The 55878-nt window shown below is 69.8% G+C and carries 56 protein-coding genes (1 of these 56 only partly in view); 32 read left to right on the plus strand and 24 right to left on the minus strand.

The window, feature by feature from the left end; translation table 11 throughout:
- A partial coding sequence (locus VGJ24_RS10545; RefSeq protein WP_331500532.1) for an amidohydrolase family protein occupies positions 1–1200 on the minus strand: 1200 nt, incomplete at its 3' end.
- Between the two features lie 179 nt (positions 1201–1379).
- Here VGJ24_RS10545 and VGJ24_RS10550 point away from each other — a divergent pair.
- The 10 genes from VGJ24_RS10550 to VGJ24_RS10595 all read left to right on the plus strand — a co-directional run bounded on the left by VGJ24_RS10550 (position 1380) and on the right by VGJ24_RS10595 (position 9697).
- The gene (locus VGJ24_RS10550; RefSeq protein ID WP_331500533.1) at positions 1380–2549 is read left to right on the plus strand and encodes a CoA transferase; all 1170 of its coding nucleotides are present in this window, start codon (positions 1380–1382) and stop codon (positions 2547–2549) included.
- Complete coding sequence (locus VGJ24_RS10555; RefSeq protein WP_331500534.1) at positions 2542–3339, plus strand: citryl-CoA lyase; 798 nt, start codon at positions 2542–2544, stop codon at positions 3337–3339. Before VGJ24_RS10550 ends, VGJ24_RS10555 begins: the two co-directional genes overlap by 8 nt.
- Positions 3340–3342: 3 nt before the next feature.
- Complete coding sequence (locus tag VGJ24_RS10560; RefSeq protein WP_331500535.1) at positions 3343–4206, plus strand: hypothetical protein; 864 nt, start codon at positions 3343–3345, stop codon at positions 4204–4206.
- Positions 4203–4562 carry a hypothetical protein gene (locus tag VGJ24_RS10565; RefSeq protein WP_331500536.1) on the plus strand — a complete coding sequence of 120 codons (360 nt, stop codon included), beginning with the start codon at positions 4203–4205 and terminating at the stop codon, positions 4560–4562. The genes VGJ24_RS10560 and VGJ24_RS10565 overlap by 4 nt, the downstream gene beginning before the upstream one ends.
- Positions 4559–5521: a zinc-binding alcohol dehydrogenase family protein gene (locus VGJ24_RS10570; RefSeq protein WP_331500537.1), complete on the plus strand. Its 963-nt coding sequence runs from the start codon at positions 4559–4561 to the stop codon at positions 5519–5521. Before VGJ24_RS10565 ends, VGJ24_RS10570 begins: the two co-directional genes overlap by 4 nt.
- A gap of 147 nt (positions 5522–5668) precedes the next feature.
- Positions 5669–6598, plus strand: a complete 930-nt coding sequence (locus VGJ24_RS10575; protein WP_331500538.1) for a 2-oxo acid dehydrogenase subunit E2 — start codon at positions 5669–5671, stop codon at positions 6596–6598.
- A 31-nt stretch (positions 6599–6629) separates the two neighbouring features.
- The gene (locus VGJ24_RS10580) at positions 6630–7034 is read left to right on the plus strand and encodes a nuclear transport factor 2 family protein (protein WP_331500540.1); all 405 of its coding nucleotides are present in this window, start codon (positions 6630–6632) and stop codon (positions 7032–7034) included.
- A 335-nt stretch (positions 7035–7369) separates the two neighbouring features.
- Positions 7370–7831 carry a VOC family protein gene (locus tag VGJ24_RS10585; RefSeq protein ID WP_331500541.1) on the plus strand — a complete coding sequence of 154 codons (462 nt, stop codon included), beginning with the start codon at positions 7370–7372 and terminating at the stop codon, positions 7829–7831.
- A 110-nt stretch (positions 7832–7941) separates the two neighbouring features.
- Positions 7942–8781 (plus strand): SCO6745 family protein, encoded by an 840-nt coding sequence (locus VGJ24_RS10590; RefSeq protein ID WP_331500542.1) that lies wholly within the window; start codon positions 7942–7944, stop codon positions 8779–8781.
- Between the two features lie 166 nt (positions 8782–8947).
- On the plus strand, positions 8948–9697 hold the full coding sequence (locus tag VGJ24_RS10595) for a hypothetical protein (protein ID WP_331500543.1): 750 nt from the start codon (positions 8948–8950) through the stop codon (positions 9695–9697).
- A 103-nt stretch (positions 9698–9800) separates the two neighbouring features.
- Here VGJ24_RS10595 and VGJ24_RS10600 read toward each other — a convergent pair whose 3' ends face one another.
- From VGJ24_RS10600 to VGJ24_RS10615, 4 genes are all read right to left on the minus strand, one after another.
- Positions 9801–12317, minus strand: a complete 2517-nt coding sequence (locus VGJ24_RS10600) for an FAD-dependent oxidoreductase (protein ID WP_331500544.1) — start codon at positions 12315–12317, stop codon at positions 9801–9803.
- A 109-nt stretch (positions 12318–12426) separates the two neighbouring features.
- Positions 12427–13446 (minus strand): LacI family DNA-binding transcriptional regulator, encoded by a 1020-nt coding sequence (locus VGJ24_RS10605; protein ID WP_331500545.1) that lies wholly within the window; start codon positions 13444–13446, stop codon positions 12427–12429.
- 9 nt (positions 13447–13455) lie between these two features.
- Entirely contained in the window at positions 13456–14631 is a 1176-nt protein-coding gene (locus VGJ24_RS10610) for an MFS transporter (protein WP_331500546.1), read from the minus strand.
- A 4-nt stretch (positions 14632–14635) separates the two neighbouring features.
- A complete protein-coding gene (locus VGJ24_RS10615; RefSeq protein WP_331500547.1) occupies positions 14636–15538 on the minus strand; it encodes a hypothetical protein in 903 nt (300 codons plus the stop codon).
- A gap of 161 nt (positions 15539–15699) precedes the next feature.
- Between VGJ24_RS10615 and VGJ24_RS10620 the strand changes: the two genes are divergently transcribed.
- Genes VGJ24_RS10620 through VGJ24_RS10635 form a run of 4 tightly spaced genes read left to right on the plus strand, consistent with a single transcriptional unit; the run spans position 15700 to position 20458 of the window.
- Positions 15700–16809, plus strand: a complete 1110-nt coding sequence (locus VGJ24_RS10620) for an alpha/beta hydrolase family protein (protein WP_331500548.1) — start codon at positions 15700–15702, stop codon at positions 16807–16809.
- Positions 16809–17753: an NAD(P)-dependent oxidoreductase gene (locus tag VGJ24_RS10625; protein WP_331500549.1), complete on the plus strand. Its 945-nt coding sequence runs from the start codon at positions 16809–16811 to the stop codon at positions 17751–17753. Before VGJ24_RS10620 ends, VGJ24_RS10625 begins: the two co-directional genes overlap by 1 nt.
- The gene (locus VGJ24_RS10630; RefSeq protein WP_331500550.1) at positions 17750–18988 is read left to right on the plus strand and encodes a M24 family metallopeptidase; all 1239 of its coding nucleotides are present in this window, start codon (positions 17750–17752) and stop codon (positions 18986–18988) included. The genes VGJ24_RS10625 and VGJ24_RS10630 overlap by 4 nt, the downstream gene beginning before the upstream one ends.
- A gap of 9 nt (positions 18989–18997) precedes the next feature.
- Positions 18998–20458, plus strand: a complete 1461-nt coding sequence (locus VGJ24_RS10635; RefSeq protein WP_331500551.1) for an NAD-dependent succinate-semialdehyde dehydrogenase — start codon at positions 18998–19000, stop codon at positions 20456–20458.
- Positions 20459–20511: 53 nt separating this feature from the next.
- Here the strand turns inward: VGJ24_RS10635 and VGJ24_RS10640 are convergent, their stop codons facing one another.
- Complete coding sequence (locus VGJ24_RS10640) at positions 20512–20640, minus strand: hypothetical protein (RefSeq protein WP_331500552.1); 129 nt, start codon at positions 20638–20640, stop codon at positions 20512–20514.
- Positions 20641–21096: 456 nt separating this feature from the next.
- Here VGJ24_RS10640 and VGJ24_RS10645 point away from each other — a divergent pair, with 456 nt between their 5' ends.
- Both VGJ24_RS10645 and VGJ24_RS10650 read left to right on the plus strand, forming a co-directional pair.
- The gene (locus VGJ24_RS10645) at positions 21097–21429 is read left to right on the plus strand and encodes a 2'-5' RNA ligase family protein (protein WP_331500553.1); all 333 of its coding nucleotides are present in this window, start codon (positions 21097–21099) and stop codon (positions 21427–21429) included.
- Positions 21430–21551: 122 nt separating this feature from the next.
- Entirely contained in the window at positions 21552–22613 is a 1062-nt protein-coding gene (locus VGJ24_RS10650; RefSeq protein ID WP_331500554.1) for a hypothetical protein, read from the plus strand.
- Between the two features lie 630 nt (positions 22614–23243).
- Here VGJ24_RS10650 and VGJ24_RS10655 read toward each other — a convergent pair.
- The 3 genes from VGJ24_RS10655 to VGJ24_RS10665 form a co-directional block, all read right to left on the minus strand.
- The gene (locus tag VGJ24_RS10655; protein ID WP_331500556.1) at positions 23244–24203 is read right to left on the minus strand and encodes a DUF389 domain-containing protein; all 960 of its coding nucleotides are present in this window, start codon (positions 24201–24203) and stop codon (positions 23244–23246) included.
- 364 nt (positions 24204–24567) lie between these two features.
- Complete coding sequence (locus VGJ24_RS10660; protein ID WP_331500557.1) at positions 24568–25089, minus strand: hypothetical protein; 522 nt, start codon at positions 25087–25089, stop codon at positions 24568–24570.
- A 412-nt stretch (positions 25090–25501) separates the two neighbouring features.
- The gene (locus VGJ24_RS10665) at positions 25502–25840 is read right to left on the minus strand and encodes a hypothetical protein (RefSeq protein WP_331500558.1); all 339 of its coding nucleotides are present in this window, start codon (positions 25838–25840) and stop codon (positions 25502–25504) included.
- A 163-nt stretch (positions 25841–26003) separates the two neighbouring features.
- Here VGJ24_RS10665 and VGJ24_RS10670 point away from each other — a divergent pair, with 163 nt between their 5' ends.
- Positions 26004–26564 (plus strand): GNAT family N-acetyltransferase, encoded by a 561-nt coding sequence (locus VGJ24_RS10670; RefSeq protein WP_331500559.1) that lies wholly within the window; start codon positions 26004–26006, stop codon positions 26562–26564.
- A 237-nt stretch (positions 26565–26801) separates the two neighbouring features.
- Positions 26802–27242, plus strand: a complete 441-nt coding sequence (locus VGJ24_RS10675; protein WP_331500560.1) for a VOC family protein — start codon at positions 26802–26804, stop codon at positions 27240–27242.
- Between the two features lie 83 nt (positions 27243–27325).
- Here VGJ24_RS10675 and VGJ24_RS10680 read toward each other — a convergent pair whose 3' ends face one another.
- From VGJ24_RS10680 to VGJ24_RS10710, 7 genes are read right to left on the minus strand one after another with little or no spacing between them, the layout of a single operon-like run.
- A complete protein-coding gene (locus VGJ24_RS10680) occupies positions 27326–28183 on the minus strand; it encodes a hypothetical protein (RefSeq protein ID WP_331500561.1) in 858 nt (285 codons plus the stop codon).
- 36 nt (positions 28184–28219) lie between these two features.
- Positions 28220–29152, minus strand: a complete 933-nt coding sequence (locus VGJ24_RS10685; RefSeq protein ID WP_331500562.1) for a hypothetical protein — start codon at positions 29150–29152, stop codon at positions 28220–28222.
- A 2-nt stretch (positions 29153–29154) separates the two neighbouring features.
- The gene (locus VGJ24_RS10690; protein ID WP_331500563.1) at positions 29155–29781 is read right to left on the minus strand and encodes a carboxymuconolactone decarboxylase; all 627 of its coding nucleotides are present in this window, start codon (positions 29779–29781) and stop codon (positions 29155–29157) included.
- Between the two features lie 5 nt (positions 29782–29786).
- Positions 29787–31817: a molybdopterin cofactor-binding domain-containing protein gene (locus tag VGJ24_RS10695; RefSeq protein ID WP_331500564.1), complete on the minus strand. Its 2031-nt coding sequence runs from the start codon at positions 31815–31817 to the stop codon at positions 29787–29789.
- Complete coding sequence (locus VGJ24_RS10700) at positions 31814–32269, minus strand: (2Fe-2S)-binding protein (RefSeq protein WP_331500565.1); 456 nt, start codon at positions 32267–32269, stop codon at positions 31814–31816. Before VGJ24_RS10700 ends, VGJ24_RS10695 begins: the two co-directional genes overlap by 4 nt.
- Positions 32266–32964 carry a GntR family transcriptional regulator gene (locus tag VGJ24_RS10705; RefSeq protein ID WP_331500566.1) on the minus strand — a complete coding sequence of 233 codons (699 nt, stop codon included), beginning with the start codon at positions 32962–32964 and terminating at the stop codon, positions 32266–32268. Before VGJ24_RS10705 ends, VGJ24_RS10700 begins: the two co-directional genes overlap by 4 nt.
- Positions 32961–33473: a VOC family protein gene (locus tag VGJ24_RS10710; RefSeq protein WP_331500567.1), complete on the minus strand. Its 513-nt coding sequence runs from the start codon at positions 33471–33473 to the stop codon at positions 32961–32963. The genes VGJ24_RS10705 and VGJ24_RS10710 overlap by 4 nt, the downstream gene beginning before the upstream one ends.
- A gap of 126 nt (positions 33474–33599) precedes the next feature.
- Here VGJ24_RS10710 and VGJ24_RS10715 point away from each other — a divergent pair, with 126 nt between their 5' ends.
- Both VGJ24_RS10715 and VGJ24_RS10720 read left to right on the plus strand, forming a co-directional pair.
- Complete coding sequence (locus tag VGJ24_RS10715) at positions 33600–35777, plus strand: alpha-ketoacid dehydrogenase subunit alpha/beta (RefSeq protein WP_331500568.1); 2178 nt, start codon at positions 33600–33602, stop codon at positions 35775–35777.
- A gap of 2 nt (positions 35778–35779) precedes the next feature.
- Positions 35780–37096, plus strand: coding sequence for a 2-oxo acid dehydrogenase subunit E2 (locus tag VGJ24_RS10720; RefSeq protein ID WP_331500569.1), 1317 nt, complete (start codon positions 35780–35782; stop codon positions 37094–37096).
- A 39-nt stretch (positions 37097–37135) separates the two neighbouring features.
- On the opposite strand, the gene VGJ24_RS10725 is transcribed toward VGJ24_RS10720, so the two are convergent.
- On the minus strand, positions 37136–37804 hold the full coding sequence (locus tag VGJ24_RS10725; protein ID WP_331500570.1) for a response regulator transcription factor: 669 nt from the start codon (positions 37802–37804) through the stop codon (positions 37136–37138).
- Positions 37801–39000 carry a sensor histidine kinase gene (locus tag VGJ24_RS10730; protein WP_331500571.1) on the minus strand — a complete coding sequence of 400 codons (1200 nt, stop codon included), beginning with the start codon at positions 38998–39000 and terminating at the stop codon, positions 37801–37803. The genes VGJ24_RS10725 and VGJ24_RS10730 overlap by 4 nt, the downstream gene beginning before the upstream one ends.
- A 202-nt stretch (positions 39001–39202) precedes the next feature.
- Between VGJ24_RS10730 and VGJ24_RS10735 the strand changes: the two genes are divergently transcribed.
- Together VGJ24_RS10735 and VGJ24_RS10740 are read left to right on the plus strand one after the other, a co-directional pair.
- The gene (locus tag VGJ24_RS10735; protein WP_331500572.1) at positions 39203–39697 is read left to right on the plus strand and encodes a hypothetical protein; all 495 of its coding nucleotides are present in this window, start codon (positions 39203–39205) and stop codon (positions 39695–39697) included.
- 252 nt (positions 39698–39949) lie between these two features.
- Positions 39950–40468, plus strand: coding sequence for an NUDIX domain-containing protein (locus tag VGJ24_RS10740; RefSeq protein ID WP_331500573.1), 519 nt, complete (start codon positions 39950–39952; stop codon positions 40466–40468).
- 135 nt (positions 40469–40603) lie between these two features.
- On the opposite strand, the gene VGJ24_RS10745 is transcribed toward VGJ24_RS10740, so the two are convergent.
- Entirely contained in the window at positions 40604–41086 is a 483-nt protein-coding gene (locus VGJ24_RS10745; RefSeq protein ID WP_331500575.1) for a pyridoxamine 5'-phosphate oxidase family protein, read from the minus strand.
- 299 nt (positions 41087–41385) lie between these two features.
- Here VGJ24_RS10745 and VGJ24_RS10750 point away from each other — a divergent pair, with 299 nt between their 5' ends.
- Positions 41386–42099 carry a DedA family protein gene (locus VGJ24_RS10750; RefSeq protein ID WP_331500576.1) on the plus strand — a complete coding sequence of 238 codons (714 nt, stop codon included), beginning with the start codon at positions 41386–41388 and terminating at the stop codon, positions 42097–42099.
- A 122-nt stretch (positions 42100–42221) separates the two neighbouring features.
- On the opposite strand, the gene VGJ24_RS10755 is transcribed toward VGJ24_RS10750, so the two are convergent.
- On the minus strand, positions 42222–43769 hold the full coding sequence (locus tag VGJ24_RS10755; RefSeq protein ID WP_331500577.1) for an NAD(P)/FAD-dependent oxidoreductase: 1548 nt from the start codon (positions 43767–43769) through the stop codon (positions 42222–42224).
- 190 nt (positions 43770–43959) lie between these two features.
- On the opposite strand from VGJ24_RS10755, the gene VGJ24_RS10760 reads away from it, so the two are divergent.
- Genes VGJ24_RS10760 through VGJ24_RS10775 form a run of 4 tightly spaced genes read left to right on the plus strand, consistent with a single transcriptional unit; the run spans position 43960 to position 48702 of the window.
- The gene (locus VGJ24_RS10760) at positions 43960–45192 is read left to right on the plus strand and encodes an amino acid ABC transporter substrate-binding protein (protein ID WP_331500578.1); all 1233 of its coding nucleotides are present in this window, start codon (positions 43960–43962) and stop codon (positions 45190–45192) included.
- Positions 45189–46073, plus strand: a complete 885-nt coding sequence (locus VGJ24_RS10765) for a branched-chain amino acid ABC transporter permease (RefSeq protein WP_331500579.1) — start codon at positions 45189–45191, stop codon at positions 46071–46073. Before VGJ24_RS10760 ends, VGJ24_RS10765 begins: the two co-directional genes overlap by 4 nt.
- Entirely contained in the window at positions 46070–47965 is a 1896-nt protein-coding gene (locus tag VGJ24_RS10770; RefSeq protein ID WP_331500580.1) for a branched-chain amino acid ABC transporter ATP-binding protein/permease, read from the plus strand. Before VGJ24_RS10765 ends, VGJ24_RS10770 begins: the two co-directional genes overlap by 4 nt.
- Positions 47962–48702: an ABC transporter ATP-binding protein gene (locus tag VGJ24_RS10775; RefSeq protein ID WP_331500581.1), complete on the plus strand. Its 741-nt coding sequence runs from the start codon at positions 47962–47964 to the stop codon at positions 48700–48702. The genes VGJ24_RS10770 and VGJ24_RS10775 overlap by 4 nt, the downstream gene beginning before the upstream one ends.
- 3 nt (positions 48703–48705) lie before the next feature.
- On the opposite strand, the gene VGJ24_RS10780 is transcribed toward VGJ24_RS10775, so the two are convergent.
- Positions 48706–49470 (minus strand): DinB family protein, encoded by a 765-nt coding sequence (locus VGJ24_RS10780; RefSeq protein WP_331500582.1) that lies wholly within the window; start codon positions 49468–49470, stop codon positions 48706–48708.
- A 106-nt stretch (positions 49471–49576) separates the two neighbouring features.
- Here VGJ24_RS10780 and VGJ24_RS10785 point away from each other — a divergent pair, with 106 nt between their 5' ends.
- From VGJ24_RS10785 to VGJ24_RS10795, 3 genes are read left to right on the plus strand one after another with little or no spacing between them, the layout of a single operon-like run.
- Positions 49577–50047 carry a GNAT family N-acetyltransferase gene (locus tag VGJ24_RS10785; RefSeq protein ID WP_331500583.1) on the plus strand — a complete coding sequence of 157 codons (471 nt, stop codon included), beginning with the start codon at positions 49577–49579 and terminating at the stop codon, positions 50045–50047.
- A 39-nt stretch (positions 50048–50086) separates the two neighbouring features.
- Positions 50087–50497 carry a nuclear transport factor 2 family protein gene (locus VGJ24_RS10790; RefSeq protein WP_331500584.1) on the plus strand — a complete coding sequence of 137 codons (411 nt, stop codon included), beginning with the start codon at positions 50087–50089 and terminating at the stop codon, positions 50495–50497.
- A gap of 9 nt (positions 50498–50506) precedes the next feature.
- A complete protein-coding gene (locus VGJ24_RS10795; RefSeq protein WP_331500585.1) occupies positions 50507–51130 on the plus strand; it encodes a CG0192-related protein in 624 nt (207 codons plus the stop codon).
- A gap of 7 nt (positions 51131–51137) precedes the next feature.
- Here the strand turns inward: VGJ24_RS10795 and pgm are convergent, their stop codons facing one another.
- Positions 51138–52787: a phosphoglucomutase (alpha-D-glucose-1,6-bisphosphate-dependent) gene (gene pgm, locus VGJ24_RS10800; RefSeq protein WP_331500586.1), complete on the minus strand. Its 1650-nt coding sequence runs from the start codon at positions 52785–52787 to the stop codon at positions 51138–51140.
- Between the two features lie 152 nt (positions 52788–52939).
- On the opposite strand from pgm, the gene VGJ24_RS10805 reads away from it, so the two are divergent.
- A complete protein-coding gene (locus VGJ24_RS10805; RefSeq protein WP_331500587.1) occupies positions 52940–53209 on the plus strand; it encodes a hypothetical protein in 270 nt (89 codons plus the stop codon).
- A gap of 147 nt (positions 53210–53356) precedes the next feature.
- Here the strand turns inward: VGJ24_RS10805 and VGJ24_RS10810 are convergent, their stop codons facing one another.
- Both VGJ24_RS10810 and VGJ24_RS10815 read right to left on the minus strand, forming a co-directional pair.
- On the minus strand, positions 53357–54703 hold the full coding sequence (locus VGJ24_RS10810) for an HNH endonuclease signature motif containing protein (protein WP_331500588.1): 1347 nt from the start codon (positions 54701–54703) through the stop codon (positions 53357–53359).
- A 126-nt stretch (positions 54704–54829) separates the two neighbouring features.
- Positions 54830–55444: a hypothetical protein gene (locus VGJ24_RS10815; protein WP_331500589.1), complete on the minus strand. Its 615-nt coding sequence runs from the start codon at positions 55442–55444 to the stop codon at positions 54830–54832.
- A gap of 78 nt (positions 55445–55522) precedes the next feature.
- Here VGJ24_RS10815 and VGJ24_RS10820 point away from each other — a divergent pair, with 78 nt between their 5' ends.
- Positions 55523–55878: the start of an alpha/beta hydrolase gene (locus VGJ24_RS10820; RefSeq protein ID WP_331500590.1), read on the plus strand. 676 nt of this gene lie beyond the right edge of the window; the window shows 356 of its 1032 coding nt (coding positions 1–356); its start codon is at positions 55523–55525; the stop codon falls past the right edge of the window.

Genomic DNA, 55878 nt, shown 5'->3' on the forward strand with positions numbered 1-55878 from the left:
GTGTACGTCGCCGCGCTGTGCCTGGAAGGCGACGTGGCCGTAGGGGTTGACGATCGGGAACGAGACGGGGGAGTCGTCGTTCTTGATCAGGACGACATCTGCCTTGGCTCCGGGGGTGAGCCGGCCGAGGTCGTCCCGACCGAGGGCATGGGCGCCACCGCGCGTCGCCCAGTCGACGACCTGCTCGGCGCGCAACGAGCACGAGGTGACCGTGTCGCCCTTGACGTGGGCCTCCAGGTGCTCGCGTGAGCGGTCGGCGCCCAGCGTCGTACGCATTGCCGAGAACAGGTCGCCGCTCCACCACACGCTGGTGTCCTGCGACAGCGACACCGGGATGTCGTACCGACGCACCTGCCAGGTCGGGGGATAGCCCTGGCCGGCGCTCGACTCGGACTCCGTCGAGACCGAGATCGAGCCGCCAGATGCGGCGATCCGCTGGTAGGAGTCGGCGCTCAGGGTGGCCGCGTGTACATAGATGTTCTCCGGGTTGGCGAAGCCGTTCTCGTGGATCAACCGGATGCCGTCGTCGTTCGTCGCGCCCCAGACGCCGGCGTGGGTGGTCACCGCGAGGCCGAGGTCGCGCGCCACCTCGAACGCCGCCTTCTCCGGGAACGACGGGTCGCCGGTCACGTCGAAGGCCAGCTGGAAGCCGAGCATGTCGCCGGCACCGGTACGACGCCGCTCGAAGAAGTCGCGGACGGCCGGGTCGGCGGTCCACTCCCACGGTCCGGCCTGGATGTTGCCGTAGGCCAGCACGAACCTGCCCGGGACCGACTGCAGCGCGTCGACCGCGGCGTCCGCATGGTCGACCGACTGCAAGCCGTGCGACCAGTCGACGGTGGTGGTGACGCCGGCCTCCAGCGACTCCCACCCGGAGAGCACGTTGCCGGCTGCGATGTCCTCGGGGCGGAACGTCTTGCCGTGCTCGAGGTAGTACCAGACGAAGTACTGCGTCAGGGTCCAGTCCGCGCCGTAGGCCCGCATCGCGGTCTGCCACATGTGCCGGTGGGTGTCGATCATCCCGGGCATCACGATGCCGCCGGACGCGTCGATCTCCTGCGTGCCCTCGGGTACGTCGAGGCCCGCGCCGACCGCCTCGATCTTGTCGCCGACGACCAGGACGTCGCCTACCCCGTGGATCGTGTGGCTGTCGTCCATGGTGAGCACGGTGCCGCCGCGCAGGACGATCGAGTCGGTCATGGGTCCTCCCTGGTGGCGCTTGTCGTCTGTGGTGCCTTGGTGCGAAAGCGTCCGTACGTGTGTCCGCTTAGCGGTCAATCTCGACCCGGTACGCCGCAGTGTCAAGGCCTTGACGCGCTCCGACGGCGCTGGTGGACTCTGTCGGACACCTGTCCGTACAGAGGCAAAGGACTGCGCGCGTGGCCGACCGTCCGACCGGACCGCTCTCCGGGCTGCTGGTCGCGGACTTCTCGCGGGTGCTCGCCGGGCCGTACGCCACGATGCTGCTGGCCGACCTCGGAGCCGAGGTGATCAAGGTCGAGGCGCCGGCCGGCGACGACACCCGGGCCTGGGCGCCGCCGGTACGCGACGGCATCTCGACGTACTACCTCGCGGTCAACCGCAACAAGCGCTCGGTCGTCCTCGACCTCAAGGACGACGTCGACGTCGTCCTCGCGCGCGAGCTGGCCGGGCGGGCCGACGTGATGATCGAGAACTTCCGGCCTGGCGGCCTCGACCGCTTCGGGCTCGACTTCGACGCGGTGGCGAGCGGCAACCCGCGCATCGTCTACGCCTCCATCAGCGGCTTCGGTACGACGGACCAGGGGCGGGTGCTGCCCGGCTACGACCTGATCGTGCAGGCGATGTCAGGGTTGATGAGCCTCACCGGTTCTCCTGAAACGGGACCTTTCCGATCCGGGATCTCTGTGTTCGACGTGATGGCCGGCATGCACGCGACCATCGGCATCCTCGCCGCCCTCAACGCCCGCCAGACCTCCGGCGTCGGACAGCACGTCGAGGTCAACCTGCTCTCCTCCGCTCTCTCGGGGATGGTCAACCAGACCAGCGCGTACGTCGCCGGCGGCGTCGTCCCGCAGCGGATGGGCAACAGCCACCCGAGCCTCTACCCCTACGAGCCGATCCCGTGCGCCGACGGCGAGCTGATCATCACCTCGGGCAACGACGCGCAGTTCCGGAAGCTGTGCGAGGTGATCGGCGCACCCGAGCTCGCCGACCACCCGCGTTTCTCTCGGATGAAGGACCGGAACGCCCACCGCGACGAGCTCCGGCCGCTGCTGATCGAGCGGTTGAGCAAGCGCACGAGGATGGAGTGGTTCGCAGACATCATCGCCGCGGGCGTCCCCTGCGGGCCCATCAACGACGTCTCCGGTGGCGTCGGGTTCGCGACCGAGATCGGGCTCGAGCCCGTCGTCGACGTCGGCGATGGTGAGGCGATGGTGCCGTCCATCCGCAACCCGATCACGTTCTCCGAGACGCCGGTCGACTACCGCCTCCCGCCGCCCGGGCTCGACGAACACGGGGAGGAGCTCCGACGGTGGCTGTCGGACGAGGGGAATTCGGATGAGTGACGTGGAATTCCCGACCTCCCTCGGAACGTCGACGGCCGACGAGATCCGGTTGCTGGGGCAGAACCTGACCGAGGACCTGATGGGTCAGGTGGGATTCGGCGAGCTCGCCCTCTGGCTGGTGACGCTGCGCCGGCCGACGCCGTCGGAGGTCCGGGTCTTCGAGGCGGTGCTGGTCGCGCTGGCCGACCACGGGTTCACGCCGACCGCGATCGCGGCCCGGCTCACCTACCTCTCCGCGCCCGACTCGCTCCAGGGCGCGCTCGCCGCGGGGCTGCTCGGTGGCGGGTCGCGGTTCCTGGGCGTGACCGAGGACTGCGGCCAGTTCCTGCACGCCGTACTCGATGGACAGGCCGACTTGCCTACCGATGATGCCGGCTGGGACGCGCTCGCCCTCGACGCCGTACGACGTGCGCGCGAGGCCGGCCGGTACGTGCCGGGCCTCGGGCACCCGGTGCACAAGGTGCTCGACCCCCGCACCCCCAAGCTGATCTCGATCGCCGAGGAAGAGGGCCTGCGTGGCCCACACCTGCGGCTCTTCGAGGCGATCGGGAGGACACACGAAAGCGTCCTGGGCAGAAGACTTCCACTCAACGGCGCGGGTGTCTGCGGTGCAGCGCTCGCCGACCTCGGCCTGCCGGTCGACCTGCTGCGCGGCTTCGCCCTGCTCGCCCGGGCCGCCGGACTGCTCGGGCAGATCGCCGAGGAAGCACGACGTCCGATCGGGATGGACGCCTATCTCACCGTCGACCGGAACGCGGTCTACGTCGACCCGACAGCCGAGGAGGACTGAGACATGGCCACCGTCGCCGCGGTCATCGCCTCGACCCATCACCCCTTCTACTACCGGGCCAGCACGAGCACCGGCGACGAGCGCCCGCCGTTCGCCGACGAGTGGCAGGCGAAGATCGAGACGTTCCGCGAGACACTCACCCGCGCGGAGCCCGACGTCCTGGTGATGGTCGGCAGCGACCACTTCCATCAGCTGTGGCTGGACAACATGCCGCAGTTCCTGGTCGGCAAGGCGCCGTACTACGACGCCAACTGGTACAACGAGGAACGCGAGTTCCACCTCCCGCGCTTCCGGCTCGACGGTGACGAGGAGCTGTCGCAGCACATCCTCCGCGGCGGCCTGGACCGCGACTTCGACCTGGCGTTCAGCAACGAGCTGCGGATCGACCACAGCATCACCTGCCCGATCATCACGCTTCGGCCGCAGGCAGATCTGCCGATCGTGCCGGTCTACACCAACATCTTCGCCCCGCCCCTGCCGCAGCCGAAGCGGTTCGTCCAGCTGGGCCGGGCGATCCGCGAGATGGTCGAGTCGTGGGAGAGCGACAAGCGAGTGGCGATCATCGGCACGGGCCACCTGTCGCTCGAGCTCGGGGGGCCGCGCCAGTTCGGTGAGCACGGGCCCGACCCGGACTTCGACCGGAAGGCCGTCGAGTGGATCGCGAACGGCGACATCGACGGCTGCTGTGGCGAGGTGACGCTCGACAGCCTGCACCTGCCGGGCAACGCCACCCACGGCTTCATGGACTTCATGCTGATGATGGGCGTCGCCGGCGAGGGCGTGAAGGCCGACTACGTCGACTCGCTCGACCTGTTCCACACGATGGAGGCGTACTTCACCTGGTATCCCGAGGGGGCGCTCGCGTGAGCAAGTACCTGTTGGACAAGTTCCTCTACACCGTCGACCGCGACCCCGAGCTGGTCGAGCGCTACCGCGAGGATCCGGCCGGGACGGTCGCATGGTGGGAGGAGGAGATGGCCAACTCGATCCTCAACTGCCATTCCGGCGAGAAGTCGACTTGGCTTGTCCTCTCCGACGAGGAGCGCGACGTGCTCGTGCGACACGACCACGTCCGGCTCTTCGAGCTGGGCGCACACCCGTTCCTGACGCTGACCCTCTTCATCGCGATGTTCGAGCGCGACCACGGGCCGTTGGAGTACCAGATCGCGTACGGCCAGGCGCTCAAGCACCTGCCGCAGCCCTACCCGGACATCGCGACATGAGAGCTGCCGTCCTCCATACGCCCGGACAGTCGCCGTCGTACGCCGAGCACCCGCCGCCGACCGCGGCGGCCGGCACCACGACGGTCCGGGTGACTGCGGCTCCGCTGGTGCCGCTCGACCTGCTGTGCGCCTCGGGGACGTCGTACTTCGGCGTCCCGGCCACGCCGTACGTACCGGGCGGTCAGGGCGTCGGCGTCGTGGAGTCCTCGGACGTCCATCCGGTCGGCGCCCGCGTCTGGTTCTTCGCGACCGCCGGGATGCAGCCGGGCGACGGCGCCCACGCCGAGCTGTGTGCGGTGCCGGACGTCGACGTGGTCCCGATCGAGGCCGCCGTGCCGGACGAGCTCGCCGCCGCGTTCGGGCTCTCTGGCATCGCCGCCTGGATGGCGCTGTCGTGGCGGGCTCGGCTGCAGTCCGGTGAACGCGCGCTGATCCTCGGTGGCGGGGGCGCGGTCGGACAGGTCGGGATCGGCGTCGCCCGGGTGCTGGGCGCGTCCACGGTGGTCGCGATGGCGCGTCCGGAGTCGATGTCGCGCGCCGAAGCGTCGGGCGCGGACGTCGTCGTACCGCTCGAGGGTGAGGTCGACCTGGTCGCGGCCGCACTGGCCGAACACGGGCCGTTCGATGTCGTCCTCGACCCCGTCTGCGGCGTCGCATCGACCGCGGCGTTGCGGAACCTCGCCGAGCAGGGCCGGCTCGTGAACCTCGGCGGCGCGGCGAGCGACCAGGCGACGTACTCCTCGGCGGTCATCCGCAGCCGCACCGCGTCCGTGCTCGGGTACACCAACAATGCCCTGACCTCCGACCAGCGCGGCGAGGCGATCACCGCCGTCCTCGGCCACGCCGCCGCGGGCCGCATCCGGATGCAGTACGACGTGCGCCCCCTAGCCGAGGTCGAGCAGGTGTGGACCAGCAAGGTGGCCGGTGAGTCCGAGGTGCGCTGCGTCCTGGTGCCCTGAGGCGACCCCAGGTCGATCGATACCGCCCCGGGGTGGCCACGCCCCCAGGGGTCCCCTAGCCTGGCCACGGACCTCGAGCACCGCGCAACTCCGAGCGCGGTGTGCCCTGATCTCTTGGGGGATTGACCGTTGCCTCGGGTACTCCGCATGCCTGATGTCGCGGGCGACTCAGACGACGGCGTGCTCGCCGCCTGGCTCGTCGAGGAGTCCGCACGTTTCGACGCGGCCCAGACGATCGCCTACGTCGAGACCGCGCACGAGCTCTTCAGCGTCGAGGCCGGCCGCCCCGGGCTCCTGCTCAAGACCCTGGTCGAGCCGGGCACCCGGGTCGAGCCGGGTAGCCCGATCGGGATCCTGGGCGAGCCGTGGGAGCAGGTGGAGGACCTCGAGGCCGTCCTCGCCGAGCTCGGGATCGTACGTCGCGAACCCGTCGGCGCCGGCTCCCTGCTGGAAGCGCCCGTGGCCGCGCACCGCGCCGACCCGACCGCGCCCGGACCCGTCGACGCACCCGAGCCGCCCCCGATGGTCGTCGACGCGTCGCTGGTGGAGGCGGAGTCCGCGGGTTTCGGGACCCTCGCAGAGCGAGCCGCCCTCTCCTCGGAACCCGTGGCGGAGAAGCCCGACGACCACCCGGCCTCACTGCACCACTACCTCCGCGCCCGGGTGCGGGTGGACCGGCTGGTCACGCTGTCGACCCGTCTCGAGCGAGACCGGCCCGAGTCCAGCGTCCTCGACCTGGTTGCCCGTGCTGTCGTCGCCGCCCATCGCCAGGTGCCCCAGATGGGGGTCGCCCGGATCGAGCAGGACAAGGGCGCGTCGCCGGGCATCCCGGTGACCTACCCCGGGCGGTTCGGGGTCGAGGAGGCCGCGGCGGTGGTGCCGACCGGCCAGGCCGCAGCGCTCGCGGTCGGCGCAGTCCGCGACGAGCCGGTCATCGATGCCGGTGCGGTCGTGCCGGGCAAGGTGATGACGCTGACCCTGTCGGTGCGGGCCGGCCGGGTCGACGACGTCCAGGCCTCGCGCTGGCTCGCCGTACTGGTGGCGCTGCTCGAGCGCCCGGAGTGGCTCATCGACTGACGGCGGCGCCGCTCCGTCGTACGGTGAACACGTGGACCACGCGAGCGCTCAGGACTGGCTGGACCGCTATCTCGCGGCCTGGAAGTCGTACGACGCGGACGACATCGCCGCACTCTTCAGCGAGAACGTCTGCTACCGCTTCTATCCGTACGCCGAGTGGGTCGAGGGCCGCGACGAGGTCGTGGCCAGCTGGCTCGCCGGCGACACCGACGCCCAGGGCTCGACGCGCGACGAGCCGGGGACCTACGACGGGTCGTACGCGCCGGTGGCCGTGGACGGCGACGTGGTCGTGGCGACCGGGACGACGACGTACACCGCGAGCCCGGGCGGCCGGGTCACCGAGGTGTTCGACAACTGCTTCGTGATGCGGTTCGACGACGACCGGCGCTGCCGCCAGTTCACCGAGTACTACACCAAGCGTCCCGCGCCCGACTGAGTCACGGGTGACCCGGCGCGTCTGACACCGACGTTTCGGGTCGTCCGCTTGAGAGGCCACTAGGACGTCCGCTCAGGCGGACGACCCGTCGCTCACGGATGGATCCTGGCGACCCTGACGCTGCTCACGATGAGCACATCTTCGAAGACGTCGCCACTGACGTGAGCCCGGCTCTGCGGTGGCTAGCCGCCGCTGCTGGATCGTGCAGCCCCGACACTTTTCGGTGTCCGCGAGTCAGTCCGATCGATGAACAGATCGTCACCGGTAGTTCCCCTTGACTTCAAGTTCGCTTGAGCTGCCAGGCTGCGGGCAAATCGAGAGAGAACGGTGAACTCATGAGCGCACGCGCGGTCCCGGCCATGACTGGCTTCGCACTCCACCTCGTCGTCGAGAACGTCCCGACTGCGGTGGACTTCTACGAGCGGGCGTTCGGCGCGCGGGTGACCCGCGTGCTGCACCTGCCGGACGGATCCATCGCGACCGCCGAGCTGGCTATGGACGGACTCGAGGTGGCGCTGGCCGCGCCGATGCCGGGCACAACGTTGGCCACACCGCGCTCGACGGCCACCTCCGTGGCCGCCTTCCGGTTCGCCGTCTCGGACGCTGACGCCGCGATGGACCGGGCGGTCTCGGCGGGCGCGACGGTGCACTCACCGGTGCAGGATGCGTTCTGGGGCGTGCGGACAGGCGAAGTGCTGGATCCATCCGGGCACCGGTGGGCCTTCGACCAGCGCCTGCGGGAGATTCCGGTGGAGGAGATCGAGGCGCAGCTCGCAGCCATGTTCGACAGCGCGTGATTGATCGGCTTGCCTTTTGCGGGTGAAGGTCGAATCGGGCCACCCCTGTTCGTGGAAGAGGTGACGGCGCGCTCAGCGCGGCGACACCACGACCACAGGAGATGTCCGAGATGACCGAGACGAAGCCCTCTGGGGCCCTGGCCCGCCGCCTCTACGGGCTCAACGAGCCGATCGCGCTGGTGCCGTACGCCGCCCCGGAGCCGACCGCCGAGGTCATGGCGCTCGGGTACCGGAACTACTGGGACACCTACTTCGCCGGGCGCGCCGCTCCACTGGGGAGGGTCCCGGCCGAGGTGGTGCACGCGATCTTCTACAACTTCGCCGACGGCGAGGTCGCGCGACACATCCCGCACGTCTGGGACATCGCCACTCCCGAGGCGGTCCTCGCCGCTCGCGAGCGGGGCTGCGCGGCTGCCGTGCGGCGGATCCTGGCCGACCAGGCCGAGTCACCCGGCGTCGCCCGAGCCGCCGACCTGGCCACCAAGGCGGCCACCGGCGCCCCGATCGAGGGCCGTGCTCTCTTCGCGGGGCTGCGAACGCTCCCTGTCCCCGACGAACCCGTCGCCCGGCTCTGGCACGCGGCCAACCTGCTCCGCGAACACCGGGGCGACGGGCACGTCGCCGCCCTGGTCTCGGAAGGCATCGGCGGGCTCGAGTCCCACGCGCTGCACGCGGTGTCCCAAGGCATGCCGGCGGAGAAGTTCGGCCGGATCCACCACCTCCCCCCGGCCACGCTCGCCGAAGTGGCCGAGGGGATGCGCGCACGTGGCCTCATCGACGACGCCGGACGGATCACCGAGATCGGGCGCGAGACCAAGGAGCGGATCGAGTCACTCACCGACGACCTCGCCGCACCGGCCTACGCCACCCTGACCCCGACCGAGCTCGACCAGCTCATCGCCGACCTCGAGCCCCTGGCTGCAGCGTTTGACGCCGTCGGGTCGGAGTAACGATCCTCCTCGACCCGAACGTCGAGCGTGAACGCCTCGGCGGTGCTCGTCAGCACGTTGCCGGCCATCCCTGACTCCGCCTCGTCGGACCCGCCGCGGTGTTCTTCCGGACAATGTGACCATCAGACTCGGCGTGCCCTGATGCCAGGATGGCCAGATGAGCACGATGGTGCGGGGCGCCGCGGTGTTGTTCGCGTTCACGTGGCTGTCTGTGCCCGGTTGGGGCGCCATCGACCTTGGTGTCAGCTGGAGCGCCGACTGGAACCCCGTGCTCTCGGGTGGTTGGGGTCTGTTCTTCTCCGTCCTGGTCGCCGCCCCCTTCCTCGTCGTCGCGCTGCGCCCCCGTGCGGCGGCACCGGCGGTCTGGACACTCTTGGTTGCCTGCGGATGCCTGTTCGTGGCCGCGGTCATCAGCCGCGAGCCAGAGATCGTCGGGCTGCTCCTGTGGCTGTTGGTGGGCATCGGAGCGGTCGCGCTACCGGTCGTCGAGCGCTGGTATCCCTTGAGCCTGAGCGTTCAGCTGCCCCTGCTGGCGCTGGCTGCGGTGACGGGCGCGCCGTGGCTTGCGTATGCCTGGGTGATGGCGGACCGGAACCGTCAGCACCGCCCGGACACCGACTTCAGCTCGGGCGCCGACCACTACTCCGTACAGGCGGCCCTTGCGCTCGCTCTGTTCGCCCTCGCCGTGCTCGCTGCCGGTTGGACGCGCGGTCAACGACAGGTGGGCACGTACGCCGCCGTGTGTTCGATCTATTTCGGAGCGCTGAGTCTCGGGTGGCCCGGATACCCGGGCAGTGTCGAGAAGGGGTGGGCCATTGCCTCGGTCGTGTGGGGTGTCGCCCTCGGCCTCTGGGCATGGCTGCCGCGACCGATGACCAGCTCAACCACCTCGACACCGCCGGCGCCGATCGGCTGAGTCGCCGAGCCGAGTGACACGGCCGCCTCGAAGGCCGCGCCCATTCGGTGCCCTCAGGGTTTGCGCCGCTCGTGGGCTCGGTGGGCGCGACGGCGGGGGACGCTCAGCAGAGGATGCGGGCGCGCTCGGGGTCGAAGAAGGGCCTGAGGGAGACCCGGGTGGGGACGCGGGTGCCGGCGATGTCGATCTCGAAGGAGCCGCAGGCGAGGTCGGCGGCGGTGATGGGCTCGTCGCGGGCGACCTCGGCGATGCCGCACGCGGCGCCGAGGGAGTGGCCGAAACCACCGCTGCGAACCGGACCGACGGGCTTGCCGTCCCAGTAGACCGGCTCGTCGCCGATCAGGTCGTGGTCGGGCGAAGAGAGGAGCACGTTGACCAGGCGACGCGTAGGAGGGCCCGACTCGCGCTGCTTGAGCAGCGCCTCGCGGCCGACGAAGCCGCCGGGCTTGTCCCACGCGACGGCGAAGCCGAGCCCCGCCTCGAGCGGGGTGTCGGTGGAGTCGATGTCGTGGCCCATGTCGCGGAAGGCCTTCTCCAGTCGCATCGTCTCCAGCGCGCCGACGCCGGTGGGGCGGAAGCCCAGGTCGGCGCCCTCGCGCAGCTGGTCGTACAGCGTGGCGCCGAACTCGGTGGGCACGAGCAGGTCCCAGCCGAGCTCGCCGACGTACGTCACCCGGAGCGCCCAGAGCGGGGTGTAGCCGAGCTCGACCTTCTGCGCGGTGAGGTACGGGAAGGCGTCGTTCGACCAGTCGTTCGGGCTCAGCGACTGGAGCAGGTCCCGCGACCGAGGACCCTGCACCGACAGCAGGGAGAACCCGCTGGTGACGTCGGTGACGGTGAGGAACTCGCGCTCGTGCGTCTGACGGCGGATCCACGCGGGCACCCGGCGGTGGATGGTGTCGCCGCTGATCACCATGTACCGGTCCTCGGCGAGCCGGGTGACGGTGACGTCGGCGATGATCCCGCCGCGCTCGTCGAGCCACTGGGTGTACACGATCCGGCCGACCGCGGTGTCGACGTCGTTCGCGCAGACTCGGTTGAGCACCGCCATCGCGTGCGGCCCCTGCACCAGGTGGTGCGACATCAGTGTGAGGTCGAAGATCGCGAAGTTCTCGCGGGCCTGGAGGTGCTCCTCGCGCGTGCGCTCGAAGGCCTCACCCCGCGTATAGCCCCACTCGACGGTCGGGGTGACACCCGGGCCGGCGAAGTAGTCGGGGAACTCCCAGCCGCTGGTCGTCACGAAGTGTGCACCGTCGGCGACGTGCTGGGGGTGGTACGGCGAGCGTCGTACGTCGCGACCGCGTTGGTACTCGGCGTTCGGCCAGGACAGGTTGTTGAGCAGGAAGCCCAGCCGCTCGACCGTGCGCTCCTGGCGGAAGAGCCGGGTCGCCTGGAACTCGTGCGCCCGGTCGACGCCGACCGTGGTGAGGTCGATCGGCGGGTGCCCCTCGATCAGCCACTGCGCCATCACGTGGCCGAGGCCGCCGCCGGAGAGGATGCCGACCGAGTTCAGGCCGCAGGCAAGGTAGAGGTTGTCGACCTCGGGCGACTCGCCCAGCATCGGCGAGATGTCGTCGGTGAAGCTCTCCGGCCCGCAGAAGAGCGTCCGGATCCCGGCGTCCTCGAGCGCCGGGAAGCGCCGCATCGCGACCTCGAGGAACGGCGCCAGCCGGTCCCAGTCGGGAGGCAGCACGGCGAACGCACTGTCGCGCGGCGTACCGTCCAGTGACCAGGCCGCGGCGACCGGCTCGAACATCCCGACCAGCAGGCCGCCGCCCTCCTCGCGGTAGTAGCCGTAGGACTCGGGCTCCTCGATCACCGGCACCGACTCCGGCGTGACGCCGTCGATCTCCTCGGTCAGCAGGTAGTAGTGCTCGGCCGCCTGGAGCGGCACGGTGACCCCGGCCTTCGCCGCGAGCTCGCGTCCCCACAGCCCCGCCGCCAGCACGACCTTCTCGCACTCGATCTCGCCGCGCTCGGTGCGGACGCCCACGAGGCGGTCGTGATCGAGCACGAAACCGGTGACCTCGGTGTCCTCGAAGATCCGCGCGCCGCGCTGCCGGGCACCCTTGGCCATCGACATCGTCACGTCGACCGGGTTGGCCCGGCCCTCGTCCGGCGTCCAGAAGCCGTGGATGACGTCGTCGGTACGGATCAGCGGCACCAGCTCGGCGACCTCACGCGGCGACAGCACCTCCTTGGTCATCCCGACCGAGCGCATGTACGCCGTCTCGCGACGGTAGGCCTCGTCCCGCCGCTCGGTCGTGGCCAGCTGGAGGTAGCCGCACTTCCGGAACCCGGTCGAGAGCCCGGTCTCCTCCTCGAGTCGGGCGTACAGCTCCGCGGAGTAGCGCGCCATCCACAGCGCGTCCTCCGTCGTACCCCCGGAGACGACCTCGCCGGCCGCGTGCCAGGTCGTACCCGACGTGAGCTGCTTGCGCTCGAGCAGTACGACGTCGGTCGCGCCCAGCATGGCCAGGTGATAGGCGATCGAGGTCCCGACCACGCCACCCCCGATGACGACGAACTGAGCTCGGCTCGGCAGATCCTTCGACGGACCGGTCGGTGCGTCGTCGGCCCGAGCCGCAGCCGGGTTGATGGCGGTGAAGTCGAGCGACATGGGGGAACCCTGCCAGTGTCTGAACGGTCGTTCAACCTCCCTGGCGAACAGCCAGAAGGCCAGGGCCTCGCTGAAGCGGCGGGAGATTCGGTCTGACGCTGCGCAGGATTCAGTGCGCAGGCGGGGCTGTCGATCCGCGGACCACCAATGACAAGGGCAGCAGCACGGACCGTGCCGGTCGCGAGGGATCGGCGATCGAGTCCAGCAGCAGCCGCCCCGCCTCGGCCCCGATCTGCAGGTGCGGGATCGCGATCGTGGTCAGGGGCGGACGCAGCTTGTCGAGGAACGGCATGTCGTTGAATCCCACTACGCTCAGCTCGGTGGGGCACGCGATGTCGCGCTCACGGAAGACGTCGTAGCAGCCCAGCGCGATCAGGTCGTTGCCGGCGAAGATGGCGCTGAACTCCGTGCCCGCGTCGAGCAGTCGCCGCAGTCCCTCGGCCCCTGCCTCCTCACTCCAGCTGTCGGTCGTGGTGATCAGGTCCGGGTCCTCAGCCAGGCCGAGGTCGCGTACGACGGTGCGGAACGCGCGGGCGCGCGTGACGCCGGTCGAGGTGTTGGCGGGCCCGGCGACGTGGGCGATCCGGGTGTGGCCCAGGTCGGCCAGGTGGCGGACGGCCTGCTCGACACCGGACGCGTCGTCCGGCGTGATGGACGGTACGTCGACCCCTTCCGGCCGGCGGTTGACCATCACCATCACCACGCCCTCCCGGTGGAGCTGCTCCATCAGTGGGTGCTCGACCCGCGCGGTCGCCACGATCAGCCCCTCGACCTGGCGGGAGCGCAGGTGCTCGATCTGCCACTGCTCACGTCCCGGGTCGTTGTCGGTGTTGACGATCAGGCCGCTGTACCCGGCCGGCTCCAGCACCTCCTCGATCCCGCGCACGATCGGCGGGAACAGCGGATTGGTGAGGTCGGGAAGGACGATGCCGACGGTGCCCGACTTCGCGGTCTTGAGTCCGCGGGCGATCGGGTTCGGGCGGTATCCGAGCTGCTCGGCGACCTTCATCACCCGTCGCGCCGTGTCGGCGTTGACCAGTCCGCGGGTCGCCGGGTTGAGCGCGCGGGACGCGGTGGCTGCGTGCACGCCCGCGGCCTCGGCCACGTCGCGGAGCGTCGGTGCGGGCACGGTCGTACCCTACGGCCGTGCCGGGCTCGGACCGGCGGGGCGCCAGCGAGCTCGGACACCCGCGGCCGCGATCCCGAGGGGTACGGCGAGCGCCGCGCACACCGCGAACAGCACGTCGTACCGGCCCTCGTCGGCGAGTCCCGAGGCGACCACGGCCGCGAGTGACGACCCCACGAAGAGCAACCCGGCGAAGAACGAGACGACCGTGGCGCGGGCGACCGGCATCACCTCGGTCGCCCAGGTCTGGAGGCTCGAGTGCATGGCGGTCCAGGCCAGACCGAGCAGGATCGCGGCGACGAGGCCGGCCGCGACGCCCTGAGACGCCGTCAGCGAGAGACACGCGGCGACCGCCGCCAGAGCGCCGAGGCCGATCAACCGCGACGGGTGCCAGCGCTGCGAGAAACGCCCGACGAACGGGGAGAACGCGAAGACCGAGACGCCGTACACCCCGGTCACGAGGCCTGCGACGGTTGTCGACGCGCCGGCGTGCTCCAGAGCCGGAGGCAGGAGGGTGATCGTGCCGAGCAGGACCGCACCCTCGGCCAGCGCGCAGAGCAGGACGAAGAGCGTGATGGGCGAGCGGGCGACGTACCCGATCGGGCGCAGGAAGGTGCCGCCGTGGTGCTCCCGCTCCGGCTCGGGAAGGGCGCCGAGCCGAGCCGCGAGCACGACGGCCGCCAGCCCGGTCAGGACGAACATGAACCGCCAGGTCAGCAGGTCGGCCACGACTCCGGCGCCCACCGAGGCCAGCGCCGTCCCGAGCGCCGTCCCGACCATCAACCGGGTCACGTCGCGCTGCCGGACGTCGGCGCGCACGGTGTCACCGAGGTAGATCAGCGCCGCCGGGTACGCCGCGCCGAACAGGCCGCCGGCGAGGCCGCGCGTGATCCCGAGCGCCAGGACCGTCCCGGACGCCGCCGAGATGATCGAGCAGATGCCGGCCAGCAACAGCGTCACCCGCATCGTGTTCACCCGGCCGAACCGGTCGGACACCACCCCCCACACCGGCTGGCTCAGGCCGTAGACCAGGAAGTAGACCCCCACCGCCCGCACCACCGAACCGACCGGTGCGCCGAGGTCGTACGCGATCGCGACCAGCATCGGCGACATCGCGAACCGGTCGAACGTCGCCACGAACGCGGCGCGCTGCAGCAGCCCGATCGCGCTCGGCCGCGCGCCCCGCACCGATCTAGTGGACGTCGACAAGCCCGGAGTCCTCCGCCAGGGCCGCGTCCATCACGTCGTACCCGTCGACCACCTCCGGGAGCCACGCGGTGCGGAGGGCGACCAGCGTCTCCAGCGACTCGCGGTCGACGCGACCGTCGGCCACCAGGCCCTCGTCGACGCTGCGCATCCGCTCGACGTAACGCCGGGCGAGCGTCTCGTCGAGCGCGAGCCTGCGCCGGGCAGACGCGACGGCCTCGGCGTCGAGCGAGCCGCCGAGGATCTCCGCCGCGGTCTCGGTCAGGGCGCGAGCGAGGAGCCGACCCGTCTCGAGGTGCTCCTCACCGACCACGGCGACCACGGTTCCGAGGTACGGCGAGAAGTGGTCGGTCACGCCGGCCAGCCGGACGCAGCCGGCGGCCTCGGCGAGCAGGTCGTTGCCCGCGTTCAGCATCGTGGCGTCGCACTCGCCCGTGAGCAGGGCCTGCAACCGCTTCGGCGTCGAGCCGAGGGTGACCAGCTCGTACTCGTCGCGCCGTACGCCGAGCCGCTCGGCGAGCGCGTACAGCGCCAGCGCGAAGCCGGAGTGCGGAACGTCGACGCCGACCCGGGCGCCGCGCAGGTCGTCGGCGATGAAGCCGGGTCGGCCGTAGAGCCCGAGCCCGAGCGCGCGATCGACGGCACCGACGATGCGGGCGTCGAGGAGCCGGCCGACCGGGTTGTGGGGGTTGAAGCGATAGGCGAGCACGTTGTCCGGGCTCGTCAGTGCGACGTGGAGGTCACCGTCGGCCAGCGAGCGGAACTGCGCTGGCGAGGACGGGACCGGGTGCTCGGTCACCTCGATCCCGGCGGCGTCGAGAAGGCCGGAGGAGGCCGCAAGGTCGAGCACGACCGGGGGGCTGAACGTGCCGACATCGACGGGGATCACAGCGGCCTCCTCCGGGTGGTGCCGTCGACGATAGCCGATATTGCACTCGTTTGCAGTAGCGCTTCGGCACGTGCAGTGTTGCTTGACATGCGGACCTGACTGCACAAAACTGCACTCGTTTGCAGTCCACGTCGACACGCGCCCAGGAACGGAGGACCGGGATGGACGAGAGGGTCACCTCGGCGATCGCGCACTGGGCTCCGCGGTTCACCGCGAACGGCGTGACTCCTGCCGACTTCGCCCGGGTGACGGCGTCGGTGGAGACCTGGCCGGAGTGGTGCGCCGCCTGGGTCGCCGTGGGCGAGCAGCACGAGGCGCTGGGCCGCGGGGCCATCGCGGAGGGCCGGCTGCGATCCGGTGGCGAGCATCTCGCCCAGGCCGCGGCGTACTACCACTTCGCGAAGTTCGTCTTCGTCGAGGACCTCGACCAGATGAAGGCCGCCCACGCGCGCGCGGTGGCGGCGTACACCGACGCGCTGCCGCACCTCGACCCGCCCGGCCGCCGCGTCGAGATCCCCTTCGAGACCGGCACGCTGGTCGCGGTGGTCCGGGCGCCGTACGGCGAGGGACCCTTCCCGGTCGTGCTGATGATTCCCGGCCTCGACTCGACCAAGGAGGAGATCCGCTCGACGGAGCAGACCTTCCTCGACCGCGGGCTCGCGACGTTCAGCGTCGACGGGCCCGGTCAGGGCGAGGCGGAGTACGACGTGAAGATCCGTGGCGACTGGGGTCCCGTGACCGAGGTGCTCTACGACGCGATCGGCCGGCAGTCCGACCTCGACCGCGACCGGCTCGGCGTCTGGGGGGTGAGCCTGGGCGGCTACTACTCGGTCCGCGTCATGGCCGCCCTCGGTGACCGCGCGACGGCCGGCGTCGCCCTCGCCGGACCCTTCAACTTCGGCGAGTGCTGGGACGGCCTGCCCTCGCTGACCCGCGACACCTTCCGCGTGCGGTCGGGAACGGCGTCCGACGAGGAAGCTCGCGCCGTCGCGCACACGCTCGACCTCGCGCCGGTGGCCCGCGACGTCGCCGCCCCGATGCTGCTGGTCTTCGGCCGGAAGGACCGGCTGATCCCCTACCAGCAGGCCGAGAAGGCGCATGCGGCCGTGCCGGGCAGCGAGCTGCTGATGCTCGAGGAGGCCAACCACGGCTGCGCCGACTACTCCCCGTGGCACCGGCCGCGGACAGCCGACTGGCTGGCCCACCATCTCGGCGGTGACGTCGGCGACCCCGGCGTCACCGCTGCAGCACGCGCGAAGGCAGGAGTCTGATGTCCGTCTCGGAGATGTCGATCGGCTGGATCGGTGCCGGGCGGATGGGCGCCGCGATGGCGGGGCGGCTGGCGGCCGCGGGCGAGGACGTGACGGTCTGGAACCGCACCCGCGCCAAGGCGGAGGCCCTCATCGACTCGGGCTGTCGGGTCGCCGACGCGATCGCCGACCTCCGCGACCGGGACGTCGTCTTCACCATGGTCTCCGCGCCTGCCGACCTCGAGCAGGTGCTGACCGGCGACAGTGGCCTGCTCGCCGACCCCGACCGCCTGCCCGGTGCTGTGGTCGACTGCTCGACGGTCGACGCCGAGACCTCTGCGGCGATGCGGGAGGCGTGCGCCGAGCACGGGGTGGACTTCTTGTCGGCGCCGGTCAGCGGCAACGGCAAGGTGGTGCGGGCCGGTCTGCTGACGCTGGTCGTCTCCGGTCCGGAGGAGACGTGGCTGAAGGTGGCGCCCTTGCTGGACCACCTCGGCCAGGGCGCGACGTACGTCGGCGAAGGGGACGTCGCGCGGCTCGCCAAGATCTGTCACAACGTGATGCTCGGCGTGGTCACCCAGTGCCTGGCCGAGATCACCGTGCTGGCCGAGAAGGGCGGGATGTCGCGCGCGGCGTTCCTGGACTTCCTCAACAAGTCGGTGATGGGCTCGACGTTCACCCGGTACAAGTCGCCGGCGTTCGTGCACCTCGACTACAGCCCCACGTTCACGCCCCTGCTGCTGCGCAAGGACTTCGACCTCGGCTTCGCCGCCGCGCACGACCTCGACGTCCCGATGCCGGTCGCCGCCGCGGCCGCCGCGGCCGTGCAGGCGACCGTGAGCACGGGCCGCATCGACGAGGACTTCGCAGTCCTCCTCGACCTCCAGGCCCGCGGCTCCGGGCTCGAGCTGAAGCCCGAGGACGTCGAGGTGGATGACGGCCTCTCGGGAGGAGGTACGCCGTGACCCGGCCGCTCCCCGCCCCCGGCCACATGGGGGTCGACTACGAGGAGCGGGTGGACTTCGCGCGGCTGCGCGACTACCGGCTGAGCCGGGCCAAGGCCGCTCTGGACGCCAGCGAGTGCGGGGCGTTCCTGCTGTTCGACTTCTACAACATCCGATACACGACACACACGTGGATCGGCGGCGCCCTCGGCGACAAGATGATCCGTTACGCGCTGCTGACCCGTGACCGCGACCCCGTCCTGTGGGACTTCGGGTCTGCGGTGAAGCACCACAAGCTCTACTCACAGTGGGTGCCGGAGGAGAACTACCGGGCCGGGTTCCTCGGCTTCCGCGGGGCCGTCGCGCCGACCGTCGGGCTGATGGAGTCCGCCGTTGCCGAGATCAAGTCCATGCTGACCGAGGCCGGCGTCGCCGACCAGCCGGTCGGGGTCGACATCGTGGAGCCGCCGTTCCTCTTCGAGATGCAGAAGCAGGGGCTGACCGTCGTCGACGCGCAGCAGCACATGCTCGACGCTCGCGTCATCAAGTCGCGCGACGAGATCACGCTGCTCACCCAGGCGGTCGCGATGGTCGACGGCGTCTACCAGGGGATCGTCGATCGGCTGAAGCCCGGCATCCGCGAGAACGAGATCGTCGCCTACGCGAACCAGCGTCTCTACGAGCTCGGCTCCGACCAGGTCGAGGCGATCAATGCGATCTCCGGCGAGCGCTGCAACCCGCACCCGCACAACTTCACCGACCGGATCATCCGTCCCGGCGATCAGGCGTTCTTCGACGTCATCCACTCCTTCAACGGCTACCGGACCTGCTACTACCGGACGTTCTCGGTCGGGAGCGCGACCCCGCCCCAGCGCGACGCGTACACCCAGGCACGCGAGTGGATGGATCGCGGCCTCGAGGGCATCCGCGCCGGCGTCGGCACCGACGAGGTGGCCGCGCTGCTGCCGAAGGCGGAGGAGTTCGGCTTCGGCAGCGAGATGGAGGCGTTCGGGCTGCAGTTCGCGCACGGACTCGGTCTCGGGCTGCACGAGCGGCCGATCATCTCGCGGCTGAACTCGATGAAGGAGCCGATCGAGCTGGAGGTCGGCATGGTGTTCGCGCTCGAGACGTACTGCCCGGCGTCCGACGGATACTCCGCCGCGCGGATCGAGGAGGAGATCGTGCTCACCGAGGACGGCCCGCAGGTGCTCACGCTCTTCCCCGCGCAGAACCTCTTCATCGCCAACCCGTACTGAGAGGACCCCATGGGCGACTTCACTCTCGACCAGATCGCCGACCTGCCGCTCGACCTGCTCATCGGCGGCAAGGCCGTCGCCGCGTCCGACGGCGGGCGCTTCGAGGTCGTCGACCCGGCGACGGGCGCGGTGATCACCACGGTCGCCGACGGCACCGTGGACGACGCCATGGCAGCGGTCGACGCGGCCGACGCGGCGGCAGATGGCTGGGCGGCCACCGCCCCGCGCGACCGGGCGGAGGTGCTCCGCCGGGCCTTCGAGCTGATGAGCGCGCGGGCCGACGAGCTCGCCCACCTGATCTCGCTGGAGAACGGCAAGGCGCTGGCTGACGCGCGCGGTGAGACGGCGTACGCCTCGGAGTTCTTCCGGTGGTACGCCGAGGAGGCGGTGCGGGCGTCGGGCGAGCTCACCACCGCGCCGACGGGCGCGAACCGGATCATGGTGGTCCGCCAGCCGGTCGGCATCGCAGTGCTCGTGACCCCGTGGAACTTCCCCGCAGCGATGGCGACCCGCAAGATCGGGCCGGCTCTGGCCGCCGGGTGCACGGTGGTGCTCAAGCCCGCGTCCGACACCCCGCTCACGGCGCTTCTGATGGGCAGGATCCTCGACGACTCCGGAGTCCCCGCGGGCGTCGTGAACGTCGTACCCGCGCGCCGGTCCGGTGCCGTCGTCTCCGCGATGCTGCACGACGCGCGGGTGCGCAAGCTCTCCTTCACCGGCTCGACCGAGGTCGGCCGGATCCTGCTCAAGGAGGCCGCCGACCAGGTCGTGAACTGCTCGATGGAGCTCGGTGGCAACGCGCCGTTCCTGGTCTTCGAGGACGCCGACCTCGATGCCGCGCTCGAGGGTGCGATGGTCGCCAAGATGCGCAACGGCGGGGAGGCGTGCACCGCCGCCAATCGGTTCTTCGTGCACGCCGACGTCGCCGAGGAGTTCTCCAGCCGGCTCGCGAAGCGGATGTCGGCGATGCGGGTCGGGCCGGGTACCGCCGACGACACCCAGGTCGGGCCGCTGGTCAACCAGGAGGCGGTCACCAAGGTGACCGAGCTGGTCAAGGGGGCGGTCGACGCCGGCGGGCAGGTCGTCGTCGGGGGCACCCGCCCCGACCGCCCCGGCTACTACTACGAGCCGACCGTGCTCACCGACGTACCACCCTCAGCCCCGATCCTGCGCGAGGAGATCTTCGGTCCGGTGGCGCCGATCGTGACCTTCACCGACGAGGCCGAGGCGATCCGGCTCGCGAACGACACGGAGTTCGGGCTCGTCTCCTACGTCTACACCGGCGACCTCGCGCGCGGCCTGCGGGTCAGCGAGGCGATGGAGTCGGGCATGGTCGGCCTCAACCGCGGCCTCGTCTCCGACCCCGCCGCCCCCTTCGGTGGCACCAAGCAGTCCGGCATCGGCCGCGAGGGCGGGCACGAGGGGATGCTGGACTACCTGGAGAGCAAGTACATCGCCGTCACCTGGTGACCACGGCGGGCGGCGTCACTTCGCCGGATCTGGGGACGCCTGAGCACGCAACCTCACGGCCAGATCAAAGTGCGCAGCCGGCGATGGCGACGGCGGTCGTGGACGGACTGCCCGCGATGTGTCGGGTGGATCCGGTCCTCAATCAGGTAGCGGGCTTGGGCCTCGATGACGGTCTGGTTCATGGTGGTGTTCCTTTCCGACTTCGTTCTGTTGGCGCGTCACCTCGTGGGCGCCCTGTCACGTCTTCAACGAACACCTCCGCGCGGATTCGACACCGGAGGCACGACTTTCCGCGGTGACTTTCGGGCATGCCGGTGCATCAGTGGGACGGTGGAGGAGGCGCGCGCTCCCCGCGTCCTGTCGCCATGGGGTTCTCCATCGGGGTGCAAGTGCCCAGGACGACCAGGGCTGGCACCGCGACGGTTCGCGACGATCAGCGATACCCCGCTACCTTCATGTTCAGGATTGGCCAGTAGCCCCCTTTCACCCGCTCGAGCGCCGGCTCATCCGCGGTGCGTCGATCCGCTGGCTGACGGGCTCGCCGGAAGCTAGCTCTCATGATGGGTGGTCGGGCGCTGTTGGCCTGACGCGGATGGGTAGGAACGTCATATCCGTCTGCGTGGATAGGGTTCGCGCCCATGAAAGGGCTGATGCAGAGCGCGCTGATCGTCACCATTCCGGAGGCTGAAGAGGCCGTCGCCGTAACCCGCGCCCGGCTTGACGATTCAGCAGCCTTCGGCATACCCGCGCACGTGACCGTGCTATTCCCATCCATGCCACCGTCGGAGGTCAACGCACGAGTGATCGGGGCTCTCGCCGCCGCGATCTCCACCGTCCCAAGGTTCAATGCCACGTTCGAGAGCACCGGCTGGTTCGGCACGAACGTGCTGTGGCTCGCCCCGAACCCAGCCGCCGTCTTCGGAGCACTGATCACGGCTGTTGCTGGTCGGTCGCCTCGCAGGAGTTGGTGAGCTGCCAGGCGCCTACGTTGAGCCGGTTCGCGTTGGCCCAGCCCGTTCCCTTTTGCGCTGGCGTCGAGGACACTCGACACAGCGGCGTGGCACAGGCGATGCCAAGCCGTGAGGGGATCGTCATGTCTGACACGCTTGGGAACGCCGCGCCCGACGAGGGTTCGAAGGCTCCGCCAGTTCCACCGGTGGCTCTCCGCACGTACACGGCGATCCGTGTCGGCGTGGTCGCTGTGATTCTCGCTCTCGGTTTCGCGGTGTGGAGAGAGATCGTGAACTCTCCGCAGGCCTGCGTGCAGCGGTCGCTGAGCGCCTACTACTACACGCCGGTCAGACCGATGTTCGTTGGCGCTCTACTGGTCATCGGCTTCGCGATGATCGTGATGTGGGGCAAGACAGCGATCGAGGACGCAACTCTGAACCTGGCAGGCCTGCTACTGATAGTCGTGGCTTTTGTCCCCACGCTGGACGCGAACTACTGCAGCATTCGGACCTCGGCCGGGCGCACAGTCTCGAGCCCGGAGTCTAAGCAGATAGCCGATAACGCGTTGATCCAGGCGAACGCGGCGACGGTCGCACGGAGTTTCAGCGCACTCCTATTCATGCTCTGGGTGCTCCTGATCGTGATCCCGATCGCCGGCTGGATCACCTACCGCAACGCACAGAAGAGGTTTGAAGAGAACCCTAAGGACGACCGGCGACCGAACTCGGAGGCGTTGCGTGCCTACGTGATCACCTGGGTGCTGTCGCTCTTGGTCGTCATCATCTACACCGTGCTGTACCAGGACGCCGACAACCTCGACAGTGCCTTCAACCACAAGCTGCATGCATGGTCAGCGAATATCGCTGTTGTCCTCATCATCGTGGCTGTCGGGTCTGCCGCCCGCCAGAAGGCCAAGGAAGCTAAGCGTGGCCATCCAGCCGCGAAGAAGTGGTCGCGGTTCTACGCGGCAATTGCGGTGGCAATGGCGTTGGCTGCGCTCATCATCAAGGGTGGCGACACGCTCGACCTCTTCTCCGGCTGGTGGGATGACCACGCAACGTTCATGGTGGAAGCGATCCTGATCGGTCTCCTCGGCATCTTCTGGAGCCTCCAGACGATCGACCGGAGGAACGAGGGCGCCCCAAACTTTGAGCGTGCACCGGCGAAGAGGCCCGACACTGATCCGAAGGTCCAGGCCGCCTAGATCTCACGGTCACTCGTCCACGATGCCGCCAACAACAAGCGCGTCACACCGCCGGGTAGGTGCCTCATCTTGTCCTGGTCGTAGAACTCGCCGGCTGATACTCGTCGTGAGGGTTCGCACTCGCAATTGTCTGCGGAGCGAGCAAGGTGTCGGCCACCATCCGAGTGGCGCGACGCTGCCGGTTTGTCCCCGGTTCGCCTGTCGTGACGTGCAGGTTGCGAGTAGGTGGCGGCAGGAAGAAGTCGTTGCAACCGCCCACATTCCCGGCTCCAGGTGCCCGCAGAACCCTCGATCGATCACTGCCCGAAATGGGTCGACGGCTATCGCCATCTGAACTCGCGCGGGACCTCTGAGACGGGCGGCATTGGCTCCTGATGTCTGTGACCGATCGAGGTCAGTACTTCTTCGACACGCATCAAAAACGCTCCGGGCCGTCGGGTGTCGCGAAAGCCATCGGAGTGCCGTTGGGGTCGGCGGTGACGGCTTCGCCGTCGTCCTCCTCGCAGGCGTTCTCGACTTTGACGTCTCGAGACACGGGCGCCCGTGCTCATGCCCGATGTTTGCAGATGTGTGAGAGTCAGCAGAGGTGGAGCCCCGCTGGCCGTCGAGATCGAGAGGCACCGTCGGGCGCTAGTTTCGTTGTTCTCGGCGTAGACCTCGTGCGCGTCGGGCCGACATCCTTGACCACACGACCTGCTGGAAGGCGAGGGTGGCCCAGCCCGCGACCGCCATGCCACTGATGTTGAGCAGCAATTGGGCTGCACTGCCCCAGATCTCGTGTGGCAGGCCGAACGCCAGAGCAAGCGCGATGTTGCCCGCGGCGGGCACGGTCGTGACCGAGATGAAGACCCCCGAGAGACCGCCGGTCTTGGCCGAGGTCAGTGACAGGACTCCCGCCGCTGCGGCGATGAGCGCAACGATGAACGACCACTTGGTAGGGGTATAGATGAAGTCAGTGCTTGGCCGGGCGCCTGTTATGTCCTGCACAGCGATCCAGCCCAGAACGCGACCGGCCAGAGCCGCGAGCGTGGTCAGCCCGATGGCGATCCCGAAACCCAGCACGAGCGTTCGCGCGGCGTAGAAACCCAGGTCGCGTCGCCGCCGTACCAACGCCAGGCCCAAGGCCGCGATCGCCACGAACTCCGGACCCAGCACCATCGCGCCGATCACCAGGATCTGGGTGTCCAGGATGATCGCGATACCGGCCAGGAGCGTTGCCAGCGTCATGAACGACAGGTAGGTCCAGTTGAGCTCTGACTCCGCGTACGCGCGCTGAGTCACCTCGGCCCAGACGACGGCGTCAGCACTGCTGCCCGGAGTGTGCTTCTCGGCGGCCAACCCGGACTCGGACAACCAGCTGCTCACGGGCTCGATGTGGATCGAACCGAGTCGGGAGACGTCGAGCTGCTCGAGCCGCCCGACGATCTCGTTGGCCGCCTCCCGGGCGATGTCGACGAGGACGATGTCGCCGGCAGGTTGCAATGAGGCGCCCCGCATGAGGGCCAGACTGCTCACCGCAGGGTCCTCACCGACGATGTCGAGCACCTGCTCGGTCAGATCGCTCGGAGCGGAGATGCGCAGCGTGAGCATCGCCACAGTCTGACGCACCAGAAGGGAGCCACGGATACGAGCGGCCTGTGCAGAAACACACTCTCCTTGTTCTCGGCGGACCGTGGACGGGGCAAAGACATCGGCAAGCAGCGCCGGATGCTCAGAAAGTGCCGCGAGTACAGGCAGGCGATGTGGCGACCTACCGCCGCTTCAAATGGCCTCGTGGAGGATCGCAGCCGCGATAGTTCGGTTGTCGGCCACCATCCGAGTCACCGCGACGGTGGGTGGGTTGTCCCCCGGTCCGCCTGTCGTGACGTGCAGGTTGCGAGTAGCTCGCGGTAGGAAGAAGTCGTTGCAACCGCCCACATTCACGGCTCCAGGTGCCGGCAGAACCCTCGATCGATCACTGCCCGAAATTGGTCGACGGCCACCGCCATCTGAACTCGCGCGGGACCTCCGAGACGGGCGGCATTGGCTCCTGATGACTGTGACCGATCGAGGTCAGGTACTTCTTCGACACGCACCAAAAACGCTCCGGCCCGTCGGGTGTCGCGAAAGCCATCGGAGTGCCGTTGAGGTCGGTGGTGACGGCTTCGCCGCCGTCCTCCTCGCAAGCGTTCTCGACTTTGACGAAGATGTTGAACTCCACCGCGTGGCGCTCGGGTCGGTGATGCTGGGGTTGGAGACTCGACACCACGAGAATCGCACCGTAGGCGACGAGGATGACAACAAGAATCCCTCCCGCCGTCATGAGACTGCGCGATCCCTTCGGTTCGCGACCCAGGACCTCCTTGTCGCCTTGAGGTTCGACAGACGGCGGTTCGCTGAGTGAAGGCAAGGCAGAGCCGCAGTACTTGCATCTCACGGCCGCCGCCTCGATGCGCTCAGCGCAGAGCGGGCAGACCCTCATGTCGGAAGGCACCACCCAAACTCCCAGCTCGTTCGCCCAGGACGGCAGGCGAGCTTGCCGACCACGCACTCCCAGACACGATCCATCGTTGCTCACCGACTCCGTACCGGCAACAAACTGATGATCGGCCGCCACTGGATGGACTGACGTTTGCCGCGCCGAGCTCACCGGACAGCCCGAGCGCGACGGCGTACCACCTCACCGTAGGCCTGGCCTTCTTCGAACGCAGCCGGACGGTGGCCGAGGAGTTCATCGCCGGCGAGCGCAACGAACCCGAGGAGTGGCAGAACGTCGCCGCCTCACCAACGCCGACGTGTGGCTCACAGCCGACGAGGCCCGTGAGATGAGCGCCGTCCTCGACGCCGTCCTCGAGCCCTTTCGCGACCGGAACCTCCGCAACCGTCCTGGACGGAATCGCGACCGAGTCCTATGCGGACGCAGTCGTCGAGGCCAGAAGGCGCCGTGCCCGACGACCAAGGTCGCTCAGGTCTACCCGACCCTCGTCGGCCGCAGCTGCCAAACGCACGGCAAGATCGAGTGCCTCGTCGAGCTCGGGTCCGGAGATGGCGGACTCCTGACCCATGTCCCGAAGGATGGTGACCTCGGTCCGCGAGGCGATCAACGGGTCGGCGACGCCATCGATCCAGACTCGGGTGCGGCGGCCATCACCGCGGTCCTCGCCGGTGATTCGCTCGAGCGCGAAGATGCGGTCCGCACGTGCGAACTTGCCGAATCCCAATGCCACCATGCGGGAGTCCGACGCCACGCTCCCATCTTGGCACTACACACCGACAGCCGGCCCGGCCTGACGACAACCGTTGGCGATGCAGGCCGCCGCGTCACTCCGCCGCGTCCGTGCGGCGGGGAGGACCGGGCGGATCGCGTATTGGGTTGTCCCGCGCACCTCATCTCACGGCACCATGGCGCGCATGCCCATGCCCACCCCCACACTGCACACCGCTCGCCTGCGGTTGCGCCCCTTCACGAGCTTGGACGCGGACGCCCTCTACGCGCTGCACAGCAGCGCCCATGTGCTGCGTTACTGGGACTCGCCGCCCTGGAGCGAGCGTGCGCGCGCCGAGCGCTTCCTCACGGCAAGCCGGCAGATGGCGGAGGAGGGCAGCGGCGCGCGGCTTGCCATAGACCGTGTCTCCGACTCGTCGTTCCTCGGCTGGTGCAGCTTGACGCGGTGGAACCCGGACTATCGCAGCGCGTCGTTGGGCTACTGCCTCGACGATGTGGCATGGGGCCACGGCTACGCGACGGAGGCCGCGCGGTCCTTGCTGCAGTGGGCGTTCGACACGCTCGACCTGAATCGAGTCCAGGCCGAGGCCGATACCCGCAACGCCGCGTCTGCTCGCGTGTTGGAGAAGCTCGGGTTCGTGCGGGAAGGGACGCTGCGGGAGGACTGCGTCGTGAACGGTGAGGTGTCGGACTCATGGGTGTTCGGGCTGCTCAGGCGGCAGTGGGAGCCGTCCCGACGTCCGTAGAGGTAGGTTCCGATCGGCCGCTCGAGGTCGTTGATGGACGCATGCACGTCGGCATCGGGGGCCGCCCACTCGAAGCTGCCGCGCTGGTCCTCGACATATCCGTCGAGCGATGCGAGCGCAGAGTAGATCAGCTTGGCCACGCCGTACCTCCCCTTTGCGGCAAGAACATGTCGAGGTCCCAGCCGCGGCTCCGTCCCAGCATCGAACGGAGAAGCCAACCATTGGAGGATGGATCCCATGGCACACGTACGACGATTCGACCACATCGGCATCACCGTCGCGGACCTCGACTCGGTGACGGCATTCTTCGTCGGACTGGGTCTCGAGGTCGAGGGCACCGGATCCGTGGAGGGCGAGTTCGCGGAGACCGTCTGCGGCATCCCGGGCGCGCACTGTGAGATCGCGATGCTGCGGCCGCCCGACGGAGGGTCCCGGCTGGAGCTCGCGAGCTTCGTCACGCCCGACCACGTGCCCGGATCGCCCACGGCGATGGCCAACGAGCTCGGCCTGCGCAACGTGTCCTTCGAGGTCGGCGACCTCGAGGCGGCCGTCGACGCGGTGGCTGCGGACGGGTACGGGCTGGTGGGAGGCATAGGCGAGTACGAGAAGAGCGTGCGGATGGCCTACGTGCGTGGGCCCGAGGGGATCATCGTGTCCCTGTTCGAGAAGATCGGCTGACGCGCGTGCTCGTTGCCCACGTGTGTCGATCGCCGCGGAACGGCGCGTGGTGGCGCGCGTCCAGGTGCGCTGGGATCGACGTGTCACGGGAGGGAGCGCCCGGCCTCCCATGCGTCAGCGAACGCGGCGACGCTGGCATGTCTGTCGGCCGGCCTCGGCCGGCAGGCCCGCTGGACGGCCCGGGCGAGAGCAGGTGGGCCGCAGAAGCGTGGGGCTTGTTCGGTCAGACGTGTGCCGAAGTGCCAGATGAGCCGGCCCAGCGTGAACGTCGTCGTGCGCTGGTCGATGACTGCGCCCATCTCGAGCTCCTCGGGTGCCATGAACCGGGAGGATCCGAACATGTGGCCCATGTCGTTGACGCTCGGACCGCGACGGTAGGTGTCGAGGTCGATGACTCGCAGAGATGGCCCTTCGAAGTCGACGATCAGACAACCGTCGTAGAGGTCGCAGGCCACCCATCCGGCTGCGGCGAGGGCTCTGTGTAGGTCGACGAGAACGTCGAAAAGGCAGAGCAGGTCATCGGCCGGGAGGTGGGCGAACCGCTGATAGGCGGAGTTCGGGTCCGCTCGCCGATCTGGGGGGACGTGGACGAGCTCCCCAGGTGCAGCGTCGTACACCAGCCCGGGGCCTGACGGCGACTCGATGACGTTGAGAAGACGTGGCAGGGCCACGTGTGGACATGAGGAGGCCAGATCGACCGCGTTGCGCAAGAGTCCGACTCGGTCGCCGTGATCGAGGTAGGGAGTCGGGGAGCCAGGCGCCTGCTCGCCGGTAGGCCCGGCGGTCTTGACGAAGTAGCGGCCCTGCGGTGTGTCGACCAGCCACGACACATTTCCTGAGTCTTGAGTGGCGGCGCCGAACTCAGCGACAACGGTGCAGTGCCGGCGAACATAGTCGCTGGGCTCCTGGTCGATGACCTTCGGCGTGAGCAGCGCAGACACCCCCGGACCCTAGCCCGGTCCGCGCGTGGCATCGGGTCAGGCGCGGTGGCGGTCCAGGAAGTCCACGATCACGGCCAGGGCCTCGCGCTGGACGTCGTCGGCCTGGGGTACGCCGTGCGGGTCGGACTCCGGGTAGATGTAGCCGTGGATGTCGTGTGACCAGGAGCGCCACTCGGCGTCGTCACGCTTCTCGGCGAGGAGGTCGTAGGTGAGGCGGAAGATGCCTTGGAGCTCGTCCTGCTCGCGGCCGAGGACGAGGACCGGGATGTCGACGCCGTCGAGTCGACGAGATACCTCGTCGGGGTCGGTGATCCGGGCACGGGCACGCTCGACACTGCGCAGCTCCAGGCTCTCGATGTTGCGCAGGCCGTCGGTGATCTCGACCGTCGGCGCGTCGTCGAGGCCGAGGGTCAGGAACTCGTGGTTGGCCGGCTCCGCCGCGACTCCGGCTCGCAGCAGACCGGGGTAGTGGGAGAGGAGCTTGAAGAGCATCTCGCCTGCGTGACTGACGCCGAGGTGGAACAGGTGTGCGGCGTCGATGGCCGGGTGCTCGGCGACGTGGCGGAGGATCGCGACCTCGTCCTCGTACTCCAGCGGCGCACGGTTCAGGAGTCCCATGCCCTGCCGGATGTCCGTGCGCAGGGCGCCGCCTGTCTGGTAGCCGAGCTCGACCTCGGTGCGGTAGCGGGTCCACGCGCACGCGTAACCGGCGTCGAGGAGTACGTCGGTCACGTACCGGAACCGGTGCACGCGGTCGCGCAGCCAAGCCATGCCACCGCCACCGTTGCCGTAGGCGATGAGGACGAACGGGTGCGGCCCGGGTCCGTGCGGCAGGCGAAGCGCGTACGGCGTGTACAGGCCGTCGAGCGTCTCGACGAGGAAGTAGTGGGCCGGCCGGTCCGAGCCCGGCAGCTGCTCGACGAGCACCTCCTCGTCCGTGGCCCGCCAACCGATGCGTTGCTCGGTCATCGTCAGCGCTTGGCCCAGTAGTCGTCCTTGGCCTTCGTCTCCGTGAGCTCCTCGGCGCTGCGGAACCCGGGAGCCATCGAGGCGTCGGTGCCCGCCAGGTACTGGTGGTGGTCGATGCCGAGCAGCCGGATCCAGCTCTGCTGGCCGAACGTGAGGGCGATGAAGTTCCCGAGCTCGACCAGCTCCTCCTCCGAGAAGTGGGCGCGCAGCCGCCCCCACAGGCTGTCGAGGTCCTGCTCGCCCCAGGCGATCGCCTGGGCGTAGGAGAGGGCGGCCTTCTGACGCTCGTCGTACCGGTCGGAGCCCTCGAAGTTGAGCAGGTCGTCGTACTGCATCTCCTCGAGCCCGGCGGCCGCGGCCTTGATCGAACGCTGGTTGCCGCAGAACTCGCACTTCACGGTGCGCGAGATGTAGACGCGGCAGAGGTCCTTGATGGCGTGGTCGCAGACGCCCTCATGGAAGATCGCCTTCCACGAGTCGGCGAACGCCCAGAACGCCGCCGGCACATGGGCGCGCACCGCCGAGCTCTCCGGGCGTGGCGTGCCCTCGCGGGCACACCTCTGCATCTCCTCCTGCATCCGCGCGTCCATGTCCTCCAGCGCGACGTAGCTGATGGCTTGCTCGGGCATCTGACTCACTCCTCGGTTTCGATGGCACTGACGATGGCTTCGGAAGTCAGGGGCAGGTCGCGGACGCGTACGCCGAGCGCGGCGTGGACGGCGTTCGCGATCGCGGCCGCGGTGGGTCCCTGCGCCGCCTCACCGGAACCGAGCGGCGGCTGGTCGCTGTCGACGAGGTGTACGTCGACACGTGGCGCCGCGGGGAACCGCAGGATCGGGTAGCTCTCCCAGTCGTCGCTGGTGACCCGGCGCCGGTCGAAGCGGATCCGCTCGACCGTGGTCCAGCTGGTCGACTGCACGGCACCACCTGACAGCTGGTTGCGCGCACCGTCGGGGTTGATCACCAGCCCGAGGTCCGCGGCGACCGTGAGCCGTCGGACCCGGACGTCGGTCTCGACCTCGACCTCCGCCACCACCGCGCACCACGCGCCGTTCTCCTTGTAGCGGGCCAAGCCGACACCGCGGCCGGTCGAGTCGGGCAGCGGCTCGCCCCAACCGGACGCGCGCGCGGCCAGCTCGACGACCGCGTGGGCGCGGGGGTCGGCGAGGTGGGCGAGTCGGAAGTCGACCGGATCCAGGTCGGCGTCGGCGGCCAGCTCGTCCATGAACGACTCGATCGCGAACACGTTGAGGTACGAGCCGAGCGCGCGCATCGCCGACGTGCGCAGCGGTGCCTCGGTGACGCGGTGCCCGGTGATCCGGCGGCGGCCGACGTCGTAGAGAGGGATGGCGTTGCGAAGGCCGCCGAATCCGGCTGCCGCGGGCGGGTCCGCCGCAGGTGGCAGGGGGGCTCCGCCCCGACGGTGGGCCATCGCCAGCAGCCCGGGCTGGCCGGCGTACCCCGGACGCGAGGTGTGGCCCTGGCTCCACACGTCGTACGACCACCCCTCGATCAGGCCGTCGACCAGGCGCGCCGAGACCGTCGAGGTCATCGCCGGTGAGAGAGGACCCCACGTGAGCTCGTCGCGGCGCGTCCACCGCAGCAGCACCGGGCGACCGGGGACGGTGCGTGCCAGGAGGACGGCGTCGAAGGCCGCGTCGTCGGCGGCGTTGTGGCCGTAGCACCCGGCGTTCTCGACGTGCTCGACGCTCACGGCGGACGGGTCCAGCGGAAGGGCGGCGGCGATCGCCCGACGCAGGGCGTGGATGCCCTGGCTGTGGCTCCAGACGTGCACCGTCGCTCCGTCGTCGCTCCAGCGTGCCATTGCGCAGCTCGGCGCGATCGAGCCGTGGGCCAGGTAGGGCTTGGAGTACGACGCCGTGTGCGTCGGCTCGCCGGGGCCGTCGTCGACGATGACCTCGGGCTCGCTCGGCGCCGATCGGAGGTACGCCGCGAGGTCGTCCTCGTCGGGGAGCGAGTCGTGCTCGTCCCAGGTGGCCGCCTTCGCCAGCGCGACGAGCGCTCGGTCGACCTCGTCCTCGCGGACACCGATCACCCCGAGGAACGAGCCGTCGGGCACCAGTGACACCCCGGGGGACGACCAGCCGCCGGGCAGCGCACCCAGCGTGGCGGCCGGCGAGGGTGGACGCAGGACCCGGGCGTGGAGCAGACCCTCCGGCCGGAGGTCGCTGAGGAACCGCGGCCGCCCGAGCACCTTGTCGGGGATGTCGAGCCGCGGTACGTCGGTGCCGACCGCCGAGCTCGCGACCGCAGGGTCGACGTCGACGGTCGTCAGGTCGGTGTCGGGGTCGATCGCCCTCACCCGGTCCAGGTACTCCGTCAGGTCGCCGTCGGCGGGACCGGCCAGCCGGCGGACCGCCGCGCCGACGTACCGCAGGGCCGGCGTCGACTGGAACACGGAGAGGCTGCCCGCCGTCGTCCCCTGGTCCGGCCCGTCGGTCCGGGCCGGACGCACCCGCACCCGGTCGAGCGGCAGCGCCAGGGCGTCGGCCGCGATCTGGTGCAGCGCGGTGAGGATGCCCTGGCCGAGCTCGACCTTGCCGACGTGGACGTCGACGCACCCGTCCCGGACCGTGATCCACGTGCCGAGCCGCGGGTTGGTCTGGACGTGGGCGGGAGTGGTCCGCTGCCGGATGGCCGTCATGCCGGGACTCCCCTCGCCGCCAGCACCGCCTCCACGATCCGCTGCTGGGTGCCGCATCGGCACAGGTGGGGCTCGAGGGCCGACGCGACCTGCTCGGCCGAGACGTCGGGCGTCTCGTCGAGCAGGGCGGTCGCACGCACGACGATCCCCGAGATGCAGAAGCCGCACTGGGCCGCCTGGTGGTCGATCAGGCTCTGTTGCACCGGGTTCGGCCCATCGGCCGCAAGGCCTTCGACGGTGATGACGGTGGACTCGGCGGCCTGCCAGAGCGGGGTGTCGCACGACGGCACCGGCGTTCCGTCGAGCAGCACCACGCAGGCGCCGCACAGCCCCTGGCCGCATCCGAAGCGCGACCCCACGAGTCCGAGCGCGTCGCGCAGCACGGTGAGCAGCGGCGTGTCGTCGGCTCGGTCGACCTCGACCTGCCGGCCGTTGACGGTCAGCGAGGTCACGGCTGCTCCCCGAAGACACCGGGGTGGTGGCCGAGCTCGATCCGGGTGCGCCGGATGTGCCCCTCGAGGAACCGCTCGGCGTCGATCGTGTCGCGTCGTACGACGGCGTCGAGCAGCAGGCGGTGCTCCGCGTTGACCACCCACATCCGCGCCTGACCCCCGAGCGCCACGAACGCGCGGCGGTAGTGCTGGGTGGAGTTCCAGAGCCGCGTCACCATGGCGTTCAGCGGGTCGATGCGGCATCCCGAGTAGGTGCTGAGGTGGAACTCGCGGTCGAGGTCGAGGAAGCGGTCGAGGTCGGTGTTCGCCTCGACCTGCCGCTGCACCTCCTCGAGGTGCGCGTGGTCGTCGTCGCTGAGCAGCGGCAGGCTCTCGCTCAGTGCGAGCGGCTCCAGCCGCTCGCGCATCCGGTAGACGACGTCGACCTCGTGCATCGACAGCCGCGGCACCCGGGCGCCCTTGTTCGGCTCGTGCTCGGTCAGGCCCTCGGCCTCGAGCATCCGCAGCGCCTCGCGCACGGGCAGCCGGCTGGTGCCGAACCGCTCCGCGATCTCCTCCTGCCGGATCCGGTCGCCGGGCGCGAGGGCGTCGTGCAGGATCAGGTCGCGCAGGTACGCCGCCACGCGCGCCGACGCCGCGCCCACGGCATCGGTCGACGGCTCGGAGACCACCGGCACCTCGTCGGTCGTGCTCACGCCTCCACCCTCTCGCGCGAGTGCTCGCGGTCCCACGCCTTCCCGTCGGGGTAGCAGACCAGCTCGAACTGCATCCCCCACGGCGCGAGGAAGTAGATCCAGCGGTTGCCCTTCGCCGGCCCCGTGCTGGCGGTGGGGCCGTCGGAGACTCGGACGCCGGCGGCCCGCAGGTGCTCGATCGCGGCGTCCAGGTCGTCGACGTACAGGCCCACGTGGTGCCCGCCGATGTCGCTGTTGCGCGGCATCGCGTCGTGCTGGTCCGGGGAGGAGTAGTGGAAGACCTCGAAGACGGCCTGGGCCCCGAGGCGGTACCACCGGTTCTCCACCATCACCGCCCGCGGGTGGACGTTCAGATGCGTGGTCATCCAGTCGCTGTCGTCGTGGCGGAACGGGCCGAGGGAGTAGAGGTACTCGCACCCGAGCACGTCGACGAGCCAGCGGTGGGCCTGGTCGAGGTCGGGCACGGTGAAGCCGATGTGGTCCAGCCGCCGCAGTCCCGGCAGGGCCATGCACACCTCCAGATGGGATCCCAACATCCTCAGAGAACCACGCCGCTGAGCGTGATGTCCAGGGCAATGGCTGGATTTTGGATCCAATCCTGTGTCATGGTGCATCTGGAGAGCGAAGGAGGCCAGATGCCCGACCACCGTCCGCTGCAGCCGGCCTCGCCCTGGGTGCAGGTCGTCGCCACGGATGCCGACTGGGACGCCGCCGACCCCGCCCTGCTGCGCACGATCTACGCCCAGCTGGTGTGGATCCGGGCGTTCGAGCAGTACGTCCTCGACCTCGCCGGTGCCGCTCTGATCCACGGACCCGCGCACTCCAGCATCGGCCAGGAGGGTGGGGCAGTCGGGTCGGTGCTCGCGTTGACCAGCGAGGACTCCGTCAACGGGTCGCACCGGGGCCACCACCAGTTCCTGGCCAAGGCGCTGCACCACGTCGAACCCAAGGGCCTCGATCCGCTCGCGCCGCCGAGCGACGACGTACGTGAGGTGCTGCTGCGCACCCTGGCCGAGATCGCCGGTCTCGACCGCGGGTGGTCACACGGGCGTGGCGGGTCGATGCACTTGCAGTGGAAGGAGGCCGGCGCCATGGGCACCAACGCGATCGTCGGCGGGGGCGTACCGCAGGCGGCCGGGTTCGCGTGGGCGCACCGGCAGGCGGCGTCCGACGCGGTGTCGGTGACCTACTTCGGCGACGGTGCCACGAACATCGGCTCGACGCTGGAGACGATGAACCTCGCCTCTGCCTGGCACCTCCCGGCCTGCTTCTTCATCGAGAACAACCGGTACGCCGTTTCGACCACCGTGGAGGAGGCCACCGGTGAGCCGCGGCTCTCCTCGCGCGGTCCGGGCTTCGGCATCGCGGCCTGGAAGGTCGACGGGATGGACCCGCTGGCGGTCCATCTCGCGATGACCGAGGCGGTCGAGCGGATGCGGCGCGGGAAGGGTCCGACGGTGATCGAGGCCGACACCTATCGCTTCTTCCACCAGAACGGCGGTTTCGCCGGCAGCGCGTTCGGCTACCGCACCAAGGAGGAGGAGCGGGAGTGGCGGGCACGCGACCCGCTGACGCAGACAGCCGCCCAGCTGGTCCGGCTCGGGGTGCTCACCGAGGACGAGACCGCGCAGGCGGTCGCACAGGCCAAGGCGGTGATGGACGAGATCGGCTCGGTGCTGCTCGAGCCAGACCCTGACGGCAAGCCCGGCCAGCGCCGGATCAAGTCGGCGGAGTGGCCGGACACGGACTGGGTCGACGTCGGCGTTCGCGGTGATCTCTCCGAGCTCGACGACGCCCCGGTCGTCGCCGATGAGGCGTCGGTGTCGGTGGCGGAGACGAAGTTCATCGACGCGGTCGCCACCGTGATGGGACGCCGGATGGAGACCGACGACCGCATCGTGGTGATGGGCGAGGACGTGCATCGCCTCAACGGCGGGACGAACGGTGCGACCCGCGGCCTGACCGACCGCTTCCCGGGTCGCGTCCTCGGCACGCCGATCAGCGAGAACGCCTTCGCCGGACTGGCCGGCGGCATCGCCCTCGACGGCCGGTTCACGCCGGTCGTGGAGTTCATGTACGCCGACTTCATGTGGGTGGCCGCCGACCAGCTGTTCAACCAGATCGCCAAGGCGCGACACATGTACGGCGGCACCGGCGGCGTGCCTCTCGTGCTGCGCAGCAAGGTCGCGATGGGTACCGGGTACGGCTCACAGCACTCGATGGACCCGGCCGGGATCTTCGCGACCTCGGCGGGCTGGCGGATCGTCGCGCCCAGCACGCCGTACGACTATGTCGGGCTGTTGAACACCGCGCTCCGCCTCCAGGACCCGGTCGTCGTGCTGGAGCACGTCGACCTCTACAGCACGTCGGGGCCCGGGCCGGTCGACGACTGGGACTACTGCCTCCCCGTCGGCAGGGCCTCGGTGCGCCGGCCGGGCTCCGACGTCTCGGTGCTCACCTACCTCGGCATGACGCCGTACGTGCTGGCGGCAGTCGAGGAGTACGGCGAGGTCGACGCCGAGGTGATCGACCTGCGCTGGCTCGACCGGGCGAGCATCGACTGGGACACGATCGAGGAGAGCCTGACGAAGACCAACCAGGTCCTGATCGCCGAGCAGGGCGCGATCGGCACGTCGTACGGCGGGTGGCTGGCGGACGAGATCCACCGCCGGTTCTTCGACCTGCTCGACGCGCCGGTGTGGCGGGTCACCGGCGGCGAGGCCTCGCCGTCGATCAGCAAGGTGCTCGAACGCGCCGCGATCGCTCAGCAGGACGAGGTCGTCGCCGCGCTGGCCGAGATCGCGAGGTACTGACGATGGCGCGGGTCCTGCGGATGCCCGGCGTCGCGGCGAACGCGACCGAGGCGGTGCTGTCCGAGTGGCTGGTCGAGGAGTCCGGCGACTTCGGTGTCGCCGACGCGATCGCGACGGTCGAGACCGAGAAGGCAGCCGTCGACATCGAGGCGGATGCCGCCGGCCGGATGCTGAGGACCCTCGTGCCGCCGGGCGCGCAGGTCGACGTGGGCGACCCGATCGCGGTCCTCGGTGACCCCGGTGAGCAGGTCGACGATGTCGACGCGCTGCTCACGTCTCTGGGGGTCGAGCCGGTCACGGACGTGGTGGTCCCCGAGCGACGAGACGTGCCCGAGCGAGGACCGACAGAGCCGGCGGAGCCGGGTCTGCCGACCGCAGCGAGCCGCGCGGCGCGCTCGCGCGCGAGCGGAGACAGTCACACCTCGGCGGCGAACGGCCGCGTCTTCGCCAGCCCGCTCGCACGGAAGATCGCGAAGGGCGCCGGCCTCACGCTCGAGGACATCACCGGCACCGGCCCGCGCGGACGCGTCCTGCGAAGGGACGTCGACGCGGCGGTGGCAGGTCGTCCGGCCACGGGGGTCCCCGCGGCGGCCGAGGGAGGCGCCGTGGCGCATGCCTCGAGACCACCGGCTCACACGGCGGTGTACGACGAGATCCCGCATTCGCGCATCCGGCTCGTGACCGCACGCCGGCTCTCCGAGAGCCAGCAGCAGGTGCCGCACTTCTACCTGCGTGCGACGGTGCGAGCCGAGGCCCTGCTCGCGCTGCGCGAGGAGATCAATCAGGACGCCCCGACCAAGGTCTCGCTCAACGACCTCGTCGTGAAGGCCGTCGCGGCGGCCCACCAACGCGTGCCGGAGCTGAACGTGACGTGGACGCCCGACGCCGTACGCCGCTATCGCACCGTCGACATCGCCGTCGCGGTAGCCACCGACCGAGGGCTCCTGACGCCAGTGGTGCGTGACGTCGGCGCCCTGACCGCCACCGCGCTGGCGGCAGCAGCGCGCGACCTCGCCGAGCGGGCTCGCAACGGGAAGCTCAAGCAGGACGAGCTCGAGGGCGGGTCGATCTCGGTTACCAACCTCGGGATGTACGGCGTGGAGGAGTTCGCCGCGGTCATCAACCCACCGCACGCCGCGATCCTCGCCGTCGGCGCGGTCCGATCCAAGCCCGTGGTCGAGGGTGACGCCGTCGTACCCGGCCAGATCATGAGTCTGACCCTGTCGGTCGACCACCGTCCGGTCGACGGCGCCATCGCCGCGCGGTGGCTCGGCGTACTGGAGGAGCTCCTCGAGCACCCCGCCCGCATCCTGGCCTGACTGTCTCGGTCCCCTGACGGGCTGGTGAGCGATCACTCGCTACGGAGAGCCGGGGGTGACCAGGCCGGCCTCGTAGGCCCTGACCACCAGCTGCACCCGATCGCGGCAGCCCACCTTGTTGAGCAGGCTGCTCACGTGGGACTTGACGGTGGCCTCCCCGATGAAGAGCTCGGTGGCGAGCTCGCTGTTGCTCAGCCCGCGGGCGACTCCGATCAGCACCTCCCGCTCGCGCTCGGAGATCGACGGCAGCTCCCCAGGCGTACCCCGGGCCGCACGTCCTGCGAACTCCGCGATCAGCCGGCGGGTGATGGAAGGTGCGATGAGAGCGTCGCCGCGGGCGACGACATGGATCGCAGACGTCAGCTCGTCCGGCGGGCAGTCCTTGAGCAGGAACCCGCTCGCGCCTGCGTCCAACGCGGCGAAGACATACTCGTCGAGGTCGTACGTCGTGAGGACCAGCACTGCTGTCTCTGGGAACCGCTGGCTGATCCGCCGGGTCGCCTCGATCCCGTCGAGCACGGGCATTCGGATGTCCATCAGCACGACGTTCGGCCGCAGCCGCTCGACCAGCTGCAGCGCCTCCTGACCGTCGGCGGCGTCGCCCACCACGTCCAAGCCGTCCTCGCCGTCGAGCAGCTTGCGGAAGCCGGCGCGCAGCAGGAGCTGGTCGTCGGCGATCACGATGCTGAGCGGGTCGTCGGCCGTCATCCGACACCTACCGCCGTGACCGGCAGCCGCGCATGGACAGTCCAGCCGCCACCGGTGGATGTGCCGGCGCTGATGGTGCCGCCGAAGACGTTGACCCGTTCACGCATGCCGATCAGCCCGTGCCCCGGCCCGGCGATGGCAAACCGGTTGCGCGGGCCCGAGCTCCCGTCGTCGCTGACCTCGAGGTCGAGGTGAGTGCGCTGGAACGCGACACCGACACGCACACACTGCGCGTTGGCGTGCTTGAGCACGTTGGTCAGGGCCTCCTGGACGATCCGGTACGCCGTGAGGTCGAGGCCGGGCGGCAACTGCGACCGGTCGCCGGAGATGTCGACGTCGACCTGCAGCCCGGCCTCTCGAACCGACGACAGGAGGTCGTCCAGCTGGGCCAGGCCGGGCTGCGGAGACAGTGCCACAGGCTCGTCGGTGCGTCGTAACAGGCCCAGCAGGCGCCGGAGGTCGACCAACGCCTCGCGGCCGGCCCGCTCGATCGACCCCAGCGTGGAGTCGATGGACTCTTCGTCGAGGTTCGGGCCGTGCAGGGAACGGCGTTCCGCTCCGGCCTGCACCACGATCACCGACAGACCGTGGGCGACGACGTCGTGGAGCTCGCGGGCGATGCGGGCGCGCTCGTCCTCGACCGCACGGGCGGTCTGCCGCTCCTGCTCGGCCGCCAGGACGCGCGTGGCCTCCCGAGCCTGCCGGGCCTGTTCGGTGCGGCGGCTGATCAGGTAGCCGACTCCGAAGCCGACTGTCAGCCAGACCGCGATCGGCGCCAGGTCGCCGGCCCGGCCGCCGACCAGGTCGACGAACAACCCGATCACGAACCATGCGGCGAGGGCGCCCGCCCCGATCGTGAGCTTGCGAGCGTCGCGGAGCGATCCGAGGCAGTAGGCCGCGCCGACCATGAGCACGAAGCCCTCGAACGGCCCCTGGGTGCCGACCGGCCACAGCGTCGTCCACCAGGTCACCACGGCAATCGTGAGGAGCGGTGCGAGCAGCGGTGCGCGACGTCGTAGGCCGAGTCCGGCTACCGCCACGACGAGGAAGGCCAGGTGCCGCCCCGGCGGGCCGGGATAGGCGGCCGAGCGCGACTGCTGGGAGATGTTGACGATGCCGATCACCAGGACGACCGTCGGCGCCAGCCAGTCGAGCGCGACTCGGCGCAGCCCCAAGACGAGGTCACTTCGTGTCATGTCCCGCACGATATCTGCAGGTCAGGCCGGTACGCGTCCCTCTGAAGATGGGTCGTCGCTCCCACTCCAGGGGGAATCGCCACGCCCACGGATCCGCCGTCTGCGGCCCATGAACCGCCTGTGGGCCGAGGCGCGCGCCGTACCCGCGCTCCTACGTTCCTGCCAGCCGCGACGGTCGCGGCACTCAGCAAGGGGTATCAACATGTTCACCTTCCGAACTCTCATCACCAGTGTCACCGCCGTCGCGGCCGGCGCGGGTGCCGCGGCCACCCTCGCCGCGACCGGTACGGCGTCCGCGGGCACCGCCGACTCGCAACGGGCCACGTCGTTCACGGTCCGTGGCCACCACGGCAGCGAGACGAACCTCGACCTCGGCAAGAGCGGCTTCAGCGCCGGCGACCAGGACCTGTTCACGGGCTCACTGACTCACCACGGAACCCACGCGGGCTCCTTCGTCGGCACCTGCACCACCGCCCGCGTCGGCAAGACGAGTGCCGACCAGCTGTGCACGTTCGTCCTCCACCTCGCCCACGGCCAGATCATGGCCTCCGGCACGACGCGGTCCGGCAAGTCCGGTCCGGGCACCTTCGCCCTCCCGATCCTGGGCGGCACCGACCGCTACCAAACCGCCGGCGGCCAGATCGCCGTCACCGCCACCAACGGCAAGACCTTCCCGATCACGATCACTCTGCGCTGACCTCCGGAGCCGCCGGGCCGTCGATCAGAGCTGATCGCAGCCCGGCGGCTCGCGCGTTCGAGCCGCGCGAACCTGAGTCACACCGCCGCCGGCCACGCACACACCGTGGCGCTTCCACGGCCGACGGGGCTCAGGACTCGTGGTCGCTCGCTTGGCACGACCCGGCTCACCCTTCCCGGGTGCCTTGGCCGATGAGCGTTGGTGACCACGTCCGGCTTGCTGCCCGGCCGCCGACGCCCTGAGGATCTGTAGATGAACGAGACGCCTGCCGGGGCGAGGCTAAGACGTGCCGTCCGGGCGGTCATCCTGGCCGATGATGATCGTGTCCTGCTGTGCCGCTTCAGCTCCCCGCATCCAGCCGTACCGACGGTCGCCACGGTCGTATGGGCGGCTCCCGGCGGCGGCATCGAGCCCGGTGAACTGCCGCTGGCGGCACTGCGCCGGGAGCTGCACGAGGAGACGGGGCTTGTGATCGACGCCCACCCGCCTCACGTGTGGCACCAGGAGGTCGTCGCTCCCGGCCATGTGGACGGCTACGACGGGGTGGTCAACGACTACTTCCTCGTCCGCACCACGCGCTTTGATCCCCGCGGCGCCCTGTCCGATGACGACCTCGCCGCCGAGCACATCACCGGGATGCGATGGTGGAGGCACGGAGACATCGCCGAATACGGCGGAACCGACCTGTTCTCACCCCGTGACATGGCCACACCGCTGGCGGCGCTGATCGCCGGTGACATTCCGGGCACGCCGGTGATGCTCGGCCTGTGATCTCCCTGGACACCTATCCGCACATGCCTTGCCGTTGCGATCAGCAACGAAGCCGTCCACCGAGACAGCCATGCCAGCGTGTACTCGTGCCATGTGTCCTTCCAGTATCCGTACCGGAAAGTTCGGGCCTCCAGCTCAGAGGGTGACCAGGCGGCGGGTATCGACGCCGGTGCCGTAGACCGGGTCGCGGCCGGGGATGTGCACCTCGAAGCTGGTCGCGCGAGCGCGGTAGAGCCGGAGCGCGGCCCCGCCGCTGAGCTCGTGCGCCTCGAACCGCTTGGCTCCAGGATCGACACGAGCAAACGCCTCGGCGCAGCGCCGCGTCAGCTCATCGTCAGCGACGACCGAGGCCTGGGCGGAGACATAGACCGCTTGGCCCTGTCCGATCGACGCCGTGGAGTCGAAGATGACGATGACGATCTCCGGTCGCGCGGCGATGTTCTTGGAGTGGTGGGCCGCGGGCGAGGACACCCAGAAGAAGTCGCGATAGTCGACGTGGGTGAAGTACACGGGCGACAGCCGCGGTCGCTGGTCGGGCTCGGTCGTACCCATGGTCAGATATCTGTTCGTATCGATGACGTGCCGCGCCATCTCGCCCAGGTCGTTGGGTTGATTCACGGTGCGACTCCCGGGTGCTCGGCAAAGACGTTCATCCTCGCACGCTGATCCACAGGTCTTGCTGTTGCTCGAGATCGTCCGGGGCCGCGGGCAAGATGTCGTTGAGGCTTCGTCTCCGGCTCGCGCGGCGTCGCCGTTGCCCGACCCGGCGTGGCCGGGAAGAGGTCGTCGTCGATTCCGATCGATCCCCCCGTCCGCGGGACCTCATACGAGGCGAGCCATGGATGGCACCGACCGGATGACGTCTTGCGACGCCTCGCACCGAGTGGAGTGACCTGACGGGTGGGACACTCGACGCGATGACCCTCGCCACGGATGGCCCGCAGCCGCACGCGCGGCGCCGGGTGCCCACGCCATGGGGTGAAGTCGCCGGGCGGGCGGACATCACGATCGTGCTGCTGCTCGGCCTGTACGCCGCGTACTCGCTCGCGTTGTGGCCGCTCGTCCCGACCCTGATCGGGTCGCACCCGTTGCTGCTGGAGATAGTCAGCGGGTCGACCCTGGCCGAGGTGACGGTCGGGGCTCACAGTCGGCTGGGCGAGCTGCCGTTGTGGTTCGCGGTGGTGGCCGGTGTGCCCGGCTCGATGATGTTCGACTGGGTCTTCTGGTGGGCAGGTCGGCGGTGGGGTGACCGCGCACTGCACCTGATCCTGGGCCGGGACCCGTCGCCGCGTGGCGTGGCGAGACGCAAAGCGCGGGCCGCCCGGCTCGAGCGGATGGCTGAGCGGTTCGGTCCGGCGGCCGTCTTGCTGGCCTACTACCTCCCGCTGCCGTCGCTGCTGATCTACGTGGCCGCTGGTCTGTCGGGGATGCGTCTGCGCACCTTCTTGGCTCTGGACGTCGTCGGCACGCTGCTGTGGGTCGGCCCGATTGTCGGTCTGGGGTATGCGGTCGGCAAGCCGGCCGTCGACGTGGTCCACCGGATCGACCACTACTCCATGGTCCTGACCATCGCGGTGGTGCTGGTGTTGATCGGCGTCCAGGCTCGGAGACGTCGTCGCGCAATCAAGTGACGCGTCCGGAGCTGCGCTCCATGGCGCCGCTCGACGCAGGCCTTGCCTTCCACAGCGCGCGAAACCTGGTGGTCTGGAGGCGCGATCGACCGGGACGAGGCCGGTGCGCACAGTTGGTCAGATCAGCCTGGCCCCATCACGTCGAGCGGATCGAGTCCGAGTGAGGTGAGGACCCTTCGTGCGGCGTTGCGACCGGGGCGACCCGAGACCGAGCCGCCGGGGTGCGTCGTCGCGCCGGTGACGAAGAGTCCGGGGATGTCGGTGTCGTAGCGGATCCACCCGGGCACGACCCGACCGTCGACCCTGAACTCGCCACCGTGGCACGAGCCGCCGAGGTTGTGCGGGTTGTGGCCCGCGACATCGACCGGAGACTCGGTGCGCATCGACAAGATGTCCGCCGCGTCGAGGCCCGAGCACCGGGCCGCGACCAACGAGACCAGGCGCGCGCCGTACGCCTCCTTGGCTTCGGACCACGACCGGCCGTCGGCGAGCTCGTACGGCGCGATGGTGAGGATCTTGAACGTCGCACCGTGGGGCGCGCGGTCCGGATCGGCGACGGTCTGGTTGACCACGAGCAGCCATGGGTCCTCGGTCTCGAGCTCGCCGGCGTCGTGCCGGTCGACCTGCCGGGCCATCCCCTCGGTCGTGCCGTAGCCGGCGGCCGTCGACGCCATGCCGGCCGTGCCGTACGCCAGGTCGGACCTCAGCGCCGCGTGGACCGCAAGGACCGAGAGCCCCGGCTGCCAGCTGTCGCGGGCCGCGACGAGGTCGGCGGGCGGCTCGGCCCCGGTCACCATCTCGGCCAGCCGGGCGAGATGGCCGCCCGCGACCAGGGCCCTTCCCACCTCCACCCGCCGGCCGTCGGCGGTGATCACGGCCCGCGCCCCGGAGCCGTCCACCTCGACCTCGGCGACGGGCGCCGAGCAGACGACTCGGCCCCCGTGGTCCTGGATGAGCCGGACGAGTGCGTCCGGGAGCGCCTGGCTCCCGCCCACCGGCGTGGTCCAGCCGAAGTCGACCCGTCCCGCTGACAAGGACGACGGCAGGAAGCCGGTGCCGGGTCGGCGCGGGTCCTGGATGGTGGCCATCGCCATCCAGAGCACGAATGACCGCACCACGGGGTGCTCGAAGGTCTCGTGCACGACGTCCCAGGCGCTGCGCTCGCGGAGCTGCAGGTACGCGCCGGTGATCCCGTCGCGCGGCTGCGGGAGGTGCGAGCTCCACCGCCCGTGGGCAGCTGCGAGCCCGCCGCGCCAGGTCTCGATCATCGAGCGGAACGCCGCTGCGTCGCGGTCGGACCAACGGGCGAGCTCGGCGCACGTCGTGTCGAGGTCCGGGTGCATGACCAGCACGTCGCCACCGGGCTGGGGGAGGACCACCGCGGGATCGGTGGTGAGGTAGCGCAGGGCATAGTCGGAGACCAGGCCGAGCTCGTCGTCGCGGATCAGGGGGTTGTTCTGGATCAGCACGTGCGCGCTACTGCACGAGTCGTGCGCGAAGCCCGGAAGGGTCAGTTCCTCGGTGCGGGTGTTCCCGCCGACGGTCGGGCCGGCCTCGAGCACCAGGACCTCGAGCCCGGCCTTGGCCAGGTACGCCGCGCAGACCAGCGAGTTGTGGCCGGCGCCGACCACCACGACCTCGGCGCGCTCCGGCAGATCGTTCCCGGTCATCGCCATCCCTCCTCGCCGCAGGTTGGCAGAACACCACAACCGTTTGCAAGGGCGGGGCCCGAACCGCCAGATCTGACACTCGGGGCGCGCACGCTCGGACAACGATTTGCCGCACGATGCTTGACACGTGTGGTGCCAGTCACAAGACTGGCGCAACCGCAATCGATTGCGGCTCTATCGAGGAGGAAGCATGGCCCACGTCTCCATCCGCCACGGCTGGAAGGCCGCGGCCCTCGTCGGAGTGATGTCCCTGGGGCTGGCCGCCTGCGGCAACTCCAGCAGCAGTGGCAGCGGCGACAGCGGCGGCGACCTGACGATCGGCGCGTCCCTCCCCTTGACGGGCGACTTCTCGGAGCCGGGCTCGGCGGCCAAGCAGGGGTACGAGGTCTGGCAGTCCCTGACCAACGCCAACGGCGGGCTGCTCGGCAAGCAGGTCAAGCTCACCATCAAGGACGACGCGTCCAACCAGAACACCATCGTCTCGGACTACAACGCTCTGATCAGCCAGGACAAGGTCGACCTGTTGCTCGGCACCTTCTCCTCGTTGCTCAACCTCCCGGCGTCGTCGGTCGCGGAGAAGAACCGGATGCTGTACGTCGAGCCTGCGGGCGGTTCGCCCGACATGTTCAACCGCGGCTACAAGTACATCTTCTTCGCCCAGCAGGCCACTGCTGACAAGCAGGGTCTGGTCTTCGCCGACTGGGTGAAGAACCTCCCGCCGGACCAGAGGCCGAAGACCGCGGCGTACCCGACCCTGGACGACCCGTTCGCTGCGCCGAACGTCGAGGGGATCCGCGAGGTGCTCGAGGCGGCCGGCATCAAGACGGTCTACAAGACGACCTACGCGATCGACACCAAGAACTTCGACAGCATCGTCGCGGCCATGAAGTCGGCCAACCCCGACCTGGTCGTGCACGGCGCGACGTTCGAGGACGGCGTCGGGCTGACCCGCGCGATGCTGAAGTCCGGCTGGACCCCGAAGATGTTCTACGAGACCAGCACGCCGTCGTTCGCCGACCAGTACGTCAAGGCGGTCGGTGAGGAGAACACCGAGGGCGTCATGTATGCCGTGAGCTACTCGCCCGACGCGGACACCCCGGGCAACAAGGAGTTCGTGGCGGAGTACACCAAGATGTTCGGTCAGGCCATTCCGCCCGAGGACGCGGCTGACGCCTACGCTGCTGCTCAGGTCATGCAGGCGGCGGTGGAGGCGGTGGGCAGCATCGACGACCAGGGGAAGCTGGCGGACTGGCTCCACGCGCACACGGTCGACACCATCCTCGGACCCCTGTCGTGGGACGACACGGGTGCTCCGCAGAGTGACTTCCTGATCGGCCAGTGGCAGAACGGCACGGCGGAGGTCGTACTGCCCGCCGAGGTCGCGACCGCCAAGGCCGAGGTGGGCTGGCACCCGGGGTCGTGACCGAGCTCGTCCAGACCCTCGTCCTCAGCCTGTTGGTCGGTGGCATCTACGCCCTGGTCGCCAGCGGCCTCACCCTGATCTTCGGGGTGATGCGGGTGATCAACATCGCGCACGGTGCCTTCATGATCCTCGGCGCGTTCATCACCTACACCTTGTGGAACCAGCTCGGGCTGGATCCCTTGCTGGGGGTGCTGATCACGACGCCGGTGGTCTTCGGCCTCGGCTGGGTGACCTACCGGCTGCTGGTCCGCCCGATCCGGCACGCACCGATGTCGTCGACGGTGCTGCTGACCTTCGGGTTGGCGTTGGTGGTCGAGGGGGCCATGGGCGAGATCTGGGGCAACGACTCGACGTCGATCCGCCCGTCGTACGTCGACCGGGCGTTCCATGTCGGAAACGTGTTCCTGCCCGAGGCCCAGGTGTACGGCGGAGTGCTGGCGGTCCTCGTCCTGTTGGCCCTGTGGCTGATCCTCACCAAGACCTGGCTCGGCCGGGCCATCCGGGCGGCGGCCGCCAACCCCTCCTCGGCCGAGCTGGTCGGGATCAAGGTGACCTCGGTGGCGGCGCTGGTCTTCGGGCTCGGGCTGGCCGCGGCTGGAGCGGGTGGCGCGATCACCGGCGTGCTCTACCCGTTCGTGCCCGGCTCCCACTACCTCTGGATCGCGCGCCTCCTGGCGATCGTGGTGCTCGGCGGCCTCGGCAGCCTCGAGGGTGCGGTGCTGTCGGCCCTGGTCTTCGGCATCGCCGAGACCGTGACCGCGGTCTACATCTCGCCGGCGTGGGCGACCGCCGTCCCCTACGCGATCGTGTTCTTCGTGCTGCTGATCCGCCCGCAGGGCCTGCTCGGCACCCGCCTGCGTGACGACGCGGTGACCGCGTGAGTGCCGCCACGGCCGAGCCGGCGCCCGGCAGGGGTCAGGCGCTGAACCCGATCTGGCTCGGTCGCCTCATCGCGCTCGTCGCCGGCGTCCTGCTGGTGCTCTACCCGATCCTCAGCGACAACCTCTACTACCAGAACATGATCATCCTCTCGCTGGTCTTCGCGATCGCGGCGAGCGGGCTGAGCATCATCACCGGGCTGGCGGGCTACGTCTCGCTCGGCCAGGGCGCGTTCGTCGGCCTGGGTGGCTACACCGTCGGCGTCCTCGCCACCCACCACCCGGACACCAACGTCTGGCTGTGGATGCCGCTGGCCGGCGTGACCGCCGGGGTGGTCGCGCTCGTGCTCGGCCTCGTCGCACTGCGGGCGAGCGGACCGTCCTTCGTGATCATCACCGTGGCGTTCCTGTTCCTCGTGCAGGTGATCGCGATCAACTGGCGGTCGCTCAGTGGTGGCACCGAGGGACTCAGCCTGCCGATCCCGACCTGGAACCCGGACATCATGAACTGGCCGTTCTACTACGCGTTGCTAGGGATCCTGACCCTGCAGCTGCTGCTGTGCTGGTGGATCCGGCGTACCAAGCTCGGCACCGGCCTGGTGGCCATTCGCGAGGACGAGACCAAGGCCGCCACGATCGGCATCAACCTGCCGGTCGAGAAGATGATCGCGTTCGTCGCCAGCTCGGTGCTGGTCGGCGTCGCCGGCGGGGTCTACGGCTACTACCTGACCTTCATCGACCCGCGCGGCATGTTCAACATCCTGCTCAGCGTCGAGACGATGTTGGCCCTCCTGGTCGGCGGGAAGGCGACGCTCTGGGGGCCCGTGCTCGGTGCGTTCATCGTCGAGCCGCTGAACGAGTACGCCAACAACAACCTCGGCGGTGGGAACACCAAGCTGTTGATCTTCGGTGGCCTGCTCGTGGTGATCGTGCTCTTCCTGCCGCAGGGTGTGCTGCCCGCGATCGAGTCGATGCTGAGCTGGCTGCGGACGCGGGGCAGGGCCGGTCCGGTCGGGGCCCGCATCGGCACCGGCGGCAGTCTCGCCTCGCTGACCGCGCGGCTCTCCCTGGTCGACCGTGAGAGCGCGCCTGATCCCACACCCCTTCTCGAGGTCAGGGACCTGCGCAAGACGTTCGGCGGGCTCAAGGCGGTCGACGATGCCTCGTTCATCGTCCAGGAAGGCTCGATCACCGGCCTGATCGGGCCCAACGGGTCGGGCAAGACCACGTTGTTCAACCTGATCGACAACACCATCCACGCCGACGGTGGTGAGATCCGCCTGGCCGGCGAACGCATCGACCGGTTGTCGTCGTGGGCCCGCGCCCACCGCGGCCTCGGGCGCACCTTCCAGATCACCCGGCTGTTTCGCGAGATGACGGTGCTGGAGAACGTCGTGGCCGCGCAGCGCTCCTTCTCGTGGGGTCAGCTCGGCCGGATCGCGGTCAGCGGCCCCGAGGCCAAGGCCGCCGAGGAGCTCCTGGAGTACGTCGGGATGCTGGCGTTCAGGGACCAGAAGGCGCGAGCCCTCTCCTACGGCCAGCAGAAGCTCGTGGAGCTGGCGCAGGTGCTGATGCTCGACCCGAAGCTGATCCTGCTCGACGAGCCGGCGGGTGGCATCAACCCGGTCCTGATCGACCGGATGTCGGAGATGATCCGCGAGCTGAACTCCTACGGGAAGACGTTCCTGATCGTCGAGCACAACATGCCGTTCGTGCTCGGCCTGTGCGACCCGGTGCACGTGCTGGGCCGCGGCCGGACGATGGCCTCGGGCACCCCCGACGAGATCCAGAAGGACCCGGCCGTCGTCGACGCCTACCTCGGTGACGACTTCGTGCTCGAGGCCGCAGAGGCGGCGACGCCCGGCGACGTACCCCTGGAGGCGAAGAACCGATGAGCGACGACCTCCTGCGGCTCTCCGGCGTGGTCGCCGGGTACGGCGGCGGCGACGTGCTGCAGGGCGTCGAGATCGGCGTCCCCAGGGGGTCGGTGGCCTGCATCGTCGGGCCGAACGGTGCCGGCAAGTCCACGGTCCTGAAGACGATCAGCGGCCTGCTGGCGCCGAGGCGTGGCGAGATCCACCTCGAGGGTGAGCGCATCGACAACCGTTCGGCCGCCCACATCCTGGGCCGCGGCATCTCCCAGGTGCCGCAGTCCGACGCGCTCTTCCCCCACATGACCGTGCGCGAGAACGTCCTGCTCGGCGCCTACATCATCAGGCGCCAGAAGACGCTGGTGAAGCAGCGCTACGACCAGATCGCCGATCTGTTCCCGATCATCGCCGAGCGCAGCCACCAGCACGCGGGCAACCTGTCCGGCGGCCAGCGACGGATGGTGGAGTTCGCCCGGTCCCTGATGCTGGACCCGGTACTCCTCCTGCTGGACGAGCCGTCGCTCGGCCTCGACCCCAAGGCGCTGCGGACGGTCTACGACTCGGTGATGGTCCTCAAGGAGGGCGGCAAGACGATCCTCGTCGTCGAGCAGAACGTCCGCTTCGGGATGCGTCTGGCGACCCACGGCATCGTGATGGAGAGCGGCAAGGTCGTCACCCAGCGCGACGCGGCGTCGATCCTCGACGACCCGGAGCTCGCGGCGATGTACTTCGGCGGGCAGGCGCGGGCGCGGTCCTCCTGACGGCTACCGGCCCCCGAGCGTCGTGAGATCACGCTCGGCGAAGCGCCGGTGGTGCCACTCCTCGTTGACCACGATCCCCAGCGCCTCGGCCACCGGGTAACTGTCGGCCGGCGGCCAGCCCTCGCCCTCGACCGGAGTCGTCTGCCCCTCCAGGTCGGCGTCGGTCAGGTCGGCGAGGACGCGGCGTACGGTCGCCTGCCGGTCGGCGCGCAGGGCCAGCACCTCGTCGAGCGTCGGGCGGATGGCCTCGTCGTGGCGCCACTGCAGGTCGCGGAGGGTGTCGAACGGCAGGTCGAGGGGCGACCACGGGTCGGGGTCGCCGAGGTAGACCCGGCCGATCCACGCGTCGGTGGCGTAGCAGAGGTGTCGCAAGGTCTCGATGAACGACCACTCGTCGTCGACGCGCTCGTGGAGGAGCTCGGGGTCCAGGGACCGTGCGTGGTCGACGGTCTCCGCCCAGAGGCGTTCGAGGATGTCCCAGGCCTCGCGGAAGTCGTCGGCGGTCTTCGGCTTCATCTTCGCGTAGTCGGGATCGCGGCGTGCGAGCTCCGCCTCGATCAGGGGCGCGACGTCGACGCCGTTGATCACGACGTTCTCGAGCTCACCGTCGATCTCGACGTCGGTCAGCTCGACCCCACGCATCCGTACGTCGCGAAGTCCGGCGTGTCGGACCCATGCGCCCGAGAGGTCGATCCAGCTGAAACGTGTTTCGCGCAGGCGCGTGCGCTCGAAAGTCGTATCGGAGAGGTCGTGCAGCTGGTCGCTCATGGCGGCCAGGCTAGGTCACCTTGCGGACGGATCACGTCCGGAACCGTGACCGGGGTCGTCCCTGTGGCGGACGCCGAACCCGGCCATCCCGCCCTAGCCTCCTGCCATGGAGGTGGACCTGCGCGAGATCGATGACCTTGTTCTCCAGGAGCTGAGGGCGTCGATCCTGCTGCCGGCCGAGCAGCGGAAGTATGTCGGCGGCACGGTGGACGACGCGCTCCGGGACGCGGCGGCGTACCCCGAGGCGAATCCGTGGCCACGCGGCGTCTACGTCGACGGCGCTCCCGTGGGTTTCGTGATGCTGAGCTGGGACCTCCGGCCGGACCCGCCCGACCCGACGCTGGTCGGACCGTGGTTCCTGTGGAAGCTGATGATCTCCGCCGACCAGCAGGGCAACGGGTACGGCCGCGCCGTGATCGACGCCGTCGCGGAGGTGATCCGGCCCGAGGGAGCAACCGAGCTGCTCACGTCTTACGGCGAGGGCGAGGGCGACCCGTCCGGCTTCTACGCCGCCCTGGGCTTCGTCCCGACCGGGGACCGCCACGAGGGCGAGGTCGTCGCGGCGCTCCCGTTGTGAGGAGGAGCGTTGGGACGAGGAGCGTTGTGAGGAGGAGCGATGGATGACGATGCCGAGTTCCGGCACTGGTTCGAGACCACCTGGCACGACGCCGAGATGGCGCTGCACAACGGCGATGCCCGACCACGGTTCGAGACCTGGTCGACCCACGAACCGGTCACGCTCTTCGGTGCCTGGATGAACGCCACGGATGCCGACGAGGCGCGTGAGGTCTTCCGGCGCCTCGAGCAGTCGTTCGCCGACGTCGAGGAGGGCCGGATCTCGATGGTGGCGCACGGAGTCAGCGGCGATCTGGCCTACACGGTCCACCGCGAGCACACGACGACCACCGTCAACGGCGAGCCACGTGACTACGTGCTGCGGGTGACACAGGTCTACCGGCGTGAGGAGGGCACGTGGCGGGTCGTGCACCGCCATGCCGACAACGAGGCGACCGTCACGGGGTCGTAGATTCCGGGCATGGGCTTCGTCTACTTCCGCGCCACGCTCGACCCCACCAAGCAGGAACTCCTCGAGGCCTGGCTGCCGTCGCGCAGCTGGGCCTCGGGGGTGACGTCGGTCGAGAAGCTCGCCGAGTACCGCTTCGACGACCCGGCCGGTGAGGTGGGCGTCGAGACGATCCTCTGGCGGACCGACGGCGGCGCGGTCCTCCAGGTGCCGTTCACCTACCGGGCCGCCCGCCTGGCCGGAGCCGACGACTTCCTGGTCGGGACGACGGACCACAGCGCCCTGGGATCCCGTTGGGTGTACGACGGGTGCGCCGACCCGATCTGGGCGTCGACAGTGGCGACCGCCATCCTCACCGGTGGCACCCAGGCGCAGATGGTGATCGAGCGCGACGGCGAGCTGGTCGACGTACCGCCGCGGATGGAGGTGCGGGGCTCGGGATCTCCCGGCGCCGACGTGCCGCCCCTGGCGTCGGTCGACGCCGTCACCGACGACGGCCCGATCACGACGATCGCCGCCGGGCCGCTGACCATCTCGCTCGCCCGCGTGGTCGGGACGCCGGTCGAGGGCGAGGCGACCTTGACGGGCAGTGCCGGCGGGCAGGATCTCGGCGTGCTCGCCGCCCTCCGACAGTGATCGCTGGTCAACCCAGGGCCGCTGACACGACCTCGCGGGCGGCCTCCTGCACCTCGGCGAGGTGGTCCGGGCCGCGGAAGGACTCGGCGTAGATCTTGTAGACGTCCTCGGTGCCGCTCGGCCGGGCCGCGAACCAGGCGTTCTCGGTGACCACCTTGAGGCCGCCGATCGCGGCACCGTTCCCGGGCGCCTCGGTGAGCTTGTCGGTGATCTTCTCGCCGGCCAGCTCGGTAGCGGTCACGTCGCCGGGGGAGAGGGCGGCGAGCTTCGCCTTCTGCTCGCGGTTGGCGGGTGCGTCCACCCGTGCGTACGCCGGGTCGCCGTGCGAGGAGACCAGCTGCTGGTAGAGCTCGCTGGGCGTCGTACCGCTGACCGCGAGCATCTCGGAGGCGAGCAGGTCGAGGATGATGCCGTCCTTGTCGGTGGTCCACGCCGTCCCGTCGCGACGCAGGAACGAGGCTCCGGCCGACTCCTCGCCACCGAAGCCGAACGAGCCGTCGATCAACCCGGGCACGAACCACTTGAAGCCGACCGGCACCTCGACCATCGGCGTGCCGAGCGACTCGGCGACCCGGTCGATCATCGACGACGACACGAGGGTCTTGCCGATCCGCGCCGCCTCCGGCCAGTCCGGCCGGTTCCCGCTGAAGAGGTAGGCGATGGCGACGGACAGGTAGTGGTTGGGGTTCATCAGGCCCGCGTCGGGTGTGACGATCCCGTGCCGGTCGGCGTCGGCGTCGTTGCCGGTCGCGATCTGGTACTCGTCCTTCCGCCCGATCAGCGACGCCATCGCGTGCGGCGACGAGCAGTCCATCCGGATCTTGCCGTCCCAGTCGAGGGTCATGAACCGCCACGTCGGGTCGACGAGCGGGTTGACCACGGTCAGGTCGAGGCGATGGACGTCGGCGATCCGCTGCCAGTAGGCCACGCTCGCCCCACCCAGGGGGTCGGCACCGATGCGCACTCCGGCGCTCCTGATCGCGTCGATGTCCACGACGTTCGGCAGGTCTGCGACGTACTCGCCGAGGAACGCGTGGGGGAAGCAGGACTTCCGGGCCCGGGCGAAGGCGATCCGGCGGACCCCCTCGAGGTTGGCACGGATCAGCTCGTTGGCCCGCGCGGCGATCACGCTCGTCGCATCGGCGTCGGCCGGGCCGCCGTGGGGAGGGTTGTACTTGAAGCCTCCGTCGTACGGCGGGTTGTGGCTCGGCGTGACCACGATCCCGTCGGCCAGGCCGCTGCCGGTCGTGCGGCCCTGGTTGACCGCGAGGATCGAGCGCGAGACCGCCGGCGTCGGCGTGTACCCGTCCTCGTCGTCGACCCACACCTCCACGTCGTTGGCGACCAGCACCTCGATCGCCGTCGCCCAGGCCGGCTCCGACAGCGCGTGCGGGTCGCGACCGATCAGCAGCGGCCCGTCGTACCCCTGCTCCTTGCGGTAGTCGCAGATCGCCTGTGTGGTCGCGGCGATGTGCACCTCGTTGAACGCGACGTCGAGGCTGCTCCCGCGGTGACCGCTGGTCCCGAACGCGACCTGCTGGTCGACCCAGTCGTCGGAGTCCGGGTCCGGCTCGAGCGTGTAGTACGCCGTCACCAGGTGCGCGACGTCCACCAGGTCCGAGGGTTGGGCGAGGGTTCCTGCGCGCGGGTCGGCCATGTCGCCATCCTGCCCTCTGCACCGCTCGTTGAGGAGGCGCACGTGATCCGGATCGGGGCGAGAACCCCTACGCATCCGAGGATGCGCCGAATCCTTGCCGGAATGACCACCGCCACCGTCGTCGCCCCCGGCTCCAGGACGCCCACGTCATCGTGGACCGACTGGGGTTCGCGCCCTGGGCCCAGGAGGTGGCGGAGCAGGAGCGCGAGCTCGAGGTCTTCTTCGACGGCATCGTCGTGTGCACCGTGACCGGTTCGACCCACGCGGGGATCATCGCCGGGTTCGCCGGCCAGGACCGACACCTGGTGCGCCAGCGCGACCTCGGTCCCGACTCTCAGGTGCTCTGTGCCCACCTGGGTGGGCAGCCCGCGCTCAAGGCCTCCTCCGCCCTGTTCACCAGCACCGAGCGCATATACGACTGACCGCGCGTCGAAACGCGGTGTCGGTGCCCAGGTCCCCGGCAACGAGCGGTGATGTCGAGACGGTCGCAGAACGACCTTTCCAACAACCGGGGGCCACGGGTTCGGCTTCTCCTTCTTGCCCGCGTCCCTGTCGGCTCGCACCGATGGTCAGGTTCGCCGGTGGAAGGTCCATTCGCCGTCGGGTCGTGGTCGGAGGTCGAAGTGGGTGTCGTGGACCCGGCGGTGGTGGTGTCCGCAGAGGGGGAGGCCGTTGTCGAGATCGGTGGGTCCGCCTCTGCTCCAAGGGATGCGGTGGTGGTGGATCTCGCACCAGGCGAAGGGGCGGGTGCAGCCCGCGATGGCGCAGGTGTCGTGGATCAGGGCGTAGCTGCGCCGTTGGCTGCGGTTGTGCAAGCGGCGGGAGCGACCCAGGTCGAGTGGCATCGAGGGCCCGTCGAGGACCGCGGGGATGATCCCGGCGCTACAGGCCAGTCGGCGGGCCTCACCGGCGGTGAGCACGACGCCGGTGTCCAGCCCGGCGACACCGATCCCGGTGCGCAGGGCGTCGAGATCCAGCTTGACGATGACCTCGCAGCCGTTGCCGGCGTGTCCGGGCCAGCCGGTGGTGGGCAGGTGCTCGATCAGCTCGCAGAGGGCGGCGCCGTGGGTCTCGTAGATGTTCGCGCCGTAGCCGGTGCCGGGTGCGGTCTCGTCGACCACCACCTGCCCGGACCGGTCGCGGCACAGCCGGCGTGGGGAGGTGAGGCGGTCCAGGGCCTGCGTGAGCAGGTGACCGTGCAGCTCGGAGATCAGGAACTTCCCGGAGAAGGTGCCGTTGCCGTTGTCGTGCAGGGCCAGGAAGGTCTCGGCTTCGGCGGAGCGGGTCTCCCGGCCGAGCAGGATCGCTTCGTGCCGGTCGGCCAGGTCGTGGTCGATGCGTGCGAACATCCGCCGGGCCGTGTGGCGCAACCGGGTGGCGTCGATGCCCTGGCCGGTGCGGGTGCCGGTCCCGGTTGCCTGGGCGACCAGCCACTGCTCGGCCTGGGCGATCTGGGCCGTGGTTGCCTCGGCGGGGGCCTGCTCGGCGGCGTGCACGATCACCTTGACCTGCTCGAGGCGTAGCTCTCCGGCGGCGAACGCAGCTCGGGTGGTGGTGTACTTCTCGGTCAGGAGCCGGGCGATCCGTAGCGCGCCGGCGGCCTGGCCGCGGGTGGTGCCGGTCAGCCGGGCGAGCCAGGCATCGGTCCCGGTCTCCGCGGTCCGGCCCGACACCCGGCGCTGGTCGGCCTCGGTCGACAGCGACATCCGCAGCGCCGCGGCCCGCGACTCCAGCTGGGCCAGGCCCGCGATCACGGTGCCGAGCGCCTCGTCGCCCATCTCCTGGACCGGCGCCTCGGCGGCCAGCGCCAGGCACGCCGTCGCGTCGGCCACCATGTCATCGGGCCTGCGGCCACCCGGGCGCAGCTCGGTCGCCCGCGCCGGAACCGGCGCCGGCTCGAGTACCAAGATGGCCATACATAGATGGTACCGAACGCACGTTCGATCTGGCAAGAGCCTTCCTCACCCTGTGGAAACCCGATCTCCCGGGCCACCAACCTCGGTCGATGAACGCTCACGACGCCCGCGTTGCCATCCTCAGGGTCAGGGTCGGTCCTCGCTCGCCTTCAGCACGTCGTCGAGCTCGGCGAGGAGGTACGCGCGGAGGTTCTCGCCGTACACGATCGCGTCGCCGCCGACGATCGAGAGCACCCACTGGGAGTCGTCGTCGACGACGTAACGGTGGGCGTAGATCGGGAGGAGCTGCGGCGAGGGCCCGCCCTCCAGCCAGCGACGGCCGCCGTAGTGGAGGTCGAGCTCCTCGGCGAACTCCGACCTGTCGGCAACGGCCTGCATCCGGGCCCGGATGCACGTGCCCTCGTGCAGCCAGTCGTAGAAGCCCGGAGCCCGGTACTCGACGAGGTCGACGGTGCCGTCATGAGCACCGCGCCGCCAGGGTGTCGTGCTGTGCAGGGTCTGCAGGAGCAGTCGGTAGTCCGGCGGGAAGTGAACCCCGAAGCGCCGTTCGAGCTGTGTGATCGTCTCGTCGTCGAGTGGGCCGGTCCAGCGAGTGCCTCGCCGCCACGTGGCCCCGATGAAGCCTGCGCTCCGGAAGTCGTCGAGCGAGGGCTCCTCGACGTTGGCCCACGCGGCCTCTGTCGTCTCGCGCAACCAGGTGAGGAAGCCCGGGCCGTACTCCGGAGGCGGGTCGGGCGCCATGCGTTCGACTCTAGGACGAGCGGAGGTCCGCTCAGTCCTCGCGCACCGTCAGCAGGTCGCCTTCGCTAGGTTCTCCGGGTGCTGGTGACCGAGGTGGACGGCGAGGACGTCGTCGTCCGCTACGCCGATCCCGACCACGTGGCCACCCACGTCTCGGTCTGGGCACATCTCCACCTCGGCGACACCTCGATGCACCAGGTGGAGGGCGGCTGGGAGGTGCGGGTGTCCGGCCTGCCGGTCGACCGTTTCGAGTACCTCCTGGACGTCGACGGCGACCTCCGGCCCGATCCCTCCAACCCCCGGATCACAGGTGGTCCGTTCGGAGACCACTCGTGGATCCCGCTGCCGGCCTACCGCGAGCCGGTGTGGCTGGGGCTCGAGACGTACCCCGGCGACCGGGCGACGCTGACGCTCTCGCGGACGGGTGCGGGACG

Source organism: Nocardioides sp., assembly GCF_036493135.1.
Taxonomy (GTDB): domain Bacteria; phylum Actinomycetota; class Actinomycetes; order Propionibacteriales; family Nocardioidaceae; genus Nocardioides.

What these genes read in the sequence shown, in the direction of transcription:
- VGJ24_RS10755 (WP_331500577.1), bottom strand. Translation starts at nt 43,769, where the DNA reads ATGACCGGGAACGATCTGCCGGAGCGCGCCGAGGTCGTGGTGGTCGGC.
- VGJ24_RS10560 (WP_331500535.1), top strand. Translation starts at nt 3,343, where the DNA reads ATGGCCACCGTCGCCGCGGTCATCGCCTCGACCCATCACCCCTTCTAC.
- VGJ24_RS10620 (WP_331500548.1), top strand. Translation starts at nt 15,700, where the DNA reads ATGGACGAGAGGGTCACCTCGGCGATCGCGCACTGGGCTCCGCGGTTC.
- VGJ24_RS10600 (WP_331500544.1), bottom strand. Translation starts at nt 12,317, where the DNA reads ATGTCGCTCGACTTCACCGCCATCAACCCGGCTGCGGCTCGGGCCGAC.
- VGJ24_RS10590 (WP_331500542.1), top strand. Translation starts at nt 7,942, where the DNA reads ATGACCGAGACGAAGCCCTCTGGGGCCCTGGCCCGCCGCCTCTACGGG.
- VGJ24_RS10585 (WP_331500541.1), top strand. Translation starts at nt 7,370, where the DNA reads ATGAGCGCACGCGCGGTCCCGGCCATGACTGGCTTCGCACTCCACCTC.
- VGJ24_RS10685 (WP_331500562.1), bottom strand. Translation starts at nt 29,152, where the DNA reads ATGACCGAGCAACGCATCGGTTGGCGGGCCACGGACGAGGAGGTGCTC.
- VGJ24_RS10795 (WP_331500585.1), top strand. Translation starts at nt 50,507, where the DNA reads ATGGGCTTCGTCTACTTCCGCGCCACGCTCGACCCCACCAAGCAGGAA.
- VGJ24_RS10810 (WP_331500588.1), bottom strand. Translation starts at nt 54,703, where the DNA reads ATGGCCATCTTGGTACTCGAGCCGGCGCCGGTTCCGGCGCGGGCGACC.
- VGJ24_RS10690 (WP_331500563.1), bottom strand. Translation starts at nt 29,781, where the DNA reads ATGCCCGAGCAAGCCATCAGCTACGTCGCGCTGGAGGACATGGACGCG.
- pgm (WP_331500586.1), bottom strand. Translation starts at nt 52,787, where the DNA reads ATGGCCGACCCGCGCGCAGGAACCCTCGCCCAACCCTCGGACCTGGTG.
- VGJ24_RS10790 (WP_331500584.1), top strand. Translation starts at nt 50,087, where the DNA reads ATGGATGACGATGCCGAGTTCCGGCACTGGTTCGAGACCACCTGGCAC.
- VGJ24_RS10780 (WP_331500582.1), bottom strand. Translation starts at nt 49,470, where the DNA reads ATGAGCGACCAGCTGCACGACCTCTCCGATACGACTTTCGAGCGCACG.
- VGJ24_RS10570 (WP_331500537.1), top strand. Translation starts at nt 4,559, where the DNA reads ATGAGAGCTGCCGTCCTCCATACGCCCGGACAGTCGCCGTCGTACGCC.
- VGJ24_RS10635 (WP_331500551.1), top strand. Translation starts at nt 18,998, where the DNA reads ATGGGCGACTTCACTCTCGACCAGATCGCCGACCTGCCGCTCGACCTG.
- VGJ24_RS10625 (WP_331500549.1), top strand. Translation starts at nt 16,809, where the DNA reads ATGTCCGTCTCGGAGATGTCGATCGGCTGGATCGGTGCCGGGCGGATG.
- VGJ24_RS10715 (WP_331500568.1), top strand. Translation starts at nt 33,600, where the DNA reads ATGCCCGACCACCGTCCGCTGCAGCCGGCCTCGCCCTGGGTGCAGGTC.
- VGJ24_RS10730 (WP_331500571.1), bottom strand. Translation starts at nt 39,000, where the DNA reads ATGACACGAAGTGACCTCGTCTTGGGGCTGCGCCGAGTCGCGCTCGAC.
- VGJ24_RS10645 (WP_331500553.1), top strand. Translation starts at nt 21,097, where the DNA reads ATGAAAGGGCTGATGCAGAGCGCGCTGATCGTCACCATTCCGGAGGCT.
- VGJ24_RS10575 (WP_331500538.1), top strand. Translation starts at nt 5,669, where the DNA reads ATGCCTGATGTCGCGGGCGACTCAGACGACGGCGTGCTCGCCGCCTGG.
- VGJ24_RS10750 (WP_331500576.1), top strand. Translation starts at nt 41,386, where the DNA reads ATGACCCTCGCCACGGATGGCCCGCAGCCGCACGCGCGGCGCCGGGTG.
- VGJ24_RS10655 (WP_331500556.1), bottom strand. Translation starts at nt 24,203, where the DNA reads ATGCTCACGCTGCGCATCTCCGCTCCGAGCGATCTGACCGAGCAGGTG.
- VGJ24_RS10735 (WP_331500572.1), top strand. Translation starts at nt 39,203, where the DNA reads ATGTTCACCTTCCGAACTCTCATCACCAGTGTCACCGCCGTCGCGGCC.
- VGJ24_RS10695 (WP_331500564.1), bottom strand. Translation starts at nt 31,817, where the DNA reads ATGACGGCCATCCGGCAGCGGACCACTCCCGCCCACGTCCAGACCAAC.
- VGJ24_RS10775 (WP_331500581.1), top strand. Translation starts at nt 47,962, where the DNA reads ATGAGCGACGACCTCCTGCGGCTCTCCGGCGTGGTCGCCGGGTACGGC.
- VGJ24_RS10555 (WP_331500534.1), top strand. Translation starts at nt 2,542, where the DNA reads ATGAGTGACGTGGAATTCCCGACCTCCCTCGGAACGTCGACGGCCGAC.
- VGJ24_RS10670 (WP_331500559.1), top strand. Translation starts at nt 26,004, where the DNA reads ATGCCCATGCCCACCCCCACACTGCACACCGCTCGCCTGCGGTTGCGC.
- VGJ24_RS10740 (WP_331500573.1), top strand. Translation starts at nt 39,950, where the DNA reads ATGAACGAGACGCCTGCCGGGGCGAGGCTAAGACGTGCCGTCCGGGCG.
- VGJ24_RS10760 (WP_331500578.1), top strand. Translation starts at nt 43,960, where the DNA reads ATGGCCCACGTCTCCATCCGCCACGGCTGGAAGGCCGCGGCCCTCGTC.
- VGJ24_RS10725 (WP_331500570.1), bottom strand. Translation starts at nt 37,804, where the DNA reads ATGACGGCCGACGACCCGCTCAGCATCGTGATCGCCGACGACCAGCTC.
- VGJ24_RS10650 (WP_331500554.1), top strand. Translation starts at nt 21,552, where the DNA reads ATGTCTGACACGCTTGGGAACGCCGCGCCCGACGAGGGTTCGAAGGCT.
- VGJ24_RS10710 (WP_331500567.1), bottom strand. Translation starts at nt 33,473, where the DNA reads ATGGCCCTGCCGGGACTGCGGCGGCTGGACCACATCGGCTTCACCGTG.
- VGJ24_RS10720 (WP_331500569.1), top strand. Translation starts at nt 35,780, where the DNA reads ATGGCGCGGGTCCTGCGGATGCCCGGCGTCGCGGCGAACGCGACCGAG.
- VGJ24_RS10815 (WP_331500589.1), bottom strand. Translation starts at nt 55,444, where the DNA reads ATGGCGCCCGACCCGCCTCCGGAGTACGGCCCGGGCTTCCTCACCTGG.
- VGJ24_RS10675 (WP_331500560.1), top strand. Translation starts at nt 26,802, where the DNA reads ATGGCACACGTACGACGATTCGACCACATCGGCATCACCGTCGCGGAC.
- VGJ24_RS10595 (WP_331500543.1), top strand. Translation starts at nt 8,948, where the DNA reads ATGGTGCGGGGCGCCGCGGTGTTGTTCGCGTTCACGTGGCTGTCTGTG.
- VGJ24_RS10640 (WP_331500552.1), bottom strand. Translation starts at nt 20,640, where the DNA reads ATGAACCAGACCGTCATCGAGGCCCAAGCCCGCTACCTGATTGAGGAC.
- VGJ24_RS10785 (WP_331500583.1), top strand. Translation starts at nt 49,577, where the DNA reads ATGGAGGTGGACCTGCGCGAGATCGATGACCTTGTTCTCCAGGAGCTG.